Annotated in this window: 43 protein-coding genes; 23 read left to right on the top strand and 20 right to left on the bottom strand. The window is 72.5% G+C overall.

Features of this window, described 5'->3' with window-relative positions:
- Positions 1-21: 21 nt before the first annotated feature.
- Together ACGFW5_RS26920 and ACGFW5_RS26915 are read right to left on the bottom strand one after the other, a co-directional pair.
- Positions 22-504: a DUF456 domain-containing protein gene (locus ACGFW5_RS26920; protein ID WP_393836861.1), complete on the bottom strand. Its 483-nt coding sequence runs from the start codon at positions 502-504 to the stop codon at positions 22-24.
- A gap of 86 nt (positions 505-590) precedes the next feature.
- Entirely contained in the window at positions 591-1,571 is a 981-nt protein-coding gene (locus ACGFW5_RS26915; RefSeq protein ID WP_393836911.1) for a helix-turn-helix domain-containing protein, read from the bottom strand.
- A gap of 420 nt (positions 1,572-1,991) precedes the next feature.
- On the opposite strand from ACGFW5_RS26915, the gene ACGFW5_RS26910 reads away from it, so the two are divergent.
- The 4 genes from ACGFW5_RS26910 to ACGFW5_RS26895 all read left to right on the top strand — a co-directional run bounded on the left by ACGFW5_RS26910 (position 1,992) and on the right by ACGFW5_RS26895 (position 9,471).
- Positions 1,992-4,094, top strand: coding sequence for a protein phosphatase 2C domain-containing protein (locus ACGFW5_RS26910; RefSeq protein WP_393836860.1), 2,103 nt, complete (start codon positions 1,992-1,994; stop codon positions 4,092-4,094).
- Between the two features lie 27 nt (positions 4,095-4,121).
- Positions 4,122-5,864 carry a pyruvate dehydrogenase gene (locus ACGFW5_RS26905; protein WP_393836859.1) on the top strand — a complete coding sequence of 581 codons (1,743 nt, stop codon included), beginning with the start codon at positions 4,122-4,124 and terminating at the stop codon, positions 5,862-5,864.
- 254 nt (positions 5,865-6,118) lie between these two features.
- A complete protein-coding gene (locus ACGFW5_RS26900; protein WP_393836858.1) occupies positions 6,119-8,020 on the top strand; it encodes a serine/threonine-protein kinase in 1,902 nt (633 codons plus the stop codon).
- Between the two features lie 1,103 nt (positions 8,021-9,123).
- Positions 9,124-9,471 (top strand): ATP-binding protein, encoded by a 348-nt coding sequence (locus ACGFW5_RS26895; RefSeq protein WP_393836857.1) that lies wholly within the window; start codon positions 9,124-9,126, stop codon positions 9,469-9,471.
- A gap of 70 nt (positions 9,472-9,541) precedes the next feature.
- Here the strand turns inward: ACGFW5_RS26895 and ACGFW5_RS26890 are convergent, their stop codons facing one another.
- Positions 9,542-10,603, bottom strand: a complete 1,062-nt coding sequence (locus ACGFW5_RS26890) for a DUF2637 domain-containing protein (protein WP_393836856.1) — start codon at positions 10,601-10,603, stop codon at positions 9,542-9,544.
- 193 nt (positions 10,604-10,796) lie between these two features.
- Positions 10,797-11,645 (bottom strand): (2Fe-2S)-binding protein, encoded by an 849-nt coding sequence (locus ACGFW5_RS26885; protein WP_393836855.1) that lies wholly within the window; start codon positions 11,643-11,645, stop codon positions 10,797-10,799.
- Between the two features lie 124 nt (positions 11,646-11,769).
- Between ACGFW5_RS26885 and ACGFW5_RS26880 the strand changes: the two genes are divergently transcribed.
- Complete coding sequence (locus tag ACGFW5_RS26880) at positions 11,770-12,513, top strand: GntR family transcriptional regulator (protein ID WP_393836854.1); 744 nt, start codon at positions 11,770-11,772, stop codon at positions 12,511-12,513.
- 136 nt (positions 12,514-12,649) lie between these two features.
- Here the strand turns inward: ACGFW5_RS26880 and ACGFW5_RS26875 are convergent, their stop codons facing one another.
- Positions 12,650-13,423: a hypothetical protein gene (locus tag ACGFW5_RS26875; RefSeq protein ID WP_393836910.1), complete on the bottom strand. Its 774-nt coding sequence runs from the start codon at positions 13,421-13,423 to the stop codon at positions 12,650-12,652.
- Between the two features lie 142 nt (positions 13,424-13,565).
- Positions 13,566-15,236, bottom strand: coding sequence for a PucR family transcriptional regulator (locus ACGFW5_RS26870; protein ID WP_393836853.1), 1,671 nt, complete (start codon positions 15,234-15,236; stop codon positions 13,566-13,568).
- Positions 15,237-15,496: 260 nt separating this feature from the next.
- On the opposite strand from ACGFW5_RS26870, the gene ACGFW5_RS26865 reads away from it, so the two are divergent.
- The 5 genes from ACGFW5_RS26865 to ACGFW5_RS26845 all read left to right on the top strand — a co-directional run bounded on the left by ACGFW5_RS26865 (position 15,497) and on the right by ACGFW5_RS26845 (position 22,477).
- Positions 15,497-16,390: an FAD binding domain-containing protein gene (locus ACGFW5_RS26865; RefSeq protein WP_393836852.1), complete on the top strand. Its 894-nt coding sequence runs from the start codon at positions 15,497-15,499 to the stop codon at positions 16,388-16,390.
- A 2-nt stretch (positions 16,391-16,392) separates the two neighbouring features.
- A complete protein-coding gene (locus tag ACGFW5_RS26860) occupies positions 16,393-17,013 on the top strand; it encodes a (2Fe-2S)-binding protein (protein ID WP_393836851.1) in 621 nt (206 codons plus the stop codon).
- Between the two features lie 2 nt (positions 17,014-17,015).
- Complete coding sequence (locus ACGFW5_RS26855) at positions 17,016-19,415, top strand: xanthine dehydrogenase family protein molybdopterin-binding subunit (protein WP_393836850.1); 2,400 nt, start codon at positions 17,016-17,018, stop codon at positions 19,413-19,415.
- Between the two features lie 400 nt (positions 19,416-19,815).
- On the top strand, positions 19,816-21,279 hold the full coding sequence (locus tag ACGFW5_RS26850) for an NCS2 family permease (protein WP_393836849.1): 1,464 nt from the start codon (positions 19,816-19,818) through the stop codon (positions 21,277-21,279).
- Between the two features lie 46 nt (positions 21,280-21,325).
- Positions 21,326-22,477, top strand: a complete 1,152-nt coding sequence (locus tag ACGFW5_RS26845) for an XdhC family protein (protein ID WP_393836848.1) — start codon at positions 21,326-21,328, stop codon at positions 22,475-22,477.
- 31 nt (positions 22,478-22,508) lie between these two features.
- Here the strand turns inward: ACGFW5_RS26845 and ACGFW5_RS26840 are convergent, their stop codons facing one another.
- Complete coding sequence (locus ACGFW5_RS26840) at positions 22,509-23,492, bottom strand: DUF5937 family protein (protein ID WP_393836847.1); 984 nt, start codon at positions 23,490-23,492, stop codon at positions 22,509-22,511.
- A gap of 56 nt (positions 23,493-23,548) precedes the next feature.
- Between ACGFW5_RS26840 and ACGFW5_RS26835 the strand changes: the two genes are divergently transcribed.
- From ACGFW5_RS26835 to ACGFW5_RS26825, 3 genes are all read left to right on the top strand, one after another.
- Positions 23,549-24,802 carry an MFS transporter gene (locus ACGFW5_RS26835; RefSeq protein ID WP_393836846.1) on the top strand — a complete coding sequence of 418 codons (1,254 nt, stop codon included), beginning with the start codon at positions 23,549-23,551 and terminating at the stop codon, positions 24,800-24,802.
- 485 nt (positions 24,803-25,287) lie between these two features.
- The gene (locus ACGFW5_RS26830; RefSeq protein ID WP_393836845.1) at positions 25,288-26,520 is read left to right on the top strand and encodes a GNAT family N-acetyltransferase; all 1,233 of its coding nucleotides are present in this window, start codon (positions 25,288-25,290) and stop codon (positions 26,518-26,520) included.
- A 496-nt stretch (positions 26,521-27,016) separates the two neighbouring features.
- Positions 27,017-27,895: a polysaccharide deacetylase family protein gene (locus ACGFW5_RS26825; protein ID WP_393836844.1), complete on the top strand. Its 879-nt coding sequence runs from the start codon at positions 27,017-27,019 to the stop codon at positions 27,893-27,895.
- An 8-nt stretch (positions 27,896-27,903) separates the two neighbouring features.
- Here the strand turns inward: ACGFW5_RS26825 and ACGFW5_RS26820 are convergent, their stop codons facing one another.
- The 4 genes from ACGFW5_RS26820 to ACGFW5_RS26805 form a co-directional block, all read right to left on the bottom strand.
- Positions 27,904-29,442 carry a carboxylesterase/lipase family protein gene (locus tag ACGFW5_RS26820; protein WP_393836909.1) on the bottom strand — a complete coding sequence of 513 codons (1,539 nt, stop codon included), beginning with the start codon at positions 29,440-29,442 and terminating at the stop codon, positions 27,904-27,906.
- 1 nt (position 29,443) lies between these two features.
- The gene (locus tag ACGFW5_RS26815; RefSeq protein WP_393836843.1) at positions 29,444-30,085 is read right to left on the bottom strand and encodes a GPP34 family phosphoprotein; all 642 of its coding nucleotides are present in this window, start codon (positions 30,083-30,085) and stop codon (positions 29,444-29,446) included.
- Positions 30,086-30,326: 241 nt separating this feature from the next.
- Positions 30,327-30,983, bottom strand: a complete 657-nt coding sequence (locus tag ACGFW5_RS26810; protein WP_393836842.1) for a response regulator — start codon at positions 30,981-30,983, stop codon at positions 30,327-30,329.
- On the bottom strand, positions 30,980-32,173 hold the full coding sequence (locus tag ACGFW5_RS26805; RefSeq protein ID WP_393836841.1) for a sensor histidine kinase: 1,194 nt from the start codon (positions 32,171-32,173) through the stop codon (positions 30,980-30,982). The genes ACGFW5_RS26810 and ACGFW5_RS26805 overlap by 4 nt, the downstream gene beginning before the upstream one ends.
- A 369-nt stretch (positions 32,174-32,542) precedes the next feature.
- Here ACGFW5_RS26805 and ACGFW5_RS26800 point away from each other — a divergent pair, with 369 nt between their 5' ends.
- The 8 genes from ACGFW5_RS26800 to lgt all read left to right on the top strand — a co-directional run bounded on the left by ACGFW5_RS26800 (position 32,543) and on the right by lgt (position 40,858).
- A complete protein-coding gene (locus ACGFW5_RS26800; RefSeq protein WP_100580096.1) occupies positions 32,543-32,746 on the top strand; it encodes a cold-shock protein in 204 nt (67 codons plus the stop codon).
- A 382-nt stretch (positions 32,747-33,128) separates the two neighbouring features.
- Positions 33,129-34,649 (top strand): DEAD/DEAH box helicase, encoded by a 1,521-nt coding sequence (locus tag ACGFW5_RS26795; protein WP_393836840.1) that lies wholly within the window; start codon positions 33,129-33,131, stop codon positions 34,647-34,649.
- A gap of 422 nt (positions 34,650-35,071) precedes the next feature.
- A complete protein-coding gene (locus ACGFW5_RS26790) occupies positions 35,072-35,209 on the top strand; it encodes a hypothetical protein (RefSeq protein ID WP_393836839.1) in 138 nt (45 codons plus the stop codon).
- A complete protein-coding gene (gene kdpF, locus ACGFW5_RS26785) occupies positions 35,206-35,295 on the top strand; it encodes a K(+)-transporting ATPase subunit F (protein WP_393836838.1) in 90 nt (29 codons plus the stop codon). Before ACGFW5_RS26790 ends, kdpF begins: the two co-directional genes overlap by 4 nt.
- Before the next feature lie 8 nt (positions 35,296-35,303).
- Positions 35,304-37,007: a potassium-transporting ATPase subunit KdpA gene (gene kdpA, locus ACGFW5_RS26780; RefSeq protein ID WP_393836837.1), complete on the top strand. Its 1,704-nt coding sequence runs from the start codon at positions 35,304-35,306 to the stop codon at positions 37,005-37,007.
- Positions 37,004-39,133, top strand: coding sequence for a potassium-transporting ATPase subunit KdpB (gene kdpB / locus ACGFW5_RS26775; protein WP_393836836.1), 2,130 nt, complete (start codon positions 37,004-37,006; stop codon positions 39,131-39,133). The genes kdpA and kdpB overlap by 4 nt, the downstream gene beginning before the upstream one ends.
- 23 nt (positions 39,134-39,156) lie before the next feature.
- Positions 39,157-39,834 carry a potassium-transporting ATPase subunit C gene (locus tag ACGFW5_RS26770; protein WP_393836835.1) on the top strand — a complete coding sequence of 226 codons (678 nt, stop codon included), beginning with the start codon at positions 39,157-39,159 and terminating at the stop codon, positions 39,832-39,834.
- A gap of 178 nt (positions 39,835-40,012) precedes the next feature.
- Complete coding sequence (lgt, locus tag ACGFW5_RS26765; protein ID WP_393836834.1) at positions 40,013-40,858, top strand: prolipoprotein diacylglyceryl transferase; 846 nt, start codon at positions 40,013-40,015, stop codon at positions 40,856-40,858.
- Positions 40,859-40,985: 127 nt separating this feature from the next.
- On the opposite strand, the gene ACGFW5_RS26760 is transcribed toward lgt, so the two are convergent.
- From ACGFW5_RS26760 to ACGFW5_RS26730, 7 genes are all read right to left on the bottom strand, one after another.
- Positions 40,986-41,648: a LuxR C-terminal-related transcriptional regulator gene (locus ACGFW5_RS26760; RefSeq protein ID WP_393836833.1), complete on the bottom strand. Its 663-nt coding sequence runs from the start codon at positions 41,646-41,648 to the stop codon at positions 40,986-40,988.
- A complete protein-coding gene (locus tag ACGFW5_RS26755) occupies positions 41,633-42,958 on the bottom strand; it encodes a sensor histidine kinase (protein ID WP_393836832.1) in 1,326 nt (441 codons plus the stop codon). Before ACGFW5_RS26755 ends, ACGFW5_RS26760 begins: the two co-directional genes overlap by 16 nt.
- Positions 42,959-42,981: 23 nt before the next feature.
- Positions 42,982-43,821 (bottom strand): metallophosphoesterase family protein, encoded by an 840-nt coding sequence (locus ACGFW5_RS26750; protein ID WP_393836831.1) that lies wholly within the window; start codon positions 43,819-43,821, stop codon positions 42,982-42,984.
- Positions 43,822-44,092: 271 nt separating this feature from the next.
- Positions 44,093-44,542, bottom strand: a complete 450-nt coding sequence (locus ACGFW5_RS26745; RefSeq protein ID WP_393836830.1) for a hypothetical protein — start codon at positions 44,540-44,542, stop codon at positions 44,093-44,095.
- Between the two features lie 390 nt (positions 44,543-44,932).
- Complete coding sequence (locus ACGFW5_RS26740) at positions 44,933-49,846, bottom strand: DNA repair ATPase (protein ID WP_393836829.1); 4,914 nt, start codon at positions 49,844-49,846, stop codon at positions 44,933-44,935.
- 75 nt (positions 49,847-49,921) lie between these two features.
- The gene (locus ACGFW5_RS26735) at positions 49,922-52,012 is read right to left on the bottom strand and encodes a flotillin family protein (RefSeq protein ID WP_393836828.1); all 2,091 of its coding nucleotides are present in this window, start codon (positions 52,010-52,012) and stop codon (positions 49,922-49,924) included.
- Between the two features lie 105 nt (positions 52,013-52,117).
- Positions 52,118-52,729, bottom strand: coding sequence for a hypothetical protein (locus ACGFW5_RS26730; RefSeq protein WP_393836827.1), 612 nt, complete (start codon positions 52,727-52,729; stop codon positions 52,118-52,120).
- A gap of 362 nt (positions 52,730-53,091) precedes the next feature.
- On the opposite strand from ACGFW5_RS26730, the gene ACGFW5_RS26725 reads away from it, so the two are divergent.
- On the top strand, positions 53,092-54,150 hold the full coding sequence (locus ACGFW5_RS26725; RefSeq protein WP_393836826.1) for a PucR family transcriptional regulator: 1,059 nt from the start codon (positions 53,092-53,094) through the stop codon (positions 54,148-54,150).
- Positions 54,151-54,162: 12 nt separating this feature from the next.
- On the opposite strand, the gene ACGFW5_RS26720 is transcribed toward ACGFW5_RS26725, so the two are convergent.
- Both ACGFW5_RS26720 and ACGFW5_RS26715 read right to left on the bottom strand, forming a co-directional pair.
- Entirely contained in the window at positions 54,163-55,506 is a 1,344-nt protein-coding gene (locus ACGFW5_RS26720; RefSeq protein WP_393836908.1) for a phosphatase PAP2 family protein, read from the bottom strand.
- 345 nt (positions 55,507-55,851) lie between these two features.
- Positions 55,852-56,367 (bottom strand): DUF6194 family protein, encoded by a 516-nt coding sequence (locus ACGFW5_RS26715; RefSeq protein WP_393836825.1) that lies wholly within the window; start codon positions 56,365-56,367, stop codon positions 55,852-55,854.
- Positions 56,368-56,393: 26 nt separating this feature from the next.
- Here ACGFW5_RS26715 and ACGFW5_RS26710 point away from each other — a divergent pair, with 26 nt between their 5' ends.
- Positions 56,394-57,203: a MerR family transcriptional regulator gene (locus ACGFW5_RS26710; protein ID WP_393836907.1), complete on the top strand. Its 810-nt coding sequence runs from the start codon at positions 56,394-56,396 to the stop codon at positions 57,201-57,203.
- The last annotated feature ends 468 nt before the right edge of the window (positions 57,204-57,671 follow it).

Genomic DNA, 57,671 nt, shown 5'->3' with positions numbered 1-57,671 from the left:
CCCCGGCGAGGCGCGCCCCGGTCATCCCCGGACGACCGCGCCCACCCAGGCGCCCGTCACCAGGAGGCAGGCGAAGAGCTCGGCCATCACCGAGTAGCCGCCCGCGCGCAGGATCGTACGGGCCGAGGCCCAGCCGCCCCCGTGGCTGCCGAGCCGCGCCCGCTCCGCGCCGTACAGGCCACCGAGGAACCCGGCGATCCCGCCCACCACGGGCAGGACGAAGAACCCCGCGACAGCGGCCGCGCCCGCCGTCAGCACGGACCGCCTGGACGCCCCGGCCGCCTTGAAACGACGGGCCGGCAGGAGGGGACGCAGAGCCTGATTGGCCAGGAGTACGCCGGTGGCCCCCGCCAGTACGGCCCAGGCGAGCCCGGTGGTGTCCTCCAGTGCCCACCACGTCACGGCGGCCCACACGATCGCCGGCCCCGGGACGCCGGGGACCAGCACGCCGCACAGGCCCATCAGCATCACCGTGCCGACCGCGAGGAGCTGCCACACGCCCATCTGCCCAGGGTGCGGGAATCGGCCGGGTCCCGCAGTTCAGCGGGTCCCGTGCGCACGTGGCGGTGACCATCCGTGCCCGGCCGTGATCAGCGGGCGACCCAGCCGCGCTCGTAGGCGTGCCAGCCCAACTGGAGCCTGGTGGTCACCCCGGTCAGCTCCATCAGGCCCTTGACCCGGCGCTGCACGGTGCGCAGGCCGAGTTCCAGCTGCTTGGCGGCGCTGGCGTCCGTCATCCCGGCGAGCAGCAGCGAAAGGATCTCCAGATCGGTCGCGTCGGGGCCCGGGCCCTCCTCGACGACGCCGCGTCCCCCGCCGCCGAGCCGCAGCGGCACCGCGTCCCGCCACACCGCCTCGAACAGGCCCATCAGGGATTCGAGCAGCCCGCTCGCGTGCACCACGAGCGCGGCCGGCTCGGCGTCCCGGCCGGTCAGCGGCACCATCGCGAGGCTGCGGTCCGCGACGACGAGCTTGGTCGGCACCCGCTCCACCGTGCGCACCTGCTCGTCGCGGCTCAGGGCGGCGGACAGCTCGGCGATCCCGGCGGGCAGCGAAAGCACCTCGCGCTCGATCACCACCCGGTAGGCCACCCCGCGGGCCGAGGCGCGCTCCTCGGACTCGTTGTCCTTGCCGGTGACCGCGACCGGCCTGCCCGTCACCAGCGCGCACACCTCGTCCGTCGCGCCACGTTGCAGCTGGTGGAAGCGGTGGGTGACGGCGCTCGCCCCGGTCACCACCTCGACGAGGTCGTGCACGGCCGGCTCGGCGGCCTCGGCCCGGTACTCCGTGGCGAGCAGCGCCGCGGCGAGCTCCGCCTGGTCCAGCTCGTGCCGCTGCTGGGTGAGCAGCGCGCCCAGCGCGACGCCGGGCGGGGCCGCGACCCAGCGTCCGGTGCGGGCGGAGGACTGGGCGGCCAGGCCCCGGCGCTCCAGACGGCGCAGCGCGCGCTCGGTCTCGCTCTCGGGCAGCGCGAGCCGGTGCGCGAGGTCCGCAACCTCGGCCGCGCCCACCGCGACCAGCGCGCGATACGCCGTCTCCTGCGTCTCGTCGAGACCTATCGCTCCCAGCACCACGGACCGCCTCCCTCAGAGCCTGGGCCTGGGCGCCGTGGCGGGAAACCGCCTCGGCGCAGACCCGCCGCGCAACATCATCCCCGTATCCGACGCCGCTCTGCCACGGTCGATCCACCGCAGCCCCAACAGCCGCCGGACGCAGGGCAGGTACGCGCCGTGACGCGGCGTCCTTCGTCCCGGATTTCCCTGAGGAAAGCGATGCGCCCCGAACTGACCGACGCCAAGGGCAACTCGGTCATCCGGGCCGTGGTGAGCGCGTACTCGGTGCGCTGGCCACGTGAAAGGTCCGCCCGGTGTCCCTCCCGTGGGGGGTGGGGTCGCCCGGCGGACTTTCGTATGCCCTTGCAACGCTTGTCCGTTGAGCACATTTTCCCGATGCCCCGTTTTCGTATGCCTCGGACGGTGGACAATAAGGGCATGAGCCAGCAGGGGGAGAGGCCGACCCGGGACGACGACTGGTGGAACCGGCTGTACGACGAGTCGGCGCCGGACGCGGGCCCCGATGGTTCCGGCGACAGCCTGGACGACCGCTTCGACTCGGCGTCCCACACGGTGCGTTCGAGCGCGCAGCGCGTGGATCCGGGGGCGGAGAGCCCGGACGCGGTCGCTTCGGAGGCGGATGGCCCGGACGCGGTCGCTTCGGAGGCGGATGGCCCGGGTGCGGTGGGCTCTGCGGCGCGCCGGGGCGTCGCCGGGCCGGATCTCGCTGGGCCCCGTGTCGCAGGACCGGATGCGGCGGGTGCCGTGGGGCCGGAACCGCCCACCGCCGGGCCCCGTGTCGCAGGACCGGATGCGGCGGGTGCCGTGGGGCCGGAACCGCCCACTGCCGGGCCCCGCGCCGCGGGAGCGGATGCGGTCGGGGCGGACGCAGTCGGGCCGGGTGCAGAGCGTGAACTTGGCGTCGCCGGGCCGGACGCGGCCGAACCGGACGTCGTCCGAGCGGATGGCGTTCCCGCGAGCTCGGCCTCCCCCCGGCCCCGGGCGCCCTGGGAGCCGCCCGAAAGGCCGCCCGAGCCGCGCCGGCCGGCGGCCTGGTGGGAGTCCGTACCGTCGGCGCCGCCCCCGCCGACGAGCCCGGCGCCGTTGCCGGATCTGCCCCCGGGCTGGGCGGAGGTCGCCCCACCAAACGCGCCGGAGAAAGCGCATCACGGACCTTCGGCCGGTGACGTGCCCCCCACCCCGACCGAGGCACCCGGCGCCCCCGCACCTGTCGAGGCGCCGCCCACCCCCGCCAAGGCACCCGGCGCCCCCGCACCCGTCGAGGCATCGCCCGCCCCCACCCTGACCGAAGCGCCGGCCACCCCGGCCGAGGCGCCGCCCGCCCCCGCCGAGGCGCCCGGCGTCCCCACCCCCGTCGAGGCGCCGCCCGCAACCGTGTCGGCCGGCAGCCTTCGCGCCGACGGCGGTGCGCGCAGGCCCCCGGTGAAGACCCCGCGCAGTGATCGCGACGCCGCTCCCGAACGGGCCACGCAGGGCCCGCCCGCCCCCGGCCGGTTCGGCACGCCGCACACCGCACCCCCGCAGGACCGCACGCCGGTGCCCCGGCCCCGTACCGGCCACGTGGGTGACGGGCCGCCCACCTACGACGCCGAGCCCACCGCGCTGCCCTACGCGCGCCCCGACGCGCTCGACGAACTCGTCGCCGACACCGTGCTCGACGGCGCCCGCTACGGCGCCTACGTCCTGCGGGCCGGCTCCTCGCGTGGCGACTCCGCGCGCTATCGGGGCGAGCCCCGCCGCGACGCCCTGCTCACCGCCCGCTTCGGCAACGGCGAGAACGCCCTGGTCCTCGTCGCCGTGGCCGGTGGCGCGCGGACCAGCGACCGGGCGCACCTCGCCGCCGCCGACGCCTGCCACTGGATCGGCGGAGCCATCGGCCGCAGCCACCTCCGCCTCGCCGAGGACATCAGGGCAGGCCGGCGCGGCGACCTCAAGGCGGGCCTGCACCGGCTCACCGACCGCAGCTACGGAATGCTGCGGGCCCGCGCAGGTGAGCTCGGCCTGCCACCGCAGGAGTACACCGCGAGCCTGCGCTGTCTGCTGCTGTCCGCCGACCCCGCCTGCCGCACCCGGGTGTTCTTCGGCATCGGGCACGGCGGCCTGTTCCGGCTGCGCGGCGGGGTGTGGCAGGACATCGAGCCCACCGTGCCCGAGCCGGGCGCCGCGACCGGGGCGCCGGTGGTGGGCTTCGGTTCCGCGCCGGCCGGGGCGCCGCAGGGCGATCGCCTGACCATGGCACTGGGCACCGTCGAGCCCGCCCGCCCCTTCATCGACCGGCCCGCGCCGCCCGCCGAACCGTTCCGCTTCCGGGCCTCGGTGGCCCGCCCGGGCGACGTCCTCCTGCTGTGCAGTTCCGGGCTCGCCGAACCGCTGCGCGGTGAGAGCGCTCTCGCCAAGGAACTGGCCGAGCGCTGGGCCCGCCCCGAACCGCCCGGGCTCGCCGCGTTCCTCGCCGACATGCAGCTCAGGGTGAAGGGGTACGCCGACGACCGTACGGCGGTCGCGGTCTGGGAGGCGTAACCGCACGGGCCATGGGTTGATGGACCCATGGCCAAGCAGAACGTCGCAGAGCAGTTCGTCGACATCCTCGCGCGCGCGGGCGTCAAGCGGCTGTACGGAGTCGTCGGGGACAGCCTCAACCCCGTCGTCGACGCCATCCGCCGGGCCTCCGCCATCGACTGGATCCAGGTCAGGCACGAGGAGGCCGCCGCGTTCGCGGCCGGCGCCGAGGCCCAGCTCACCGGCACACTCGCGGCGTGCGCGGGCTCGTGCGGGCCCGGCAATCTGCACCTCATCAACGGCCTGTACGACGCGCACCGCTCGATGGCCCCCGTCCTCGCCCTGGCCTCGCACATCCCGTCGTCGGAGATCGGCCTCAGTTACTTCCAGGAGACGCACCCCGACCAGCTGTTCAGGGAGTGCTCCCACTACAGCGAGCTGATCTCCAGCCCCCAGCAGATGCCGCGCGTGCTCCAGACGGCGATCCAGCACGCGATCGGCCGCGGCGGGGTGAGTGTCCTCGCGCTGCCCGGTGACATCGCCTCCGCGCAGGCCCCCGACAAGGCGATCGACCACGCCCTGGTGACATCCCTGCCGTCGGTGCGGCCCGGCGACACCGAGATCGACGCGCTCGCGGCGCTCATCGACAAGGCGAAGCGCGTCACCCTGTTCTGCGGCAGCGGCACCGCGGGGGCGCACGCGGAGGTCATGGAGTTCGCCGAGCGGATCAAGTCGCCCGTCGGACACGCGCTGCGCGGCAAGGAATGGATTCAGTACGACAACCCGTACGACGTCGGCATGAGCGGCCTGCTCGGGTACGGCGCCGCGTACGAGGCGACCCACGAGTGCGACCTGCTGATCCTGCTCGGCACCGACTTCCCCTACAACGCCTTCCTGCCCGACGACGTCAAGATCGTCCAGGTGGACGTGCGCCCCGAACACCTCGGCAGGCGCTCGAAGCTGGACCTCGCGGTGTGGGGCGACGTGAAGGAGACACTGCGCTGTCTGACCCCGCGGGTGAAGGTCAAGACGGACCGCAAGTTCCTCGACAAGATGCTCAGGAAGCACGCCGACGCACTGGAGGGCGTCGTCAAGGCGTACACCCGCAAGGTGGACAAACACGTCCCGATCCACCCCGAGTACGTCGCCTCGATTTTGGACGAACTCGCCGATGACGACGCCGTGTTCACGGTGGACACCGGGATGTGCAACGTGTGGGCGGCCCGCTACATCTCGCCCAACGGCAGGCGCCGCATCATCGGTTCGTTCAGCCACGGCTCGATGGCCAACGCGCTGCCGCAGGCCATCGGCGCCCAGTTCACCGACCGCAACCGCCAGGTGGTCTCGATGTCGGGCGACGGCGGGTTCTCGATGCTGATGGGCGACTTCCTCACGCTCGTCCAGTACGACCTGCCCGTGAAGATCGTGCTGTTCAACAACTCCTCGCTCGGCATGGTCGAGTTGGAGATGCTGGTCGCCGGTCTGCCCTCGTACGGGACGACCAACCACAACCCCGACTTCGCCGCGATCGCCCGCGCCGCCGGGGCGTACGGGGTGCGCGTCGAGAAGCCCAAGCAGCTCGCGGGCGCGCTCAAGGACGCCTTCAAGCACAAGGGCCCGGCGCTCGTCGACATCGTCACCGACCCCAACGCCCTCTCCATCCCGCCGAAGATCAGCGCCGAGATGGTGTCGGGCTTCGCGCTCTCCGCGAGCAAGATCGTCCTGGACGGCGGGGTGGGCCGCATGGTGCAGATGGCCCGGTCCAACCTCCGCAACGTCCCCCGGCCGTAGCGGCCCCGGCTGCCCTGCGCGGCCCCGCATGGGCAGCTCCGGCCCGCTGGGCTGTTCGACGCCGGCCCGCATCGGCATCCGCAGCATCGGCATCCCTGCCGGGCGGCGGTGAAGGAAACACCACTCCCTGCCGGGCGCCCAAACACCCGTGCCCGTCCGTGTGTTCTCGCCTTCGCTCCGGGCCACAACAGCGACTACGCTCAACCGAGTTACGCCGATGACCAGGCGAGAAGGGCCGGGGGAGCCACACCACCATGAGCGGTACGAACGGGGAAAAAAGCAGCGAGAAGGACGATTACGCCGACGGGGGGATCAAGCCGCTCGCGGCCGGTGACCCCGCGCGCATCGGGCCGTATCTGCTGCTGGGCCGGCTGGGCGCCGGCGGCATGGGGAGGGTGTTCCTCGCGCGTTCGGACAGCGGCCGCACCGTCGCTGTGAAGGTCGTGCACGAGGAACACGTGTCCAACGAGCAGTTCAGGGCGCGATTTCGCCGCGAGATCGAGGCGGCACGCAAGGTGGGGGAGCGGTACACGGCGCCGGTGCTCGACGCGGATCCGGACGACGAGCCGCCCTGGGTGGCCACGGGGTACGTACCCGGCCTCTCGCTCGAACAGATCGTGCGGCGGTACGGGCCGCTTCCGGGCGCGTCCCTGCACGCCCTCGCCGAACAGCTGTTGAAGGCGCTCAAGGACATTCACGGCGCGGGCATCGTGCACCGTGACCTGAAGCCGTCCAATGTGATGCTCACCGTGGACGGCACGAAGGTCATCGACTTCGGGATCGCACGGGCCCTCGAAACCTCCGTGGAGTCCCTGCTGACCAGTACGGGGATGGCGATCGGCTCGCCCGGCTTCATGTCGCCCGAGCAGGTGCGCGGCCGCAGCGCCGGGGTCAAGAGCGACGTGTTCACGCTCGGGTGCGTGCTGACCTATGCGGCGACCGGGCAGCTGCCGTTCGGGCAGGGCGCCGACAACCAGCACGCCGTGATGTTCCAGATCGTGGAGGGCGAGCCCGATCTGGAAGGCGTCGAGGACGAGGCGCTGCGCGCCTTCATCACGCGGTGTCTGACCAAGGACATCGACCAACGCCCGGGCGTGGACGAGCTGTTGGCCGACCCGCAGCGGACGCGTCCGAGCGCCGCGCGGGGCGCCTGGCTGCCCGCCCGCGTCGTGGCGCGCCTGGCGCAGCAGTCCGCGCGGCTGCTCGACGCCGAGGCGGCGCCGCTGCGGGAGGAGCCCGTCGACCGGGCGACCCTCGGCCTGCGGCCGCAGGCCGGGCCCCCCGAAGGCGTCGTCGCGGACAGCGCGGTCACGGTCCGCCGGCCGCAGGAGCGGGCCCGCCGTCGCCGCAGGTTCATCGTGCTGCCCGTCATCGCCGTGCTCACCGTGGGCGGCGGCACGGTCTTCGTGCTCCAGCCCTTCGGGAGCGACCCCGGCAGCCAGGCCCAGGCCCAGCCGCCGAGCAGCAGCGTGAGCGCGAGCGCCGGCCCCGGTGGCAGCGCCGGCGCGGGCGCGTCGGCCGGCGCCGCACCGACCCCGTCGGCCGCCAACTCGCCCAGCGCGCCCAGTGGTTCACCGTCCCCCGAGGCGAGCGGCAACGACAAGGGCGCCGCCAAGGGACAGGACGGCAGCACCGGCGGCCAGAGCGCCTCGGGCAGTGGCGGGGGCGCGCCGCCGTCCGGCAACGGAGGGGGGAGCCCGTCCGGCGGTGGCGGTTCCGCCCGGGGTACGGGAAGCGGCGCCGGTGGCGGGTCCGGGGCGTCGGGCTCGTCCGGAGGGTCCGGTTCGTCCGGAGGGGCCGGTTCATCCGGCGGGTCGGGTTCGTCCGGTTCCGCCGGTACACCCGCGGGTTCCCCGCCGCCCGCCATGAAGGGCTACAACGTCAAGTACGCCAACAGCTGTGTCGGCGCCTGCTCCATGCCGCTCGCCGTGAGCTGGTCGACGATCTCCGGGGCGACCCGCTACGACGTCCACTTCACCAACAAGGGCAGCAACTTCACGAAGAAGAGCGTGGACACCGTCTACTCCACCGGCGGCACCGGCTACAACATCAACGGCCCGTTCTCGGGCGATGAGATCTGTGTCGCGGTGCGGGCGGCCAACCAGTACGGCCCCTCCGCCTGGGCCGAGACCTGGTGCGGCACCGTCCCGTACTGAGCGACGCCGGCCGCCCGGCGCCGGGCCGTGCCCGCGACCCGGCCCTCCGCTTCCGTGCGTACTTCCGCCTACGTCTTGTGCCGCCCGGGCGGTCGACGTGCCGGGCGGGATGTCGTGGCACGGGTGCGGCAGGCGCGTACCCCCGCGACCGGGCCGGGCGGTCGTACGCCGGGGCGTACGCGAGGGATGCGGCAACGCGCCCATCACCCCCAACTCGCCGTGGCGCGCAGGGCGTTCACCGAGACCAGCTGCGGCACCGTCGCGTCGTCCGGCACCATGGGCCACGCATGGTCATGCGTACGCCGAGACCGACAGCCGCGTATGGACACATGAGGGATGTGCCCTGATCCGGGCGTCCCGGTGCGGGGTCCGTTCGTCGTCGTGCGGCACGCCTGACGGGCGGCCGCTCGCGGAGACGCGGCGGCCTCGCGTCGTTCCGTGCGTTCGCTGCCGGCGGGATGTCCGGTTGCTTGAGCGGGCGCTGTTCAGCGGGTTCCGGCGAAGGCGTACACCGGAGTCCGTGCCCGGAAGTGGTGGGTCGGCCCCGCTGAAACCGGGGTAAAGCGCCGATCCGCCCCCGCGCCCCACCCGCGCGCGGAGCGCCCTGCCACGGATGCGGAACCCGCTCGTCGACACCGGGCGGTACTGCCCAGTACGGCCCGTGAACGTCGCCGAAGGGCCCCGGTGCCGTCCGCGTCAGCCTGTACGGCGGGCACCCATCTCGTCCGGCACATGCCAAACCGGGAGGTACGAGGGACCCTCTGTGCTTGCGAGTACGGGGCGCGTGCACGGGCGCACGACCCGCTCGCGCCGTACCTGCGCCGGGGGCCGACCGCCCCGTGCCGCGCTTCCGTGAGGGGCACTCCGGAGGCATTCTCGTGCGGTTGCCGCGGAATCACCATGAGTGACCGTGTCGAGGCGGGGCATGCATCCCGTGTGCGTGTTCGAGGGAGGAAGGTCGTCACACCGTGCAGGTGGGGGCTATGACAGGGCATCAGGCAGGTCTCGGTCCCACGGGGACCGGGGCCGCCCAAACACCTGATGCGCACCAGGGGGACCAGCCTCTGCTGTGCAGGAGAGTGGGGCAGGCGGATCTGACAGCGGTGCGGGACATACGCCGCGCACTGAGGGAACTCATCGGGTCCTCGCGGCACGCGGAGGCGGCGGACGTGGCGGAACTGCTCACCAGCGAACTGGTGACCAACGCCCTCGTCCACACCGACCGGGGGGCGGTGGTGACGGCCACGCTCGGGGAGCGCGGACTGCGCGTGGAGGTACGGGATTTCGCGACCGACCCACCCACGCCTCGCCGACCCTCCGACGACGACGGTACGCACGGCAGGGGGCTCGTCCTCGTCGAAGCGCTGGCGGACGCCTGGGGCGTACGCCAGCAGGACAGGGGAAAGGTCGTGTGGTTCGAACTCGACGGCGCTTCGCCGCCGCGGTGCTAGCCGGCGCCCCCGGCCGCCCCGGGTCGCCCCCTTTGTCCGGGTAGGACGCGGCTGTCCGGGTGGGACGCGGCTATCCGAACTGCTGCTCAAGATCCTTCAGTTTGCGTTCCAGGGAGTCGAGCCGTGGCAGCGCCTGGGTGTCGTCCTCGGCGGTGAGGTCCACGGTCCTGGCCGCCGAGGACTCAGTGGTCCCGACGGCCTGGAGGGAGGGCCGGTTGCGCAGCGGCAGTTGTCCCGGCTCTGCTATGGCCGGCTCCGCGACAGCCTTGGGCTGTGCGGAGCCCGGCCCCGGGCCGATTCCCTGGACGTCGACCTGACGGCCGCCGCCCCTGCCGCGCCCCCAGGCACGGTTCTGCCGGCTGAGCGCCTTGAAGTGCGCCCGGTCCAGCTTCTCCTGGTCGCGCCTGCGGAGCTTGTTCTCCTCCTTGGTGCGCTTGTCCTCGCGCACCTCGTCGACCGCCTCGTCCAGGGTGCGTACACCCTCCAGGAGCATCAGCGACCAGGCGCCGAAGGTCTCCCGGGGAGCCCGCAGCCACCGCACGATCCGGATCTGCGGCAACGGCCTCGGCACCAGGCCCTGTTCCCGCAGCGCCGCCCGGCGGGTCTGCTTCAGCGCACGGTCGAAGAGCACCGCGGCCGAGAGCGACATACCGGCGAAGAACTGCGGGGCGCCCGCATGGGCCATGCCGCGCGGCGCGTGCACCCAGTTGAACCAGGCCGCGGCGCCCGCGAACGTCCACACGAGCAGCCGTGAGCCGAGCGCCGCGTCGCCGTGGCTGGCCTCGCGCACCGCGAGCACGGAGCAGAACATGGCCGCGCCGTCGAGCCCGAAGGGGACCAGGTACTCCCAGCCGTCCGTCAGATTGAGGTTCTGCCGGCCGAAGCCGACCAGACCGTGGAAGGAGAGCGCGGCGGCCACCGCGGCGCAGCAGAAGAGGAGCACATAGGAAGCGGTGCCGTACACCGCCTCCTTCCTTCTGCGGCGCTCCTCGCTGCGCTCCCAGGAGTCGTCGCCGGTGGTGTTGTCACCGGCCCGCTTGCCGCGAGCGAGCACTACCAGAGCCACGACGACCCCCACGATCATCACGCCGCCCGGAAGCAGCCAGTCAAGCGATATGTCGGTCAGTCGCATGCGGTGTCCCTTGCATCGCGTAGGGCGTATCGGCCGCCATACTGCTCCAGCCGCGCGGGACGGCAGGGGGTTTCGTGACAAGAGGACGCCAACGGAGTCCGAAGGGGGTCGGATAGGGGGTTTTCGATCGAACTTCCGTTCGCTGTAAGCGAGTTGGGTTCGACAGGCTGTCACCCGGACGGGTGGCATGGAGTCAGGATGCGGCGCTGAGCTTCCGCACGCGGTCGGCGTCGCAGGTGCGCGGACAGGTGACGCAGGTGTCCTCGGGGCGCACGGTGTAGAAGAGACAGCAGCTCGCCCGGTCGCGGGTCGGCAGCCGTCGCCCCTCGGGTCCGGTCAACTCCCGGAACGCGGGCGTGCCCACATACGGCTTCTCGGTGCCGGGGAGCAGCGCGTCGAGCTCGGCCATCGCGCGCGGCTCCTCGTCGAGCAGCGCGCCGACGTACCAGAGCCCTTCGACGATCTCGTCCGTCGCCATGCCCCACAGCGCCCGCCGGCCGCGCCGCATGCGCGGTCCGAATCCGTCGAGCACCGGAGCCAGGTGCTCGGCCACCGCGGTCCGCACCTCGGCCCGCAGCGCCTCCTCGTCCCGTACGACACGGGCGCCGGGCAGCGCGGCGGCCGGGTCGCCGGGCAGACAGGCGAACTCCCGCACCCGTACGGTCATCCGGCCCAGCGTCCGCTGGAACGCCACGTCGGCGACCGGGATCCGCGGCACGCGGCGGTGCAGGAACCACGGCACCGTCACCAGGAGGCAGGCGGGCCAGGCGTAGCGGTGGAAGCCGAAGGAGGCGATGACATCCGCGCGGGCCCGGTGTCCGTAGTCCCGTTCGACCTGGGCGTCGTCCCAGGCCAGGAAGGTGTCCAGGGCCGCGCCACCGGCCGCGAGATCCGCCGCGCCGACCCAGCCCGGGCCTTCGGGTGCCGGCTCCGCCTCGGCCAGCTCCCTGATCCCGAGCGCCGGGAACACCTCGGCGAGACGGGCGTACGAGTCCGCGACGGGGCTCGGCAGCGGGCGCGGCAGCAGGGCGGAGACGGTCATACGGGACCACCGAATCACGATCGTTGACAGGTAAGCCTTACCTTAGCGGATGGGTGCGGTGTTTGAACTCGCGCTTTGTCCGCCTATGGTCTGTGTGGGGCAGGCGGATCCGTGGGAGGCCGGGGTGGAGCAGGGCAGAGTGCGCGCGGCGGCGGTACCTCCGTCCGAGGCACCCCGCGTCCCCGGTCAGGCCACGGGCGAGGCGAGGGGCGAGCACACCCACGGCGGAGCGGGCGTCCCGCGCGGCGTCCACCGCCACTCGGTGCGCGGCCAGATCCTGGCCGCACTGCGCACCGCCCTGGTCGACGGCGAGCTGGTGCCCGGCGAGGTGTACTCGGCGCCCGCGCTCGGCGAACGGTTCGGGGTGTCGGCGACCCCGGTGCGCGAGGCGATGCAGCAGCTCAGCATCGAGGGGGCCGTCGAGGTCGTGCCCAACCGGGGCTTCCGGGTCACCGAACGCAGCGCCCGCGAGCTCGCGGAGCTCGCCGAGGTGCGGGCCATGATCGAGGTGCCGGTGATGCTGCGCCTGGCACGCAGTGTCCCCGCCTGCCGCTGGGCCGAGCTGCGCCCGCTCGCCGACGCCACCACCGAGGCCGCCGCCACCGGCGACCGGGCGGGCTACGCGGAGTGCGACCGCGCCTTCCACCGCGCGGTCCTGGCCCTCGCGGGCAATGCGCAACTGGTCCAGGTGGCCGACGACCTGCACCGGCGCGCACAGTGGCCGCTGGCCGCCGCCCCCGTCGCCCGTCGCGCCGACCTGGTGGCCGACGCGGCCGAACACCTGGCCCTCCTGGACGCCCTGTGCGCGCAGAACCTCCCGGTCGTCCAGTCACTCGTACGGGAGCACTTCACCGGCTCCGCGCTCTGAGAAGCCGCGCGCCACCCGGTCCGCACCTCGGGCCCCACGCCCCGCGAACGCCTCCAACTGCCGCGCCCCAGGCGGCACATGGAGCGGCACCTGGAGCGGCACGCCGCGGACGGTCACCGCCCCGGCTGACACGCCGTCATGTCGCGGGGGACGGCGGAGGCACCGTCCCCAGGGGGGTCTTCAACCAGGTGGGCGCACCCAACAGCCGTACGAGGCGGGCCGCCTCCGTACGCAGCCGGGTCGAGACCGGTTCCTCCTCGGTGTCGGCGAGCGCGACGAGCGCGGGCGCCGTGCCGATGAGGTAACCGAGCTCCTCACGGATCCGCAGGGACTCGGTGAAACCGTGCCGCGCCTGCGTCAACTCCCCTTCGCGCAGGGCGAGTCCGGCCAGATGGCGCCAGGTGAAGGACAGCAGCAGCCTGTCGCCGTGGGCGGTGGCGCCCTCATGGGCGCGGCGGTAGGCGGCGTGGGCGGCCTGGGGCGCGTCGGCCACGTTCTCGGCGAACAGGCCCCGCCGGAAGTCGAGCAGCGCGCGGCCGGGTCCCTCCGGGGCGATCAGGGCGGCCGCCCGGCCGAAGGCCGAACGGGCCTCGTCCGCGCGGTCGCGCACCCCGAACAGCGTGGCGGCGTACGCGAGATGGCCGCGCTCGCAGGCTGCGGCGCCGCGCTCCTCGTCGCTGCGGGCGACGGCCTCGGCGCCGCGCAGCGCCTCGTCCGCCTCCGCCCAGCCCGACTCGGTGTACACACAGCGCTCGGTCAGCAGGGCGGTGCGCTGGAGAGCGCCGGCCGGCGCCCCCGCATGGGGTTCGAGCAGGGCGGCCGCGTCCGTCCAGCAGCCGCGCGAGCGCAGCCGCCACACCGCGGTCTGGAGCGGATCCCCATCATCTGCAGTCGTTCCGGAACCAGACATGGCGGTGTGCGCCACGTTGCCCTCCCCGAGCGCGCCATCGAGCCGATGAGTCGTTTCCGAATCTCAGCATGGATTGGCACGCCGGGCCAAGGGGGGTGCGTGAATGAGTTCACAATCGTCCGGCACCGGCCGGAACCGACCGTCAGCTCATCCGGAGCGCCAGGAAGAAGTCCAGCTTGTCCTCGAGGCGGGACAGGTCACGGGCCGTCAACTGCTCGATCCTGCCCACCCGGTAGCGCAATGTGTTGACGTGCAGGTGCAGCCGTGTGGCGCACCGCGTCCACGAGCCGTCGCAGTCCAGGAAGGCCTCCAGGGTCGGGATGAGCTCGGCCCGGTGGCGCCGGTCGTAGTCGCGCAGCGGGTCCAGGAGGCGCGCCGTGAAGGCACGCCGCACGTCGTCCGGCACGAACGGGAGCAGCAGCACGTGCGAGGCCAGCTCGTGGTGGCCGGCCGCGCACACCCGGCCCGGACGGGCCGCGGCCACCCGGCGGGCGTGCCGGGCCTCCTCCAGGGCGCCGCGCAGGCCCTCGGCGGAGTGCACCGCCGCGCTGACACCCAGGGTCAGCCGGCCGTCGTCGGCGAGGCCCGCCGAGAGCGGCGCGCGCACGGCGTTCAGGAGCGCGTCGGCGTGCAGGCCGCCCTCGGCGCCCTCGGGCGTGACCGGCGGCAGCGGTACGAGCGCGATCGCCTCGTCGCCCGCGTGGGCCACGGCGATCCGGTCGGAGGACTCGGCGCCGACGACCGCGGGGTCGACCAGGATCTCCTCCAGGAGCGACTGCGCGACCGGGCCGCCCGCGATCTCCGCGCCCGCATCGCGCTCCCAGTCCACCCGGGCCACCACGACCTGCCAGTGCGGCGCCGTGCCGAGGCCGGGCAGCAGCACGGGGGCCGCGACCCTGAGGCGGGCCGCGATCTCGGCGGGCGCGGCGCCGGTCTGCACCAGCTCCAGGACCTCCTGGGCGAGCCGGCGGCGCACCGTGCGGGCCGCGTCGCGCCGGTCGCGCTCCACCGCGATCAGCTGGGTGACGCCCTGGAGGAGGTCGAGCCGGGCGGCCGGCCAGTCGCTCGCGTCCGCCTCGACGGCCAGCAGCCAGTCCGAAAGCACGCTCTCGCGCACGTCGCGTGCGGCGGGGGCGGCGCCGCGCCCGTTGTTGCGGATCGGGAAGAGCGAGTACATCACCCCGTCGACGGTGGCCCGGTGCGGGCCCCGGCGGCCGGTGCGGGTGGCGCCCAGGTGCTCGGCGGCGAGGGTGGTGCCGAGGGCCGGGGCCAGCGGGTCGCCCACGCCCGCGATCTGGCGGCCGGTGGGAGAAAGCACCCAGGCCCGCAGATCGAGGTCGGAGCCGAGCAGGTCGAGGACGACCTCGGGGCCGCCGCCCGCCGGGCCCGACGTCATGAGCCTGCGATGGCGGTCCACGACGGCCGCGAGATCGCCCGCGCGCTCGCCCGAGACCTGGCGTACGACGTGCTCGGTGATGGTTGCGAACGCGACCGACTCATTGACCGCGAAGAGCGGCAGCCGATGGCGAGAACAAGCCAAAACAAGATCATCCGGAATCGCGCCGAGCTCGGCCTCCCCGGCCGCCAGGCCCGCCACGCCGGCACCCGCGAGGATGCGTACGAATGGCTCGGAATCTCCGGCGTCCCGGCGCCAGGCGAGACCGGTAAGGACCAGCTCGCCACCGGTGAGGTAGCGGCTGGGATCCCGCAGGTCAGTGGTCATGACGCCCCGCACCGTGCGGTCCAGCTCGTCCTCGCCGCCGAGCAGCCGCAGCCCCAGCGCGTCGGTTTCCATCAGTGCGCGCAGCCGCATCGCGTGTCGCCGCCGATCTGTCTTGATGTTGCCGTTGGAAAGCGGTGAGGTAACTGAGCACCGCCTTTCATACGAATCTACAAGACGTGAGTGGAGACCAGCCAACTCCTTCATGGTTTCGGTGACTGCACCCGAGGGATCGGGGCTTGTGTACTGATTCCACACCGCGTTAACAGCACATGAACGAATGAGATGTCGAGGGCCTGCCGTCACCGGGACCCGCGCGATTGATCCCGAATTTGAGAAGAAGAGAGCCACTCATGGACTTCCTTCGCCCCGCCGGCTGGGAGGAGGCGCTCGCCGCAAAGGCAGAGCACCCCACCGCTGTGCCCATTGCGGGTGGCACCGACGTGATGGTCGAGATCAACTTTGACCACCGCCGGCCCGAGTACCTGCTGGACCTCAACCGCATCGGCGAGTTGGCCCAGTGGGAGATCGGTGAGGAGAGTGTCCGGCTCGGCCCCTCCGTCCCGTACACGAAGATCATGGAGAACCTGCGGGCCGAGCTGCCGGGCCTCGCGCTCGCCTCGCACACCGTCGCCTCCCCGCAGATCCGTAACCGTGGCGGTGTCGGCGGCAACCTCGGCTGTGCCTCCCCGGCCGGTGACGCCCACCCGGCGCTGCTGTCCTCCGGCGCCGACGTCGAGGTCGAGTCGCAGGCGCGCGGCGTCCGGCTGATCCCGATCGACGAGTTCTACAAGGGCGTCAAGCGCAACGCCCTGGAGGCGGACGAGCTGATCAAGGCCGTCCACATCCCCAAGGCGGACGGCCCCCAGCAGTTCTCCAAGGTGGGCACCCGCAACGCGATGGTCATCGCGGTCTGCGCGTTCGGCCTCGCCCTGCACCCCGAGACCCGCACGGTCCGTACCGGCATCGGCTCGGCGGCCCCGACCCCCGTTCGGGCGAAGGCGGCCGAGGAATTCCTGAACGCGGCGCTCGAAGAGGGCGGCTTCTGGGACAACGGAAAGATCATCACCCCGTCGATCGCGAAGCAGTTCGCGCAGCTCGCATCGGGCGCCTGCAACCCGATCGACGACGTCCGCGGCACCGCGAACTACCGTCGCCACGCCGTCGGCGTCATGGCCCGTCGCACGCTGATGTGGACCTGGGAGTCCTACCGCGGCAACGGCCGCACCCTTGAAGGAGCTGCATAACCATGCGCGTGAATTTCACGGTCAATGGCCGTAAGCAGGAGGCCGACGACGTGTGGGAGGGCGAGAGCCTTCTGTACGTCCTGCGCGAGCGCATGGGGCTTCCGGGTTCGAAGAACGCCTGCGAGCAGGGCGAGTGCGGCTCCTGCACGGTCCGCCTCGACGGTGTTCCGGTCTGTTCCTGTCTGGTCGCGGCCGGTCAGGTCGAGGGCCGCGAGGTCGTCACCGTGGAGGGTCTGGCCGACTACGCCGCCCACCGCACCGACGCCCACCCCGGCGGCGGCTGCGCCTCCGGCGCCTGCGGCACGTCCGTCGACGCCGCCAAGCGCTGGACGGCGCATGGATCCGACAGCGGGCTCCGCCCGCGGGCCCAGGACGGGCAGACGGGAGAGGCGGGCGGGCTCTCCCCGATCCAGCAGGCCTTCATCGACGCCGGCGCCGTGCAGTGCGGTTTCTGCACCCCGGGGCTCCTGGTCGCCGCCGACGAGCTCCTGGAGCGCAACTCCGAGCCGTCCGACGCGGACATCCGCGAGGCGCTCTCGGGCAACCTGTGCCGCTGCACCGGTTACGAGAAGATCCTCGACGCGGTCCGCCTGGCGGCCGCCCGTCAGGAAGAGACGGTCTGACCATGGCGCAGAACACCCGCACCACTCCGGCCGGTACGCCCACCAACGTCACCCAGAACCACACCAAGGGCGGCATCGGCGAGTCGACGCTGCGCCCGGACGGCACCCTCAAGGTGACCGGCGAGTTCGCGTACTCCTCGGACATGTGGCACGAGGACATGCTGTGGGGCCAGACGCTGCGCTCCACCGTGGCCCACGCCCTCATCGAGAACATCGACATCTCCGAGGCCGTCGCGATGCCCGGCGTCTACGCCGTGCTCACCTACGACGACCTGCCGGCCAAGATGAAGAACTACGGCCTCGAAATCCAGGACACCCCCGTCCTGGCCAACGGCCGGGTCCGTCACCACGGTGAACCGGTCGCCCTCGTGGCCGCCGACCACCCCGAGACCGCCCGCCGCGCGGCCGCCAAGATCAAGATCGACTACAAGGAGCTGCCGCTCGTCACGGACGAGGCCTCGGCCATCGCCCCGGACGCGCCGCTGATCCACGAGGGCCGCGACGACCACCACGCGGGTCACGTCCCGCACCCCAACATCGTGCACCGCCAGCCGATCATCCGCGGCAACGCGGACGAGGCCGCCAAGCGCGCCGACGTGATCGTCAAGGGCGAGTACACCTTCGGCATGCAGGACCAGGCCTTCCTCGGCCCCGAGTCCGGTCTCGCGGTGCCCGCCGAGGACGGCGGCGTCGACCTGTACGTCGCCACCCAGTGGCTGCACTCCGACCTCCAGCAGATCGCCCCGGTCCTCGGCCTGCCGCCGGAGAAGGTCCGCATGACGCTCTCCGGCGTCGGCGGCGCCTTCGGTGGCCGCGAGGACATCTCGATGCAGATCCACGCCTGCCTCCTGGCGCTGCGCACGGGCAAGCCGGTCAAGATCGTCTACAACCGGTTCGAGTCCTTCTTCGGCCATGTGCACCGCCACCCGGCGAAGCTGTACTACGAGCACGGCGCCACCAAGGACGGCAAGATCACGCACATGAAGTGCAAGATCGTCCTGGACGGCGGCGCCTACGCCTCGGCCTCCCCGGCCGTCGTCGGCAACGCCTCCTCGCTCTCCGTCGGCCCGTACGTCATCGACGACGTCGACATCGAGGCGATCGCGCTCTACTCGAACAACCCGCCCTGCGGCGCGATGCGCGGCTTCGGCGCGGTCCAGGCCTGCTTCGCCTACGAGGCCCAGATGGACAAGCTCGCGGCGAAGCTGGGCATGGACCCGGTCGAGTTCCGCCAGCTCAATGCCATGGAACAGGGCACGATCATGCCGACCGGCCAGGTCGTGGACTCGCCGGCCCCGGTCGCCGAGCTCCTGCGCCGGGTCAAGGCACGCCCGATGCCGCCCGAGCAGCAGTGGCTCGCGGCCGGCGAGGCGGCGGACGTCCGCGCCCTGCCCGGCGGTCTGTCCAACACCACGCACGGCGAGGGCGTCGTACGCGGCGTCGGCTATGCGGTGGGCATCAAGAACGTCGGCTTCTCCGAGGGCTTCGACGACTACTCGACCGCCCGGGTACGCCTTGAGGTCATCAACGGCGAGGCCGTCGCGATGGTCCACACGGCCATGGCGGAGGTCGGCCAGGGCGGCGTCACCGTGCACGCCCAGATCGCCCGTACGGAGCTGGGTGTCGCGCAGGTGACCATCCACCCGGCCGACACGCAGGTCGGCTCCGCCGGTTCCACCTCCGCCTCCCGGCAGACGTACATGACCGGTGGCGCCGTGAAGAACACCTGCGAGGCCGTCCGCGCCAAGGCGCTGGAGATCGGCCGCCGCAAGTTCGGCTCCTACCACCCCGCGTGGGCCACCGCCGAGCTGCTGCTCGAAGGCGGCAAGGTCGTCACCGACGGCGGTGAGGTCCTGGCGGATCTGGCGGACGTCCTGGAGGGCGAGGAGATCGACGTGGAGCTGGAGTTCCGGCACCGCCCGACCCACGCCTTCGACCTCGTCACCGGCCAGGGCAACGGCCACGTCCAGTACACCTTCGCCGCGCACCGCGCGGTGGTCGAGGTGGACACCGAGCTCGGCCTCGTCAAGGTCGTCGAGCTGGCCACCGCCCAGGACGTCGGCAAGGCGCTCAACATGCTCTCCGTCGTCGGCCAGATCCAGGGTGGCACCACCCAGGGCCTCGGCGTCGCGGTGATGGAAGAGATCATCGTGGACCCGAAGACCGCGAAGGTGCGCAACCCCTCCTTCACGGACTACCTGATCCCGACGATCCTGGACACCCCGACCATCCCGGTCGACGTCCTGGAGCTCGCCGACCCGAACGCGCCGTACGGTCTGCGCGGTCTCGGCGAGGCCCCGACCCTCTCCTCCACCCCGGCCGTCCTCGCGGCGATCCGGAACGCGACGGGTCTTGAGCTCAACAAGACCCCGGTCCGCCCCGAGCACCTCACGGGAACGTGATCCCTCCGGGGGCCAGGGGGTAAGGGACGTTCCCTCCGGGGGCTCGCGTCCCCCGGGCCCCCTCCTCAAAGCCCTCCGGGCGGTGCGTGCCTCCCAGGAACGTCACACTTCCGAAGCCCGCGCCGCCCGGAGCACACCAGTACCGCACCGCTCGCGGTCCTCGCAGTACCAGCACCACCCGCAGCACCAGCACCACCAGCGTGACCGAGTCACACCAGCAACACCCGTAGCCATCTGCACTGCGGTACCGCGGTCGGTACCCCCGCAGCAGCAGACACCGTTCGTCTCGGGCCGTCCCCCGGGTCGTGCAGCCCACGCACCATCCCAAATCCCGCAGCTTGTCTGACCTGAGGATTCAAGTCTTATGCGGGTGCCCCTGTGAACCTTGGGAGTAGGCACCATGACCCAGCAGTCCCTGGAGCCGAAGACCACCGCCGAGGACGCGGGCTCCGGCTCCCGTCCCCCCGCCGGCAGGTCTTGGCTCGACCGGTACTTCCACATATCCGAGAGAGGATCCACGCTCGCGCAGGAAGTGCGCGGCGGCATCACCACCTTCATGGCGATGTGTTACATCCTCCTGCTCAACCCCCTGATCCTCTCGACGCCCGACGTCGACAAGCACACGCTGGGCCACGCGGGCCTGGTGACCGCCACCGCTCTCGCGGCCGCGGCCAGCACCCTGCTGATGGGCTTCATCGGAAAGGTCCCGCTCGCACTCGCCGCCGGACTGAACGTCTCCGCGGCCCTGACCACCCAGGTGGTCCCCAACATGACCTGGCCGCAGGCCATGGGCATGTGCGTCATGTACGGCGTCGTCATCATGCTGCTGGTCGTCACCGGCCTCCGCGAGATGATCATGAACGCCATCCCGCTGGCGCTCAAGCACGCCATCACCATGGGCATCGGCATGTTCGTCGCCCTGCTCGGCCTGGTGAAGGCGGGCTTCGTCGGCAAGGGCCCCGAGCACGGCCCGCCGGTCACCCTCGGCGCCACCGGTCAACTGGTCGGCTGGCCCGTCCTGTTCTTCGCGCTCACCCTGCTCCTGATCTTCGCGCTCCAGGCCCGCAAGGTCCCCGGTGCGATCCTGATCGGCATCGTCACCGGCAGTGTCGTGTCCTTCGTGGCCACCAAGGTCGGCGGCCTGACCGACGCGGACTGGGGCGGCACCGCCCCGGGCCTGAGCGGCAGCGCGGTCTCCACACCCGACTTCGGCCTCTTCGGCCACGTCGAGTTCGGCGGCTGGGGCTCCATCGGCGCCATCAGCGTCACCATGATCGTCTTCACTCTGGTGCTGGCCGGCTTCTTCGACGCGATGGCCACCATCATCGGCGTCGGCCAGGAGGCCAAGCTCGCCGACGAACAGGGCCGCATGCCGGGTCTGTCCAAGGCGCTGTTCATCGACGGTGCGGGCGGCGCGATCGGCGGCGTCGCGGGCGCCTCGGGCCAGACCGTGTTCATCGAGTCGGCCTCCGGCGCCGGCGAGGGCGCCCGTAGCGGCCTCTCCTCCGTCGTCACCGGCCTCTTCTTCGCGGCCTGCCTCTTCTTCACCCCGGTCACCCAGCTGGTCCCCGCGCAGGTCGCCTCCGCGGCCCTCGTGGTCATCGGCTCGATGATGATGAGCGCCGCCAAGCACGTGGACTGGAGCGACCGGTCGGTCTCCATCCCGGTGTTCCTCACCGTCGCGCTGATGCCGTTCACGTACAACATCACCGCCGGTGTCGGCGCGGGCGTCATCGCCTACACGGTGATCAAGGCAGCACAGGGCAAGTGGCGCGAGATCGGCGGGTTCATGTGGGCCCTCACGGCCGTCTTCACGATCTACTTCGCCCTCCATCCCATCGAGAACTGGCTCGGCGTCAAGTAGCGGCCGCGCCGCCGACGCCCTCCGCACATCGCTAAGGAGACCGAACATGCTGGACATCGCCGAAGAGCTCAACCGGTGGGTCGAGCAGGGACGCGAGTTCGCCGTGGCCACCGTGGTGGCCGTCGGCGGCAGCGCGCCCCGGCAGCCGGGCGCCGCCCTCGCCGTCGACACCGACGGCACGGCGATCGGCTCGGTCTCCGGCGGATGTGTGGAGGGCGCGGTCTACGAACTGTGCCAACAGTCGCTCGACGACGGCGAGACCGTCCTTGAACGCTTCGGATACAGCGACGAGGACGCCTTCGCGGTAGGTCTGACCTGCGGCGGCGTCATCGACATACTCATCACCCCGGTCCGGGCGACCTCGCCCGCACGTCCCGTGTTCGCCGCCGCCCTCGCCGCCGCGGCGCGGGGCGAGGCCGCCGCGGTCGCACGGATCACCGACGGTCCTGCCGACCTCATGGGCCGCGCCCTGCTCGTCCACCCGGACGGCCGGTACGAGGGTGTGCTCGGCGGGCACCCCGAACTGGACCGCGCCGTGGCCGACGAGGCCGCCGCCCTGCTCGACGCGGGCCGCACCGCCACGCTCTCCCTCGGCGCCGACGGCCGCCTGTGCGGGCAGCCGCTCACCGTCCTGGTCGAATCGAGCGTCCCGGCCCCCCGGATGATCGTGTTCGGCGCCATCGACTTCGCCGCCGCCTTGGTCAGGGTCGGCAAATTCCTCAACTACCACGTCACCGTGTGCGATGCCCGGCCCGTCTTCGCGACGAAGACCCGCTTCCCCGAGGCGGACGAGATCGTCGTGGAGTGGCCCCACACGTACCTGGAGCGCACCCACACCGACGCGCGCACGGTGCTGTGCGTCCTGACCCACGACGCCAAGTTCGACATCCCGCTTCTGGAGGCCGCGCTGAAACTGCCGGTCGCCTACATCGGCGCCATGGGCTCGCGCCGCACCCACCTCGACCGCAACAAGCGGCTGCGCGACGTGGGCGTCACCGAACTCGAACTGAACCGGCTGCGCTCCCCGATCGGCCTCGACCTCGGCGCCCGTACGCCCGAGGAGACCGCCCTGTCCATCGCCGCGGAGATCGTCGCGAGCCGGCGCGGCGGCAGCGGAGCCTCCCTGACCGGCGCCCACACCCCGATCCACCACGACGGCTCGGACGCGCCGGGACGCCGCATCGGCTCGGTCGCCTGAACCCGGGCCCGCACGCACCCGGGGCGACGGGTCAGCCGTCGCGGGTCAGTTCGTCGCCCAGTTCCGTACGGGCATACAGCACCACCCGCCCCGCCCGCGCGCGACTGACGAGGCCCGTGCGGTGCAGGACCGCGAGATGGTGGGAGACCGCGCTCGCCGTGACCCCCAGACGCCGCGCGAGCCCCGTCGTCGACGCGGGGCCCGAGAGCGCGGTCAGCAGCGCGGACTTCGGACCGCCCACCAGCGCGGCCAGCGCGCCCGCCGGCCGGGGCGGCCGGGTCTCCCACAACGTGGCCACCCCTCGCGCCGGGTAGGCGATCGTGGGCCGCTCCTCCGCGCCGACCGGGCTGATCGTGTGCTGCGCGAACAGTGTCGGTACGAGCCAGAATCCGCGCCCGTCGACGCCCGCCGCCATGTGCAGGTCCCGGTGCACGAACAGGGTCAGCCGCCCGTTGTCCCACGTGGCCGACGGGTCGAGCGAGGTGAGCAGCGCCGCCGCGCCGTCCCGGGCGAGCAGTTGCGCCCGGTGCACCATGTCCGCCTCCAGGACCGCTCGCATCCGCGACCAGTGCGGCGCGATCGCCAGCTCCCAGTACGCCTCCACCACATCCGCGACGGCCGCCGTCAACTTTCTTGGATCTGCGGCCAGTTGGGAGAGCCGGGGCGGCAGTGGACGGTTCGCGTACGCGGCCCGTACATCGGCGAGCGCCTTGTCCGGGGCGGTGGTGCGCAGGCGGCGCAGCTCGTCCGCGACGTCCGGCAGCGGCGAGTCGGGGCGCGGCGTGATGAAGTCGGGGATCCAGCCGCTGCCGTCGACGGTGAGTTCGCCGAGCAGTTCCGTGTCCGGGCCGCCTTCGCGCGCCAGCGCCTCACGGGTACGCCGGATCCACGGAAGGTGCAGCGCGTACTTGTCCGGCCGGCGCAGCGCCCACAGGCTTGTCGCGGTCTCCAGCAGCGGTGAGCAGGCGAAACGCATGTCGGCGAGATCGTCGACGCCGAGGATGTAGCTGAGCATTGAGGCAGAGCCTAAATCTCTGTGCCCCGCCCGTACAACGCAGTTGAGTGGAGGCCATGTCCTCCACCCCCACGCGGGCGGCAGCACTGCTGCCGTCTCGCGGTCCGCTGCGCGCCTACGCCGTCACCACCCTCATCGACTGGATCGGCAACGGCCTCTTCCACACCGGCGCCATCATCTACTTCACCCGGGTCGTCGGGCTCGGCGCGGCCCAGGTCGGACTCGGGCTCACGGTGGCCGCGCTGCTCGGCCCCGCCATGTCCGTCCCGGCCGGCCGGCTCGGCGACCGGCTCGGCCACCGCCGGACATACCTGGCGACGATCCTCGTCCGCGCGGTGGCCTTCGCCGGGTATCTCGCGGTCGGTTCCTTCGCCGGCTTCCTTGCGGTGGTGTGCCTGATCTCGCTGGCCGAGAGCGCTTCCAGACCGGTCAAGAACGCCTACCTCGTCCAGCTGGCCGATCCCACAGCGCTGGTCGCGGCAAGCGCGTACAGCAGGGTCATGCTCAACATCGGCTTCTCGCTCGGCAGCCTCGGTGCGGGCGCGGCGCTCGCCCTCGACTCCCGTGCCGGATACGCGGCGCTGGTCATCGGCAACTGCCTCTCCTACGTGCTCGTCGCGGGGATCGTGCTGCGCATGCCCGAGGGGAACAGGACCGGGGCAGCCGCGACCGTACCGGGACCCAAGCGGCGCGGCGCCCTGCGCGACGGGCGCTTCCTGCTCCTGGCCGCGCTCTCCGGGCTCCTCTACGTCAACGCCGAAGTCGTCACCATCGGTCTGCCGCTGTGGATTTCGCAGCGCACCGAGGCGCCCCGCTGGTCGATCGCCGCGCTCATGCTTCTCAACACCGCGCTGGCGATCCTGCTTCAGGTGCGCGCGGCGCGCGGCAGCGACACCGTGCCCGGGGCCGCCGTGGCCGGCCGGCGCGCGGGGGTGGTGCTGCTCGCCGCCTGCGCCGTGACGGCGACGACGGCCGGGCTCCCCGGGGCGTGGGGCGTCGCGGTGCTCGCCGTCGGCGTGGCTCTGCTCACGGCGGGTGAACTGCTGGCGTCGGCCTCCGGCTGGGGCATCTCGTACGGGCTCGCCGCGGCGGAGCGTCAGGGCGAGTACCTGGGTGCCTGGGGCCTCGCCTCCGACCTGGCCCGTGCGGGCGGGCCGCTGCTCGTCGCGGTCCTGGTCACGCACGGCGGCGGCGCGGGTTGGCTGGCGCTCGGCGCCCTGTTCCTGACGGCGGGCACGGTCACGGTGCCGGTGGCGACCCGAAAGCCCCGGGCGCCGCGCCCGGCTGCGACGCGGAAAATGGCCCGCTGAGCTGCGGGGCCGCTGAGCCGCGGGGCCGGGCCCGAGCCGCGCCCCGTGCTCCGGTCCACCCCGGCCGCGGCGACCTCCGAGCGGCGGCGCTGCCCGAGCGGCCCGCCTCCTCCGAGCGGCGGCGCTACCGAGCGACCCGCCTCCTCCGAGCGGCGGCGCTACCGAGCGACCCGCCTCCTCCGAGCGGCGGCACTGCCGAGCGGCCCGCCTCCTCCCAGCGCCCGCCTCCTCCCAGCGCCCGCGTCCTCCCAGCGCCCGCCTCCTCCCAGCGCCTGCACCCCCGAGCGGCCCGCGTCCTCCCGGCGCCTGCACCCCCGAGCGGCCCGCGTCCTCCCGGCGCCTGCACCCCCGAGCGGCCCGCGTCCTCCCGGCGCCCGCACCCCCGAGCGGCCCGCGTCCTCCCGGCGCCCTCACCTCGTCCCGCCCCACCCCACTCCAGCCGGTATAGGAGTGACGCCCCGTTATGGGCGGGTTAGGGTCGCCGCATGAGCGAGCTGCAGTTCCGCGACGTGCCCGAGTCCGACGTCGACCGCGCCCTGGAACTGTGGTGGCTCGTCTATCACGACCGGCCCGACGAGCCGGAGAAGCGTGCCTACCACCGCGCGATGGTGCTGGGCTGCGACCGCATCGGCGCCTACGACGGTGACGCGCTCGTCGGCTTCCTCGTGGCCCACCGCTTCACCCTGTCCGTACCCGGTGGTGAACTCCCGTGTCCCGGGCTCACGTTCGTCTCCGTCGCCCCCACCCACCGCCGCCGCGGCGTGCTGTCCGGCATGATCGCCGAGGTGTTCCGGCGTTGCGCCGAGCACGGCCGTCCCATCGCCGCGCTGTGGGCGACCGAAGCCGCCATCTACGGCCGCTTCGGCTTCGGCGCCGGCACCTACGGCACCTCCGTCGAGATCGACTCGACCCGTCCGCTCGCCCTGCGCGTCGACCCCGACCCGCGCGCACTGCGCCTGATCGACCCGGATGACGCGCCCGCCGAGCTCGGTCCCTGCTACGAGGCGACCCGCGGCCGCCGGGCCGGGCGCATCGCACGCGACGCAGCCCGCTGGCGCGGCGAGTGGCTGCCCGAGACCGACGAGGACGACGAGGAGCTGGGCCCGCCCCGCGTCGTCGGCCTCGGCGCCACCGGCGAACCGCTCGCCGGGTACGCCGTCTACCGCACCCGGCGCGAGGACGACCCCGCCAAGCCCGGCACGGTCCAGGTCGCCGAGCTGGTGGCCGGCTCCCCGGCGGGCGAGGCCGCGCTCTGGAACTACCTGGCGGGCATCGACCTGACCGGCACCGTCCGCGCCTGGGGCCTGGCCCCCGACGACCCGCTGCTGCTCTTCGCCACCGACCGCGACCAGGTCAGGGTCACCGCCCAGTTCCCGGCGCTGTGGATCCGCCTGGTGGACGTGGCAGCCGCGCTCACCGCCCGGTCCTGGGCCGCCGAGGTCTTCCTCGTTCTGGAGGTCCGCGACGACCGCGTCCCGGCCAACGCAGGACGCTTCCGCCTGACCGCGTCCCCGCACGGCTGCACCTACGAGCCGACTCCGGCCGCGCCCGACCTCACCTTCGACGTGCGCGACCTGGCCGCCTGCTACCTCGGCGGCAGCGAGGTGCGCCGCCTGGTCCGCGCCGGTCTGGTGACCGAGCACACTCCGGACGCCGCGGCGGCCCTGGACGCGGCGCTGCGCACCGGGGAACTGCCGCACACCGTCGACGAGTTCTGACCGCCGCAAGCCGCAAGCCGCAAGCCGCAAGCCGCAAGCCGCAAGCCGCAAGCCGCAAGCCGCAAGCCGCAAGCCGCAAGCCGCAAGCCGCACGCCGCACGCCGCACGGCACCGCGCCCGCCCGGCCGTGACGGGCCTTCGGCGAGCAGTACCGGCCCCGGCGTGACAAGGCTCTCGTACGGGGGCGGCGCGGGCCGGGACCAAGGTCCATCGGCGAACTGCCTGCTCGGGGAGGGAACCGCAAACGCCTTTGGCGGGGTCTTTGCCTGCGCGTTAGGGACCAAAGTCCCGGCGCGCGGTCGCTGCGCCGAACACCTCGCACGACTGAGGCCACGTCAACCCTTGTACTGTGCACGGGGGTTGCCGGAATGGGGTATTACCCGTCCATACCCGGCTCGGGAATTCACATTTCGGGAATCGAGCGCGATCGTGCGATCGTGGCCAACTGGTGAAGCTCCGCTGCCGAACCGGCACGTATTGAGGGGATGGGGAAACCATGGCGCGACTGACTGCCCACACACGCCGCATCGTGATGGCCGCGGCCGCGGCCGTCGTCATGACGGGCGGCGTCGCCGCCGCGGTGTTCCTCGGCAGCGACACCTCCGCCGACGGCCCCGGCCCGGCGCTCGCGCACTCCTCGGTCACCCACGCGTCCGACGACAAGCCCGGCGGCAAGCCGTCGCACCCCGTCGGCGACGACAGCGCGCCGGACGGCTCGGACGGCTCACGCGACGCCACGGGACCCGCCGCCCCAGCCGGGGTCACGGGGATATCGGAGACGATCGACCACGCCACCGAGAGCGGCGGGAAGTCCGTCTCGATCACCATCGACGACGGGCCGAGCCCCGTCTGGACGCCCAAGATCCTCGACGTCCTGAAGCGGTACGGCGTCAAGGCGACCTTCTGCATGATCGGCCCGCAGGCCAAGGCCAACCCCGCCATGGTCAAGCGGGTCGTCGCGGCGGGGCACCGGCTGTGCGACCACACGGTCAGCCACGACGAGGCGATGAACAAGAAGCCCGTCCCCTACCAGAGCACCGAGGTCCTGGACGCCCAGAAGATGATCGAGCAAGCGGCCGGCGGCGGCGCCAAGGTCCAGTACTTCCGTGCTCCCGGCGGCGCCTTCACGCCCGACAACCGGCACATCGCGGCCGGCCACGGCATGCGCCCGCTCGGCTGGAACGTCGACACCAAGGACTGGAAGCAGCCCGGCACCGCGACCATCGTGAACACGGTGAAGCAGGAACTCAAGAACGGTCCGATCGTGCTCTTCCACGACGGCGGCGGCGACCGCGCCCAGACGGTCGCCGCCCTCAAGGAACTGCTGCCGTGGCTCGCCCAGCAGGGGTACACCTTCAGCTTCCCGGCGGTCTGACCCGACCTTCACGGCATCGTCGCCCACAGCGCGCAGTGGTGCCCCGGTCCCGGCCGCACCGGACCCGTACGGTCCGGAGCCAGGCTCTGCACCTGTGACCGCGACCAGTGCGGAGCGCCCCCGCCGTTGGGGTCGCCGGAGCGCGCGAACCGCGTCCAGTACCCGATCATGGTGTCGGCGAGCTGGTGCTGACGCTCCGTCATCTCCCGTGGTCTGCCGCCCAGATCGAAGAGGTAGGGCAGCTCCGTGGTGTGGGTCGCGCCCAGCGGGAACGGCGGGGGAGCGGGGAGTGGCCGGGGCGGAAAGGGGTCGGTGAACTCGTAGCGCCACACGGGTCCGCGCGCCGCGAGCAGCGATCCCGTGCGCAGCGTGGGGCAGGCGTAGTTCGCGTCGCCGATGACGGAGCCGAACACCGGTCCGCCGTCCGCACCGGTCACGGGGTACGCCCCCACCACCTCGCCGGCCCGCGCCGGGTCGGGCACGAACTCCCGCGCGACCTCGGGCCAGCTCGCCGGGGTGACGGCGGTGCCCGCGGCGATGATGCCCGCCGCCCAGATGGTGCCCTCGTCGTGGTTGGCTCCGACGAGCACCGGGACGCGCGCCATCCGCCCCGACGAGAGAGCCGACGCAGGATCGCGCGGCAGCAGGCCCGCCCCGTACTCCGGCTGCGCGTCCGTGTCCTGCGCCGCCAGGAGCCTGGACACCGGCGCCCCGCGCAGACAGGCGAGTTCGTCCGCCGCCTTCGCGCAGCCCACCGCCGCCGCGAGCTTCGCCCCGGCCGATCGCGCCACCTCCGGCGCCACCGCGTACGGGGCGAACGGGCGGGCCGGGCCGCCCGCGCAGGGCCCGCTCTCCATGATCGCCCGCTGGAACAGGCCCGCCGCGGCGGGGGAGGCGAGCTGCGCGCAGACGCTGTAGCTCCCCGCGGACTGACCCGCAAGCGTCACGTTCCCCGCGTCGCCGCCGAACGCCCTGATGTTCTGCCGTACGTAGCGCAGCGCCGCCTGCTGGTCGGCGAGACCGAACGTGCCCGAGCCGGGCAGCCCCGCACGGCCGAGAAATCCGAGCGCGCCCAGCCGGTAGTCGACGGTGACCACGACCACGTCACCGCCCGTCGCCATCCGGTGCGCGTCGTAGGAGCTCCCGGCGCCGGTCGTGAACCCGCCGCCGTGCAGCCACACGATCACCGGCCTGGGGTGGCCGGCGCTCGCGTCGGACGGCGCCGTCACGTTCAGATACAGACAGTCCTCGCTGGTGCTGCCGCCCGGCACCTCACCGGCCGGCTGGGCGCACGCGGGCGAGGGCCTGGTCGCGTCACGGATCCCGGACCACGCGGCGGCCGGACGCGGCGCGGCCCAGCGCAGCGCGCCGACCGGCGGGGCGGCGTACGGGACGCCGTCGAAGATCCGGTAGCCGTCGTGGGCGGAGCCGCGCACCGCTCCCGCCCGGGTGTGCACCACCGGCGCCACCGGTGAGGCCGCCGCGGGCATCACCGGCGCGAGCGTCAGGGCCAGGGCGCCCGCGAGCGCCGCCGCGAGCCGCCGCATGTCAGCCACCGCCCATTCCGCCCTGGGCCGCGACCAGCGTGGTCCCCAGGCCCCGGACCGCCCTGCCGAGCGAGGGCGCGATGTCGTCGAGGCGGCCGGTCAACGCGTCGATTCGGCCCGCTTCGGCCCGGGCGTCGGCGCGCGGGACGACGTGCCGTGCGCCGCCCGCCGAAGCGAGCGCCAGGAGCACCGCCTCGTCCGGCCCGGCGGGCCCGTCGCCCCGCAGCAGCGCGGCGAGCCCGCCCTGGAGCGCACGTACGGCGGCCGCGTCGTGCACCGTCACCTCGCGCCGCGCCGAGCGCGCGAAGCCGGCGGCCCGCTCCCGCACCGTGACGAGGCCGAGCTCCGCGAGCCGGTCCTCCACGGCGCCCAGGGTCTCCTTGCGGTCGGCGCGCACCCACGCCTTCCAGGTGCGCCGGTGCGCCCCGGCCCGGCGCAGGACGGGATCGAGGACGGGGTCGCCCGTCGGGCGGGAATCCGCGACGGCCACCTGGCCCGCCGCGTCGACGACACGGCCGAGCCCGGCCAGCTCGGCCAGGACCGCGACGCGCAGCAGGAAGCCGGCCCGGGTGCGGTCGTACAGGGCGCCGGTGTCGGTGTCGTAGGCCACGAGGTACATCCGGCCGTACAGGGATTGCGTCATGTTCTCGACGCTAGGCAATCCGTGCCGGCCGGGGCATCCACCCGGCGGACCGATCCCCACTGGGCCCACGGGATGAGTACGGGGCCGGCTCACCCCTCGGGATGAGGACGCGGCGGCCCACGCTCGGGACGAAGGCGGCGGCTCGGCCTGGGGATGACGGCGGCTCGGCCACGGGACGAAGACGGCGGCTCGGCCCCCGGGGATGACGACGCCGGCTCGGCCCCGGGACGGGCGCGGCGGCTCAGCCTCGGCGGGGCTCGACCAGACCGTGGTCGTAGGCCGCGACCACCGCCTGGACCCGGTCGCGCAGCCGCAGCTTGCGCAGCACCGCCGACACATGGGTCTTGACCGTCGCCTCCGACAGGTGCAGCAAGCGGGCGATCTCGGCGTTGGACAGCGCCTGACCGATGAGCGTCAGCACCTCGCGTTCGCGCGGCGAAAGACCGTCGAGGGCGGCCGGCGCCGCGGGGGTGGCGGTGTGCGCGAAACGGTCCAGCATGCGCCGGGTCACGCTCGGCGCGAGCAGCGCGTCTCCGCGCGCCACCACGCGGACGGCGTCGGCGAGCTCGGCCGGCCGGATGTCCTTGAGCAGAAACCCGCTGGCCCCGGCCCGCAGCGCGGTCAGTACGTGCTCGTCGAGGTCGAAGGTGGTCACGACCAGGACCCGGGTCGCGCTGCCCGACGCGACGACGGCGCGCGTCGCGTCGATGCCGTCCATCACGGGCATCCGCACATCCATCAGGACGACGTCCGGCCTCAACTCCTCGACCAGGCGCACCGCGTGCTGCCCGTCGGCCGCCTCACCGACCACTTCGAGATCGTCACGGGCGTCGATGATCAGCCGGAAACCGCCGCGCACCAGCGCCTGGTCGTCGGCCACCACCACCCGGATCGTCACGAGCGGTACTTTATCGGCAGCACGGCGCGCACCGCGAAACCTCCGGCAGGGTCGGGCCCGGCCTCCAGGGTGCCGCCGAGCAGCGAGGCCCGTTCACGCATCCCCGCGAGCCCCCGCCCAGACCCGCCGGTCCGCCAACCACGCTCCCCGGGGCGGCCGTTGTCGCTCACCTCGATGCGTACGGACTCCTCGTCGCGGCACACCGACACCCGCACCCGGCTCGCTCCCGCGTGCCGCATCGTGTTGGTCAGGGCCTCCTGCACGATGCGGTACGCCGCAAGGGCCACGGCGGACGGCGGATCCGGTGAGCGGCCCTTCTCGCGCAGCTCGACGGTGAGCCCGGCGGAGCGCGCGTTCGCGGCCAGCTCGGCGAGGTCCCCGAGGCCGCGCGGAGGCCGCCGCGCCGCGTCGCTGCCGTCGCCGTCCTCGCCCGTCTCGGCACGCAGCAAAAGGCGCAGCTCCCCGAGCGCCGAGCGGCCGGCGCCGTCGATGGCGCGCAGCGCGTGTCTGGCCTGCTCAGGGTCGGCGTCGAACACGTCGTCGGCGGCGCTCGCCTGGATCACCATGACCGAGACGGTGTGGGCCACGACGTCGTGCACCTCGCGGGCGATCCTGGCCCGCTCCTCGGCCACCGCTCTGCGCGTCTCGGCCGCCAGCCGGTCCTGGTGCGCCCTGCGCCACTGCCCGGCGGTCCACGCGAGCGTCACGGCCAGGGCGTGGGTCACGAGCGCCAGCGTGCTCGCCGACACGTACGCGAGCGGGGCGAGCGCGAGCATCCCGAGCAGCCACCACCGTGACGTCCGCGCCGGCCGCAGGGCGGACAGCACGCACAGGGCGATCTGCGCCCCGATGAACGACCCCGTCAGGCTCAGCGGGGGAAAGAGCAGCCACATCCCGCAGCCGAGCAGCGCGCTCGCGGCGAGCACCGCGCCGGGCCGGCGCACCACCCACCGGAGCACGACGGCCTGTACGACGGCGAGCACCACGGCGGCGGCGGCCCGCCCGCCGGTGCCGGCCGCCAGGAACGCGGGCACCGCCACCGCGAGCACCAGCCCGCCCGAGCCGATCCGCAGCGCCCGGTCGGCCCTGTCCGTCCCGTTCGTCCGGTCCGCCGTGTTCGTCCGGTCCGTCGTGTCCGTCCGGTCCGGGCGGGGGATTCCACTGCCGTGCGGCGTGCGCTTGAGACCCACGCCCGCGACGCTACCAACCCGAGCCGAAGGGGGCCCGCGGCCGGCCGGTGCGGGCATCTCGCAGCGATCGGGGACGCCCCGGGAGACCGGACATATCCGGGCCAGGGCGGGGAAATCCCCCCGAAGCGCGGCGGTGCTTCCTGGCGACGCGCGCAAAATAGTACGATTTGCCGTGCCTACGCGCCGGAACCGTGCTACTGTTTCTCTCAGTTGCAGTTGTGGTTCCCAAAGACTTCAAGTGCCTCGATGGTTTTATGCCGTCGGGCGCTTTTGTATTTCCGGTGCTTTTTCCGGACGGGGCAATCATCTCAGTAACGACGGGGTCAGCACAGTGCGGGCCCCCGGGCATTGCCCCGAAGGAGATATGACATGGCTACTGGCACCGTGAAGTGGTTCAACGCGGAAAAGGGCTTCGGCTTCATTGAGCAGGAGGGTGGCGGCCCGGACGTCTTCGCCCACTACTCGAACATCGCCGCCCAGGGCTTCCGTGAGCTTCAGGAAGGCCAGAAGGTGAACTTCGACGTCACGCAGGGCCAGAAGGGCCCGCAGGCCGAGAACATCACGCCTGCCTGACGCTGAAGCGTTTTCTGCGCGCGGCTGGGGCCCGCACCTTGGGGTGCGGGCCCCAGCCCGTTGCTGTTCCACCGGGCCCGCCGTCACCCATGACGGCACTCTCGCGGCCCGCGGGACACCGGGGACCTCCCCGGGCGTCCCGCCAGCAGCGGACGAACCGCCATGGCCACGGCCCGGCGCGGATCGGCCCGCTGTCCTGATCCGGCCCGACCGTCTCTTCGAGACGGCGGATGCCCGGCATTCCGACACCGGGCGAACGAGTTCCGCGCCCCGGTGCGGCCGGATCAGAATTCGACTTCTGTTTTCGGCTCGTTCTTGCGATGTTCCGGCGGCTTCATTGCCGGGGATCCCTCGATACGTGCCATATCGAGGAAGGTTCTCCTTGAACCGTTCAGCTCGCACGAACGACCGTTACACCGCCGCCCGCAGGGGCGGCAGCAGCACCGACCGGGGGGCCCGTTTCCGCCCCCAGGGCCAGAACCGCTCCGGCGGCGGCCGCAGGCCCGCCGCGCAGCAGGGCGAGTTCGCCCTCCCCGTCACCATCACCCCGGCGCTGCCTCCCGTCGTCAACTTCGGCGACCTCGACATGCCCGCCCCCATCCTGGAACTGCTCTCCAGCCTCGGCATGAACGAGCCGTTCCCGATCCAGGCCGCCACGCTGCCGAACTCGCTGGCCGGCCGGGACGTCCTGGGCCGTGGCCGCACCGGATCCGGCAAGACCCTGGCCTTCGGCCTGGCCCTGCTCGTCCGCACCGCCGGTCGCCGCGCCGAGTCGAAGAAGCCCCTCGCTCTGGTCCTGGTCCCCACGCGTGAGCTGGCGCAGCAGGTCACCGACGCCCTCACCCCGTACGCCCGCGCCCTGAAGCTGCGCATGGCCACCGTCGTCGGCGGCATGTCGATCGGCCGGCAGGCCGGCGCGCTGCGTTCCGGCGCCGAAGTCGTCGTGGCCACCCCCGGCCGCCTCAAGGACCTCATCGAGCGCCGCGACTGCCGCCTCGACCAGGTCGCGATCACCGTGCTCGACGAGGCCGACCAGATGGCCGACATGGGCTTCATGCCGCAGGTCACCGAGCTGTTGGACCAGGTCCGCCCCGAAGGGCAGCGGATGCTGTTCTCGGCGACCCTCGACCGCAACGTCGACCTGCTGGTCCGGCGCTACCTGCACGACCCGGTCGTCCACTCCGTCGACCCGTCGGCCGGAGCCGTCACCACGATGGAGCACCACGTGCTGCACGTGCAGAGCGCCGACAAGTACGCCACGACCACCGAGATCGCGGCCCGCGACGGCCGGGTGATCATGTTCCTGGACACCAAGCACGCCGTCGACCAGCTCACCAAGCACCTTCTCCAGAGCGGGGTGCGGGCCGCCGCCCTGCACGGCGGGAAGTCGCAGCCGCAGCGCACTCGCACGCTGGCGCAGTTCAAGACCGGCGCGGTGTCGGTCCTGGTCGCCACGAACGTCGCGGCGCGCGGCATCCACGTCGACAACCTCGACCTCGTCGTCAACGTCGACCCGCCGACCGACCACAAGGACTACCTGCACCGCGGCGGCCGCACCGCCCGCGCAGGCGAGTCCGGCAGCGTGGTCACCCTGGTCATGCCCAACCAGCGCCGTGAGATGACCCGCCTGATGATGGCCGCCGGGATCACCCCGACGATCACCCAGGTCCGCTCCGGCGAGGCGGAGCTGAGCCGCATCACCGGCGCCCAGGCCCCCTCCGGCATCCCCGTCGTCGCCGCCGCGCCCCCCGCCGACCAGCCCAAGCGCGGCCAGGCCCCGTTCCGCGGCCGCGGCACCGCCCGCGGTCAGTCCGGCCGCAGCAGCGGCGCCTCGCGTCGCGTCGGCGAGACCCGCGAGCTGGCCGAGGCCCGCAAGGCCGCCCGGGTCCGCCGCGTCGCCTGACCCTCAGGTCAACTCCCGCTGCCGCCAGGGTGGTTCCTGACCTCTCAGGCCAACGCCCCCTGCATCCAGGGGAGTTCTTGGCCCCTCAGGTCAACTCCCCCTGCTTCCAGGGCAGTTACTGTGCCACGGGCCTCACATCGCCGCAGCGTCGGCGGGTGGGGCCCGTGGCGCAGCCATGTGCGGGCGGCCCCGGCAGTACATGAGGCTCGGCAGCGCCCCAGCCCCGGCGGCGCCCCAGCCCCAGCGGCGCACCGAGCGCCGGCGCCGGCCCCAACGGCGCACCGAGCCCCGCTCCCGGCGCCCCGCGGGGCCCCTCGGCGTATGAGCTCCGCCCGGCGTATGAGACCCGCCCGGCGTATGAGACCCGTATGGGAGCCGCCGCGGGCCGTATGAGGAGCGTCAACGGAGGCGGAACGCGCCCGTTGAGGAGGTTTCCTCAAGGGGTCCGTTCTTTCCGACTCCCTGAGGAGTTCACGATGGCCGACACGGCCTTCGTCGTCACCACGGTCGCGGTCTTCGCGCTGGTGGCGCTCATCGCCAAGGGGGTGGCGAAGCTGTGACCGCCGAGAACATCGTCGGCCTCGTCGTCGCCGTCTCCCTGCTGGGTCACCTCGTCCTCGCCCTTGTGTACCCGGAGAGGTTCTGAGCACCACCATGTCTCCTGTTGTTGCCGGCGTGCTCCAGTTCCTGGCCCTGGCCGTGGCGCTGGGCCTGGCATACCGTCCGCTGGGCGAATACATGGCCCGGGTCTATTCGAGCGACAAGCACCTGCGCGTCGAGAAGTGGATCTACCGGGCCATCGGCGCCGACCCGTCCACCCGGATGCGCTGGCCCGCTTATCTGCGGGGCGTCCTCGCGTTCTCCGCGGTCAGCGTCCTCTTCCTCTATCTGATGCAGCGCGTGCAGGGCTCGCTGCCCGGCTCGCTCGGCTTCGTCTCCGTCCCGCCGGGCCAGGCCTTCAACACGGCCGCCTCATTCGTGGCCAACACCAACTGGCAGTCGTACGCGGGCGAGCAGACCATGGGCCACGTGGTGCAGACCGCCGGTCTCGCGGTCCAGAACTTCGTCTCCGCGGCGGTCGGCATCGCCGTCGCCGTCGCGCTGATCCGCGGCTTCGCCCGGACCCGCGTCCCCGATGCCGCCTCGCCGGGACGTACCCCCTCGTGCGCCGGTGAACTCGGCAACTTCTGGGCCGACCTGGTGCGCGGAACCGTCCGCATCCTCCTGCCGGTCTCGGTGCTCGGCGCGATCGTGCTGGTCGCGTGCGGCGCGCTCCAGAACTTCGCCGGCATCCACGAGGTCGGCCAGTTCATGGGCGGCTCCCAGCAGTGGAACGGCGGCGCGGTGGCCTCGCAGGAGGCGATCAAGGAGCTGGGCACCAACGGCGGCGGCTACTTCAACGCCAACTCCGCCCACCCCTTCGAGAACCCCAACGGCTTCACCAACCTCTTTGAAGTCTTTCTCATCCTCCTCATCCCGTTCGCGCTGACCCGCACCTTCGGGCGCCTGGTCGGCTCGGTCAGGCAGGGGTACGCGATCCTCGCCACCATGGCGGTGATCTGGGCCGGCTTCACCGCTTTGATGATGTGGACCGAATTCCACCACGGCGGCCCCGCGTTCACCGCCGCCGGTGGTGCGATGGAGGGCAAGGAGAACCGGTTCGGCGTCGGCGGCTCGTCCCTCTTCGCGGTCGCCACCACCCTCACGTCGACCGGCGCGGTGGACGCCTTCCACTCCTCGTTCACCGGATTCGGCGGCGGCCTCACCATGCTCGGCATGCAGCTCGGTGAAATCGCGCCCGGTGGCACCGGTTCCGGCCTCTACGGCATGCTGATCATGGCGATCATCGCGGTGTTCATCGCGGGCCTGATGGTGGGGCGCACGCCGGAGTACCTGGGCAGGAAGATCGGCACCCGCGAGATCAAGTTCGCGGCCTGCTACATCCTGGTCACCCCGGTCCTGGTCCTGAGCTTCACGGCCGTCGCGATGGCGATGCCGTCCACGCTCGCCTCGATGACCAACCCCGGGGCGCACGGCTTCTCCGAGGTCCTTTACGCCTACACCTCGGGCGCCAACAACAACGGCTCCGCGTTCGCGGGCCTCAACGCCAACACCCCATGGTTCAACACCAGCATCGGGCTGGTGATGCTGCTCGGCCGGTTCGTCCCGATGGTGTTCGTCCTTGCGCTGGCCGGCTCGCTCGCCGAACAGCGGCCGGTGCCGGAGACCCAGGGCACGCTGCGCACCAACAAGCCGCTGTTCTCAGGGCTGTTGACCGCGACGGTGGTGATCGTCGCGGGCCTGACCTACTTCCCGGCGCTGGCGCTCGGCCCGCTGGCGGAAGGGCTGGCGTCATGAACACCACAACGAAGCGCGAGGACGAGATGCCCACCGCCCCCCTCATCCGTGCACCCCGCGCCGATGACCCCGGCGGGCCCGGTCCCACGGCCGGCCGTGCGGGGCGCGGCGTGTTCGGCCCGAAACAACTGGCCGCCGCTCTCCCGGACGCGGTCAGGAAACTCGACCCACGGGTGATGGTCAAGTCGCCCGTGATGTTCGTGGTCGAGGCCGGCTCGGTCCTGACCACCGTGCTGGCCATCCAGAACCCGGGGGACTGGTTCGGCTGGGCGATCACCGCATGGCTGTGGCTGACCACCCTCTTCGCGAACCTCGCGGAGGCCGTCGCCGAGGGCCGGGGCAAGGCGCAGGCGGACACCCTGCGCAGGGCCAGGACCGACACCGTCGCCCGCCGCCTGGACGGGACCACCGAGCACGAGGTGCCCGGCGCCGCACTCAGGATCGGTGATCTGGTCGTCTGCGAGGCCGGCGACACCATCCCGGGTGACGGAGACGTCGTCGAGGGCGTGGCCTCCGTCGACGAATCGGCGATCACCGGCGAATCGGCCCCGGTCATCCGCGAGTCGGGCGGTGACCGCAGCGCGGTGACCGGCGGCACGAAGGTGCTCTCGGACCGCGTGATCATCAAGATCACGACGAAGCCGGGCGAGACGTTCATCGACCGGATGATCAGCCTGGTGGAGGGCGCGGCCCGGCAGAAGACCCCGAATGAGATCGCTCTCAACATTCTCCTGGCGTCCCTCACGATCGTCTTCCTGCTCGCGGTCGTCACCCTCCAGCCCTTCGCCCTCTACGCGAACGCCGAGCAATCGATGATCGTGCTGGCGGCGCTCCTGGTCTGTCTGATCCCGACCACCATCGGCGCCCTGCTGTCCGCGATCGGCATCGCGGGCATGGACCGGCTGGTCCAGCGCAACGTCCTCGCCATGTCGGGCAGGGCGGTCGAGGCCGCGGGCGACGTGTCCACGCTGCTGCTCGACAAGACCGGCACCATCACTCTGGGCAATCGCCAGGCGGCCGCGTTCGTGCCGGTCGGCGGCGCCACGCCGGCCGAGGTCGCCGACGCCGCCCAGCTCTCCTCCCTCGCGGACGAGACGCCCGAAGGCCGCTCCGTCGTGGTCCTCGCGACGAAGGCGTACGGGCTCGGCGAGCGTCACCGCGACGAGCTGACCGACGCCCGGTGGGTGGCTTTCACCGCCCAGACCCGTATGTCGGGTGTGGACGTGGACGGGCGCAAGGTCCGCAAGGGCGCGGCCGGTTCGGTGACCGCGTGGGTGAAGGAGCGGGGCGGCACGGTCGCGCGGGACGCCCAGGAACTCACCGACCGGATCGCCGAGGCAGGCGGCACGCCGCTCCTGGTGGCCGTGGACGACGCGGCAGGAGCCCGTGTCCTCGGCGTCATTCACCTCAAGGACGTCGTCAAGGAGGGCATGCGGGAGCGGTTCGGCGAGCTGCGCCGCATGGGCATCAGAACAATCATGATCACGGGCGACAACCCGCTGACCGCCCGGGCGATCGCCGACGAGGCCGGCGTGGACGACTTCCTCGCCGAGGCCACGCCCGAGGACAAGATGGCGCTCATCAAACGGGAGCAGGCGGGCGGCAAACTGGTCGCGATGACCGGCGACGGCACCAACGACGCGCCCGCGCTCGCCCAGGCGGACGTCGGGGTGGCGATGAACACCGGCACGTCGGCCGCGAAGGAGGCCGGCAACATGGTCGACCTCGACTCCGACCCGACCAAGCTGATCGAGATCGTCGAGATAGGCAAGCAACTCCTCATCACCCGGGGCGCGTTGACGACCTTCTCCATCGCCAACGACGTGGCCAAGTACTTCGCGATCATCCCGGCGATGTTCGCGGTGGTGTACCCGGGCCTGGACAAGCTCAACATCATGGGTCTGCACAGCCCCCAGTCCGCGATCCTCTCCGCGGTCGTCTTCAACGCCCTCGTCATCGTCGCGCTCGTACCCCTCGCCCTGAAGGGCGTGCGGTACAGGCCGGCCGGCGCCGACCGGCTGCTGCGCCGCAATCTGGGGATCTACGGGCTCGGCGGCCTGATCGCCCCCTTCGTCGGCATCAAGGTCATCGACCTGCTCATCTCCCTCATTCCCGGGCTGCGTTGACATCGAAAGCGTGCGGATCAGTCATGAACAACAACTCCCTCGGAAACACCGCCCGGTTGCTCGGCGCCGGCCTGCGTGCCCTGCTGGTTCTCACCGTGGTCTGCGGGGTGATCTACCCGCTCGTCGTCACGGGCGTCGCCCGGCTCGCGTTCCGTGACCGGGCCGACGGCTCCGAGCTCACGTCCGGTGGGCACGTGGTCGGTTCCGAGCTCATCGGGCAGCGGTACGACCTGCCGAAGCGGGATCCGGGCGACCCGGACGAGCAGGCGCGGCCGGACCTCAGGTGGTTCCAGCCCCGCCCGTCCAACGGGCTCGCCGCGAACACCCTCAACACCCGGTACCGGCTGCTCGTGTCCGGCGCCACCAACCTCTCCGGCGACAACGAGAAGCTGATCGAGCAGGTCAAGGAGGCGAAGGCGGCGGTCGTCCGGGACAACTCCACGCCCGGCCACCCGGTGGACCCGGCGGACGTGCCCGCCGACGCGGTGACCTCCTCCGGCTCGGGCCTGGACCCGCAGATCTCCCCGGCGTACGCCGAACTCCAGGTGCAGAGGGTCGCCGAGCGGAACCACCTGGACGTGCGGCAGGTGGAGCGGCTGGTCGCAGACGCCACCAGCAGCCGCATCCTGGGCTTCATCGGGGAGCCCGGCGTCCATGTCCTCAAGCTCAACATCGCGCTGAGGGAACTCGCGTCACGCTGAGGCGACACCACGGGGAAGCGAGCCGCCGGGGGAGAGGTGAGAGCGCTCTCGCCCCGGCGGGCCGGGCCCTGGCCCCGGCCCGCCGACCTGGGCCCCGGGGGCTTCCGCACCCGATGTACTGTCGTGCGGGTCCACCCGGCGCCGCCCGGGTCATCGCGCGTGCAGAGAGGTCGAGTTCATGGTTCTGGCGTATCTGCCGAGCCCTTCCCAGGGGGTGTGGCACCTGGGGCCCGTACCGATCAGGGCGTACGCGCTGTGCATCATCGCCGGTGTCTTCGCCGGGGTGTGGCTCACCCGCCGCAGGTGGACGGAGCGCGGCGGGAACCCCGACGACATCTCCGACATCGCGGTGTGGGCGGTGCCGTTCGGGCTGCTCGGCGGCCGGCTGTACCACGTCATCACCGACCCGGAGCTGTACTTCACCGCCGGGCACCAGCCCATCCGCGCGCTGTACATCTGGGACGGCGGGCTCGGCATCCCCGGAGCGGTCGCCCTCGGCGCCTTCGGGGCATGGCTGGGCTGTCGGCGCCGCGGCATCGCGCTCGCGGACTTCGCGGACGCCGCCGCGCCCGGCCTCGTCCTGGCCCAGGCCATGGGGCGGTGGGGCAACTACTTCAACCAGGAGCTCTTCGGCCGCCCCACCTCCCTGCCGTGGAAGCTGCTGATCGACCCGGCCCATCGGCCCGACGCCTCGCCGGCCATCGCCTTCTACCACCCCACCTTCCTCTACGAATGCCTGTGGGACCTGGGTGTCGTGGCACTGCTCCTGTGGCTCGACCGGCGGTACGGCCTGCGGCGCGGCCGCCTCTTCGCCTGTTACGTCCTCGCCTACACCGCCGGGCGGGCCTGGATCGAGGCCCTGCGCATCGACCATGCCAATCAGTTCCTCGGCCTGCGCCTGAACGACTGGGTGTCCGCCGCCCTGTTCCTGGGCGCGGCCGCCTACTTGATCTTCTCCCGCCGGTCCGCGACGCCGCAGGACGAGGCCGTGGCCGACGCGCGGCAGGAGGAGAAGACGCCATAGCGCCGAGGTGCGCGTGTCCGGGCACACGGATCTCCCGCGTGCCCGCGCAAGCCTCCGTCACCAGCGACGAGCGTCATCATGTCTCCCGCGTGCCCGCGCAAGCCTCCGTCACCGGGGACGAGCGTCGTCATGCGTCGTTCGGATCGGCGGCGCCGAGATGGGCGAGGACCGCCCGCACCCGGCGGTTGGTGTCGTCGTCGGTGACGAGGCCGAGCTTCGCGAAGATCGAGGTCGTGTACTTGCTGATGGCGCCCTCGCTCAGGAACAGCCGGGCGGCGATCGCCGTGTTGGACAGGCCTTCGGCCATCAGCGCGAGCACCGAGCGCTCCCGCTCGGTGAGGCCGGCGAGCGGATCGGCCCGCCACGGCCGGCCGATGAGCTTCGCCACCACCGTCGGATCCAGTGCCGTCCCGCCGCCGGCGACACGGCGCAGGGCGTCGATGAACTGGCCGGCGTCCAGGACGCGGTCCTTGAGCTGGTAGCCGATGCCGCCGTGTCCGTCGGCGAGGAGTTCGCGCGCGTACAACTGCTCCACGTGCTGCGACAGGATGAGCACGGGCAGCCCGGGAACCTCGCGGCGGGCGGCGAGGGCGGCCTGAAGTCCCTCGTCCGAGAACGTCGGAGGCAGCCGGACATCGACGACCGACACGTCCGGCCGCAGGGTGAGCAGCGCGTCGAGCGTGGCGGGGCCGGTGTCGACCGCCGCGACGACGGTGTGCCCGTGCGCCTCGACGATGCGGACCAGTCCGTCGCGGAGCAGGAAGAGGTCTTCGGCTACGACAACGCGCACGGCACCGCCACGGTGATCCGAGTGGGTCCCCCAGCGGGGCTTTCGATGTCCAGACGGCCGTGGAAGGCCGCCATTCTGCGCTCGATCCCGCGCAGCCCGGAACCCGCCGACGCGGCGGCTCCGCCGACCCCGTCGTCGCTCACCGTCGCGGTGAGCGTCAGCCGCGCGTAGGCGAAGGCGATGGTCGCCCGAGAGGCCCCGGCGTGCTTCACGACGTTCGCCAGGAGCTCCGCGACGGCGAAATAGACGGCCGACTCGACGGGACGCTCCACCCGGGAGGGGACCGTGCTGTGCACGCCGACCTCGACCGGCGCGTCCAGCGCGAGGGCGCGGACGGCGTCCACCAGGCCGCGCTCCGCGAGCACGGGCGGGTTGATGCCGCGGACCAGGGAGCGCAGTTCGGCGAGCGCGGTCGCCGACGCCGTACGCGCCTCGGCGAGGAGGGCCTTCGCGGCGGCGGGATCGGTGTCGACCAGCTGCTCGGCGACGCCCACCGACATGCCCATGGCGAGCAGCCGGGCCTGGGTGCCGTCGTGCAAGTCCCGCTCGATGCGCTCCAGTTCGGCCGCCTGCGTCTGGGTCAGGTCCGCCTGGATGGCTTCCAGCTCCTTCACCCGCCGGCCGAGCCAGGAGCGCGGGACCGGCCCGAGGAACCGGCGCGCCACGGGCCCAAGGACGCGCCAGGCGAACGGGGCGGCGGCGAGGGAGGCCACGGTCAGGGCGACGCCGTACCCGATGAGCTCCGGCGTCAGCATCAGGTACGCGCCCCCGGCGAGGCCGAGCAGCGGCAGGGCCGCGACCGGCAGCACGCTCACCCCGGCGACCAGGCCCCACAGCCCGTCCCAGTGCAGTTGTGGATCATGGAAGCGGGCATGCACCTTCGCCCTGCGGCGCGCCTCGCGCTCGGAGCGGTGGTACTCCTGACCGTCCCACCAGTAGCCCGTCGACATGCGGCGGACCTGAAAAACCGCGCGGTACGTCACGTCGAGCCGCACTCCCGGCCAGCGCTCGGCACGGGCGCGCGCCGCCTCGGCGAGGGGCCGGCTGGTCAGCGGGTGTACGACCCAGACGGCCATGGCGGTCCACAGGAGCACCATCAGGACCTGCCCGACGGTCACCAGGGCCCGGACGGCCAGGGGCGCGCTCAGGTGCTCGGACCAGGAGCCGACCACACGGGCCCCGCCGAGTGCGGCACCCAGACACACCGTGGGCAGGGGCCACGTCAGGCCGGTCAGTACCGCGGACCGGTACAGCCCGCGCGCGATCTCGGCCCACCAGTGCGGTGGACCGCCACCCTCGGGCAGCCTCATCGGTCGGTCCTTTCGCCGCCGCGTCAGGACGCCGGCAGAATGCGGCGCGGGACTCCGGGCGGGCCCGGGCGGTCGCGCCACTCGCGGGGGTAGCCCACCGACACCTCTTCGAAGCGGACGCCCTCGTGCCAGGTCGTACGGGGGATGTGGAGGTGGCCGTAGACCATGGCGGCCACGCGGAACCTGCGGTGCCAGTCGGCGGTCAGCCGCGTGCCGCACCACATGGCGAACTCGGGGTACCACAGGACGTCCGTGGGGTGGCGGTCCAGCGGGTAGTGGTTGACCAGGACCGTCGGCAGGTCGTCGGGGAGCGCGGCGAGCCGGCGTTCGGTCGCCGCCACCCGGTCCCGGCACCAGGCCTCGCGGCTCGGGTAGGGGTCGGGGTGCAGCAGGTACTCGTCGCTGCAGATGACACCCGTCTCGTGCGCGTAGGCGAGCCCTTCCTCCTTGGTGGTGCGCCCGGCCGGCAGGAAGCTGTAGTCGTACAGCAGGAAGAGCGGCGCGACGGCGACCGGGCCGCCGGGTCCCTCCCAGACCGGGTAGGGGTCCTCGGGGGTGAGCACGCCCATGTCGCGGCAGAGCTCGACCAGATGCTCGTAGCGGGCGACGCCGCGGAGTGTGACGGTGTCCTTCGGGTGGGTCCACAGTTCGTGGTTGCCCGGAGCCCAGACGACCTTGCGGAAGCGGCTCGCCAGCGTCTTGAGGGCCCAGCTCACGTCGGCCACCGTCTCGGCGACGTCCCCGGCCACGAGCAGCCAGTCGTCGTCGGTGCCGGGCACCATGCGCTCGACCAGCGCGCGGTTCTCCGCGTAGCTGATGTGCAGGTCACTGATGGCAAGCAACTGCCCCGAACCGTCGGCCATCCGATGTCCCCTCGCCCCGCCACGCCCGCACACGACCGAGATCACGAAAACACACTCCGCCACGCCCGGACAAGGTGCTTCCTTGCCGCGAGGCCGACGTTGGGCCGGTGCGAGACCGGCGTCAGGCCGGTGTGAGACCGGTGTGAGGCCGACGCGAAGCCGGTGCGGGGCCGATGCGAGTCAGGTGCGAGTCACGTGCGAGGCGGGCGCGTGCGCCGTGCACGCCCGCTGGAAAGCATCGCCCAGGAGTCCGCGCTCAAGGAGCCTGTCCTCACGTGGACTTGGGGAAGACGGTACGCAGCGCGCCGCCTCTGATGGTGACCGCGGCGTGGACCAGGGCCAGCGCGGAGAGGCCCTGCATCACGGCGAACCAGGGCGGGCACAGGCCCGGAACGAGGTCGACGCCGACGATCGCGATGGGCAGGACGACGGTGAGCGTGCTCAGCCGGTCGTACGCGCGACGCGACCCCGTGGCGACGTCGAGGGCCATCCGGTGGATCAGCGCGGTGACCGCGAGCAGGATGAGGGACCGCACCCACATGAAGGACGTCACCGACTGGCCGAGCACCGCCATCACCGCGACCGTCGCGAGGACGATGGCGCTGACGCAGCCGTAGAGCGCGATGCCCTTCCGCAGCGTGCTGGTGGTCTCCCGGACCCGTGCGGTGTCGAGCTGTGCTTCGACGACCCCGGCCTCGGCGGTCTTCGTGTTCTTTCCCATGGCCTTCGCCCTCCGTCTCGATGTGCTGACGACGCTACGGACGGCGTGCGGGGCCCGGTATGGGTCTGGACGTACGGGCGGGTGGGTCCAGACCCACCCCCGCGGGCCACGCCCTTCGCGGGGCCCGGCCGCACGCCGCCGCGCCGCGTGAGCCGGCCGCCCGCCCATGGCCCGTGATGGCGTGCCGTGTTCGTCGGCCACGAAGCCCAAGTGGCCCTGCGCGCTGCCGCCCGGCCGGCACAGAGGCAGGATCGGACGGGTCGGGACGGGACGGGACAGGACGGGTCGGGGCAGCGGGCCCGAAGTCTCCACCGCGCAGGGCCTGCGCGGCGTCAGGGGCGGGACGACGGCTCTGCCTCACGCGCCCCGTGCGGCAGGGCCTGTACGGCGTCAGGGGCGGGGCGGCTCTGCCTCACGCGCCGCGTGCCGGGCACGCGCGCCGTCCACGGCGTGCCGCGGCCCGCCCGCGTGGGTGATGGCGGACTCCACGGCGGCGATCCGGTCCGCGAGGAGCCCGAGCGCGGCGACGGCCCGGGTGAGGGGGTCCCCCTCGGGGCCGCCGAGCGCCCGGTCGCGTACGTGGGCCGACGTGATCTCCGTCCAGCGGGCCTCCTGCGCGGCGGTGAGCCTGCCCCGCAGCGCGGCCAGCTTGAGAAGGGCGGCTTCGGCGCCGGAGGCTAGGGTCTGGGCCTCGCTCGTGTAGTGGTCGTCGATCACGGCGGCGAGTTCGTCGTCGTTCATGACCGGATCGATCCGCGCGGCGATCTTGTTCATGTCGCGGTACGAACCCTGGAGCCGGAAGGGCGGTTCTGTGCGGGTGCTGTCGCTCTGCGCGGCGGATGCGATGTAGGCGGCGTTGACGGCGAGCACGGTGGCCCGCGCGGCGAGCAGATGCCGCAGCACCGCCACGATGCGCTCCAACTCCGCAGGCGCGAACGGGTGGTTGAGCCGGCCCGCGCGAGCGGACGGATCGTGTTCGGCGAGCCGGATGAGCAGATCGAGGTCGGCGCGGTCACCGCCCGCGAGCGGCGCGAGCACCGGGTTGGACGTCAGCGCGTTCTCGACGAAACTCAGCGCGAAGACACGCTCCTTGCCGTTCAGTACGTCGCCGAGGTTCCACACGTCGGCCCGGTTGGCCAGCATGTCGGGGATGCGGAAGCGCTGCCCGGACTCGGTGTACGGATTGCCCGCCATGCAGACGGCGAAGCGTTTGCCGCGCAGGTCGTAGCTGCGGGCCCGGCCGTCGCGGACGCCTTCCATGCGGCGGGTGCCGTCGCACAGCGGGATGAACTTCTGGAGCAGCTCGGGCGAGGTGTGCTGGATGTCGTCGATGTGGAGCAGGGTGTTGGTGCCGGCCTCCAGAGCGAAATTGATCTTCTCGACCTCCCGGCGGGCCGGCGCGTTGGGCGCCTCGGCCGGGTCGAGCGAGGTGACGGCGTGCCCCAGCGAGGGCCCGTCGACCTTGACCAGGACGAGCCCGAGCCGGCTCGCCACGTACTCGATCACGGTCGTCTTGCCGTAACCCGGCGGGGAGATGAGCAGCAGCAGGCCGTTGCTGTCGGTCCGCCTGGTGTCCCCGGTCGTGCCGAGCTGCCGGGCGAGGCTGTCGCCGATGAGCGGCAGACAGACCTCGTCGAGCAGGCGGTTGCGGACGAACGACGACATCACCCGAGGCCGGTACTCGTCCAGGCGCAGCCGGCTCCGCTCCGCGGCGGCCAGCGTCGTGCGCCGGCGCTGGTAGTCACGGAATCCCACGGCGGTCCTGACCGTGAAATCCCTGACCCGGCAAAGGAGTTCGTCGATGCGGACCGTGAGGGTGCGGCCCGGCGTGATGCGGGCGTGCGTGCCGAGCAGGCCCTCGACCGTGACGGACACGGGCGCCTCGCAGTCGTACCGGGCAAGGCCCGGGCAGAGTTCGACGGCGACCGCCTCCGCGAGCTCGCCCGCGTCGACTTCCTCGCCCGCCGACGCGGCGTAGGAGGACAGCCACGCCTCGACGAGCTGGCGCCGGTCGGCCAGGACGTCCAGCGCGGCCAGATCCTCGTCGTAGGCCGACGTCCCGGCCGCACGGCGGAACTTGTCGAGCAGATCGCGCGTGGCGGCGCGGGTGACGAAACCGTCGGGCGCGCAGGCCAGCTCCTCGAAGAGGTACGCGGCGGCCGCGGCGGCCGCGGCCGACCCCTCCATGGCGCGGGCCAGCTCGGCCAGAACGCCGTCGACGGCCGGGGTGTGACCGAACGTGGCGCGGACGCGGGCCAGCGACGTCACGCGCCGGGCCCACGTCGCCCGCTCCGCCTGCGTGGTGCGATGCGCCCAGAACAGCTGCGCTTCGGCGCGGGCCGCCGGCGGGTGGGCGAGCAGCCCGGCACCGTCGTGCAGCCGGAGCAGCGCGGCGAGGACGAGAGCGGCGTCGTGGTCGTGGACGCCGCGTTCGTAGCCCTCGTCGTACGCGGCCTCGGCGGCCCGCCGCACGAGCGCGGGCAGGTCGGCGCCGGCCAGGGCGGCCGGCCCGTGCTCGGTGAACAGCCGCACGGCAAGGTACTCGCCGCGGTAGACGTCGGCGTTCTCGGACGGCAGGGCCTGCTCCCAGTAGGGGCGGGTGGCCTCGAACGCCGGATCGTCGACGGGGGAGCGGTAGTCCGTGCCGGTGAGCGCGAAGGCCGGCCCGTCGCCGTGCGGGACCAGCGTCAGATCCAGGGGTTGGCTGTTGACCGCGAACGCGTGGCGCCCCAGGCGCACGGTCCTGCCGTCGTCGCCGTACAGCTCGCTCCGGTCACGCAGGGCGCGCCCCGCTTCCTGACGGGCCGCCTTGATGCGGCCCTCCAGCTCCTCCGCCCGGACCCGCTCGCCCAGTTCACGCAGCTCGCCGGCGGCCCGGCGGACCTTGGCGACCATCGGGTCCGAGGCGAAGTAGGTGGTGACCGCGTCCGGGTCGGGGAGGCTCGCCAGGCGGCGTCCGATCGTTTCCAGGACCCGGGCGGCCGAACCGGCCAGCCGCTCGGCACGCCGGGCCCGGGCATCCTGAAGGGTCTGCTTGCGGGCCGAGAACGCCTCGTACACCTCGGTGCGCCGGGTGCCGAGCCCGGCAAGCGCGGTGTCGGACTCCGCGAACCGCGACTCCAGGTCCTCCAGCCGCAGCAGGATCGCGGCGAGCTGTTCGTCGCAGCTCTCCGGGGTGTTCGCGGCGGCCAGAGCCCCGGTGACGGACTGTCCCAACAGGGCCATTTCCGCCGCGAGTTCGGCCGTACCCTCGTGGGAGCGCAGCTCACGGCGGCGCGCGTCGAGGACGGCGCGCACGCGGTTGACGCCGCCCAGCACGTCCGCGATGCGTTCCAGGATCGCGGTGCGCACGGTCGTGTCGCCGACGTCGAGCGCCGCCACCACGTCGGTGACCGTCCGCAGCCCCTCGGTCCGTTCGTCGAGCCCGGCGGCGACCGGGGCGGCCTCGGCGACCGTGGCGATCCCCGCCGCCCGCGCGGCCAGACCCTCGATGTCCTCGTGGAAGCCCGCGAACGCGTCCTCGCGCGCCAGGAAGGCCACGGCGCGCCGGGCGAAGGCGTCGATGTCGGCGGCGATGCCCGCGGCCAGCTCCTCCACCCGCCCGGTGTCGGCGTACCGCAGCTCCTTGAGGGTGATCAAGTGCCCCTGTGCCCGGCGCAGTTCGGTGAGCCGCTTCACCCAGTCGGCGGCGCTGCGGGGCGCCTCGGCGCGCGTGCGGCGCACCAGCGACTCGGCCTGTGCGGCGGCCTCGTCCAGTGCGTCGAGGGCCTGCCGGGTGAGAGCCCGCACGGTCTCGAACTCGGCCAGCACCTGCTCGGCGGTGCCGCGGATCTCGTTCAACGGGCCCAGCAGATCGCCCACTTCGAGATCGCCGAGCCAGTGGTGGGTGTCGCAGGCCCGTACGCAGGAGGTGAGCAGCGCCTCGTACCCGCCGGTCGTCGGCGCGGCCGTCCCGGTGACCGCGCGGGCCAGCGAGAGGCAGTCGGAGATCCCGCGCACCAGATCGGCGTTGCCGATGCGCGCCAGGGGACCGGCGCCGGCCGGCCGGGCGGCGGCCCAGGTGTCGCCGACGTACGGGGAGCGCCAGCGCTGGACCGGATGGACCCGGGCCGGCTCGGCGCCGGCGCCCGCGCCGTCCGCCCGCAGCACCACAAGGGTGCCGTCGTCGAAGAGCGCGTAACCGTGGCAGGACAGCGGAGCGGAGACCGTCTCGCGGATGACGTTGTACGGCAGGAGCAGGCTGCGGCCGTCGGCCCGGGAATGGAAGGCGTACAGCACGTCCTCGCCGTTGGGGGCGCGCAGCACCCGCTCGAACTCCATGCCCTCGGTGGCGATGTCGAAGGTCTTGGCGGCCCCGGTGGTCAAGCAGTAGCCGCCGGGGAAGACGATGCCCTGGTCCTCGGGGAGCCGTCGGCACGCCGGCCCGATGCCGTCCAGGCGCAGCACGGTTGTGGTGGCGCGGTTGAAGACGAGGTGGCGCCACGCCTCCTCCTTGTACGGGCGCACCCGGAGCAGGATCAGACCGCCCACGCGCGCCCACTCGATGTCCGCGTCGGCGAGCGACTGAAGTGGCTCCTCGACCGGCTCCGAGTGGATTGCGTCGGCCGTCTCGGTGTCGTCCTCGGCCTTGACGCTCAGCGTGCCGCCGACCGTGCCGACGAACACCTCCCCGCCTATGGAGACGTGCGGATGGCGGCCAAGGACATGGTCCTCGCGGGTGGCGGGGACCCACGTGAAGTCGTGGGAGGGCGCGAAGACGTGGTCGCGCTCCCCGCGCGCGTCCAGGAACGTGGCGGCGCCGTCCGCGTCCAGGGCCCAGCGCAGCACCCGGATGTCCCCGCTCGTCTCGCCGGTCCGGAAGACGGCGAGGAGCTTTCCGTCGACGTGCCGCAGCCGCAGCAGACGCGCCTGGCGGTAGTAGCGGTGGAGCGCGGCGAATTCGTGGACGAACGCGGGGTCGTCGAGGAGGCCGGGCACCGCGTCGTCGGGAAGCCGCTCAAGGCCCCGGTCGTACAGGGCGAAGACGTCACCGACCGCCGTTTCGGCCTTGAGCCCGACGACGGCGTGGTAGCCGAACAGAAGCCGGTCGCCGACCGCCACGACGTCGCGCGCCACGCAGGTGTCCGCGGTGAGCAGCCGCTCCGCGCCGACGAGGGACAGCTCGGCGGAGCCGAACTCCTCGGTACGGCGGCCATTGAGCGCTTCGGCCCTGCGGGCCAGTTCGGCGGCCTGCGCGGCCAGCCGGTCTCGCAGCACCTCGTAGGCGCCCGCGTCCACGGCGGACGAGGGGGACGTGCTGTTCATGGTGGGGCTCCCTGCGGATGCGTACGGACGGGGTCCGGGGCCCGCGCGTGAGGCGCGCGGGCCCCGGACCGGGACTCAGACCGTGGCCGAGCCGTTCACGGAACCGGCCGGCGCCGGGGCGGGCACATCGGCGCGGCCCAACTGGCCTGCCGTGTCGAGCAGTTCGGCCGACTGCCCGGACGGTGCGCCACCGGACTGCATCAGCTTCATCAGGAGCGCCGACACCGTCAGGTTCTGTACGTCGCCGCTCGACACCGAGCCGAGCATGCGGGTCAGGTCCTCGGGGAAGCTGGAGCTCCCGTCCAGCCAGGGGCCCGCGAGCGCCTGCGCCGTCTCGGAGTGCTGCACGAACCCGTCGACGCTTCTGCCCAGGGCGATCGAGGAGACCAGCCGGTCGAAGAAGACGGACTCGCCGCCCACGATGCTGATGTCGGCGTTCTCCAGGCCGGTGGCCAGGACCGTGGCCTGGGCCTCGGCGACCTGGCGCTGGGTGTCGAGCCCCGCGAGCCGGATCTCCTTCTCCGCGGCGAGCCGCAGCCGGTACTCCTCGTGCCCGCGCGAGGCGTCGTCGAGCGCCGCCATGGCGGCGGCCTTCTCGGTCAGGCCCTCCGCCTCGGCCTTCAGCTTCTCGCCGATCATCGCGGCGTCCGCCGTGGCCTGCGCCTGGGTGCCCTCGGCCACCGCGAGCGCCTTCAGGCGGGAACCCTCGGCCTCCGCCTTCAGACGGGCGCCGGTCGCCTCCGCCTCGGCCCGGCCCGCCTTCTCGATGACCTCGGCCTCCTTGTCGCGTACCTGGACCTGCGCCAGCCCCTCGGCGGCCGCCTCCGCCTGAAGGCCCTCCGCGAGCCGCAGCTTGGCCCGGGCGTCGAGGTCGGCGGACTTCAACCGGGCCTCGGCCAGGGTCAGTTGTTCGGCCGCGCGGTGCCTGGCGGCGGCCTCCGCGGCCTCCGCCGCCTTGATGTCCTTGACCAGCTTCTCCTGCGCCTCGGCCTCGGCGCCGATGATCACCGCCTGCCGGGTGCGCTCGGCCTCCTCGACCATGCGGAGCTTCTTGATGGACTCCTCCTGCTCGGCGACCGTGCGGTCCACCGCGATCCGCTCACGGACCACGTCGGCCACCTCGCGCCGCTCGGCCTCGACCTCCTTGTCCTTGGCGATCGAGGACAGCGCGGTCTCCCGCTCCCTGCCGATGGCTTCGAGCATCCGGTCCTTCTCGATGCGCTCGTTCTCGACGGCGATCACACGCTCCCGGTTCTTCTGCGCGACCGCGATCTCACGCGCCTGGTTCTCGCGCTGCACCCCCAGCTGCTCCTCGGTGCGCAAGAACGCGCTCTGCGCGCCCAGCCGCTCCTCCTCCTGCACCTTGGACGTCGCGGCCTCCTCACGCGCACGCAGCGTCTCGACCTCCCGGCGCTGTTTGATCTCCGCCTCGGACTGACGCCGCTCAAGCTCCAGGATGGTCTCCCTGGCGTCCACGTTCTGCCGGGTGATCTCCTTCTCCTCGGTGCGCTGGAACTCGTTGGTGCGTACGTGCTCGACGGTCGTCAGCTCGGTGATCTTGCGGATGCCCTGGGCGTCGAGGATGTTCGCCGCGTCCAGCTGCGCCATCGGGGTCTGCTCAAGGTGGTCGATGGCGGCGTCGTCGAGGTGATAGCCGTTCAGGTCGGTGCCGATGACCCGGATGATGCGGTCCCGGAACTCCTCGCGCTTGGTGTAGAGGTCCACGAAGTCGAGCTGCTTGCCCACGGTCTTGAGCGCCTCGGAGAATTTCGCGGCGAAGAAGTCCTGGATGGCGATCCGGTCACTGGCCCGCTGGGTGCCGATCGACTGGGCGACCTTGATGACGTCCTCGACGGTCTTGTTGACCCGTACGAAGAACGAGATGTGGATGTCGGCGCGAATGTTGTCCTGGCAGATCAGCCCCTCGCGCCCGGTGCGGCGGATCTCGATGGTCTTCACCGAGATGTCCATGTACTCGGCCTTGTGCAGCACCGGAAGCACCACGGCGCCGGTGAAGGTGACATCGACCTTCTTGGTCTTGGAGATGATCAGCGCCCGGCCCTGCTCCACCTTCCGGAACAGCTTGCCGACCACCAGGAGCAGGGTGACCGCGATGAGCAGGACAACGGCGACCAATACGCCGATGCCCAGGGAAATGGCATCCATGAGACGTCCTTGGGACAGGTGGAGTGAGGCAGCGGCGGGAGGAATGAGCTGGGAGGCGGGGCGCGAGCGGGCCCGGGTCCGGCGTCCTTGGCCGGGGCCGACGCGTCAGGCCGTGGTGCGCGGGTCGAGCGCCGGATCGTAGGGCGCGACCCAGAAGAACTCGCCGACGTCGTCGAACGCGTACAGCAGGCCCGTACTGCCGAGGCGCAGGGGAGCCGTGCCGCTCTGGCGGACCTGCACGAGCGCGGTCGACCCGTCCGCCGCCGCGACCTCCGCCTGGCCGAACTCGCCCGACACAGAACCGGTACGGATCGTGCAGGTCAGGCCGATGAAATCGAGCCGGGACGGCGGCGCATGGCCGGGAAGGACGCGCCGCAGGCAGCGCACGATGAACCGGGTGACGATCCAGCCCGACAGCACGGCCACGGCCAGCACCCCGGCATGGAGAACGGCGAGCGTCGCGCCCGACGCCCCGGAGCGGCGTACGAGGACGGACCCGGAGAGGCTGGTGAACCAGGCGATCGCCGTCAACAGCGACACCGGAACGGTCACCGGAACCCCGCCCGCACCGAACGCCCCACCGTGCACATCCCCGTCGAAGGCCGTGTGCTCGACGGCGCCGAGCAGCACGAGCAGCCAGAAGGCCACGACGACGACCAGCGCGGCGCTGAACAGAGCGGCCGGGAATCCGAGCGCGGCGGCGAGGAACTCCGTCATCGTGACGCCCCCCGTTCGCTCAACACCCGCAGTGACCACGGGACCCGGGGCCCTCCGGCACCAGGCGCGTTTCCGCTTCCCGGCGCCGGAGCCGTTCCCCCGTGTTCCCCCTCGGTCATCTTGGCCAGGGGCAAGCCTGTTCGCATTGCCGGATCCCGGCAGTCTTTACGGCTCCTTGATGCCGGATACTGTCCCTGCGGGCCGACCACCCGCCCCGGCCCCCGGCGTCGATGCGGCTCCGGCTCACTGAACAGCCGGTACCGACCCATCAGGAAGCCGGCCGGTGCCGGCCGCGCCAAGAAGTCGATACCGGCCCCTCACGCGGCCGGCCGACAACGGCGCGTAGACATTCAGGAGAACCAGTGGCGGGGCGGGGCACACCCGAGGACTATCTCGACGGCTACGAACGGATCCTGGCCGAGGCGTGCGCCACCGGGCGCCGGCTCACCCGCGACGAACTGGAGTCGCGCCGCGCCCTGGGCGAGCGGGCCGCCGAAGCCGGTCACAGCCTGCGCACACTGGTCCAGCAGCACCTGGCGACGGCCCGGACCGTCTACCCCGACCTGCCGCGTTCCTCGTTCGACCACGTCCTCGCCGCGGTCGGCCAGGTCATCGACGCCCTGGCCGAAGGACACGAACACGCCCAGCTCCTGGCCGTACGCCAGGAGGAAGCGGCCCGCCGCGAGTTCATCGACGACCTGCTCTACAGACGCAGCGACCCCGGAAACCTCGCGGAGCGCTCCGAACGCTTCGGGCTGCTGCTCTCGCACGCCCACGCCGTGGCCGTCGCCGAAGGGCCCGACGCCTATGACGACGCACACCCCGCCACCCAGAGCGTGCAGCGGGCCCTGTTCGGCCGCTTCGGCAACCGCCGCATCCTGTCCACCACCAAGGACGGCCGGCTCATCTGTGTCGCCCCCGCCGACCAGGACGAGGTGCTGCGCCACTTCGCCAAGCAGGCCCATGCCGTCACCGCGGGCCGGGTCGCCATCGGCCGGCCCCAGCCCGGCGCGGGCGGCGTCGCCCACTCCTACGAGGAAGCACTCAACGCGCTCGACCTCGCCGAGCGCATGAACCTGGACGGCCCGGTGCTGCGCGCCGCCGACCTGCTGGTCTTCCCCGTGCTCACGCGCGACCGTCAGGCCATGGCGGACCTGGTGCACGGCGCGCTCGGCCCGCTGCAACAGGCGCGCGGAGGCCCCCAGTTGCTCCTGGACACCCTGACCGTCTACTTCGACTCCGGTTGTGTCGCCGCCGAGGCGGCCCGCCGGCTCAGCCTGAGCGTGCGGGCCTTCACCTACCGGCTCCAGCGCATCCACCAGCTCACCGGCGCCGACCCCGCCGACCCCGTCCACCGCTACACCCTGCAGACCGCCGTCATCGGGGCCCGGCTCCTGGACTGGCCGGCGAACCCACTGTGACGCGGCGCTCGCTCACACCGGTTCGGGCTGCGGCTCGGCTCGGAGTGGTGGCGTGGACCGCGGTTCCCACGCTCTGGTCGTGCGCAGATAGCCGTAGATCATCGAGAGCAGGGCCAGCAGGACGAGCGGCCCGGACACCCACGGATACGTCGCCATCCGCACCGGCAGGAAGCGGTACGACAGCAGGAGCACGGCGAAGACGGTGGTGCCGTACGCGACCAGCCGGACACCCGACCTGTCCCACCCACGGTCGAGCGCGCGCAGCGCCGTCTCGACGGTGAGCGCGAACACGACGCCCGCCACCAGGTCGACGCCGTAGTGGTAGCCGAAGCCCAGCGTCGCGCTGAGCGTGGCGACCAGCCAGAACGCCCCCGCGAAGCGCAGCGCGCGAGGGCCCCTGCGGGAGTGGATGAAGATCGACGTGGCCCACGCCGTGTGCAGGCTCGGCATGCAGTTGCGCGGGGTGATCCCGTCGTACGGCACCGGATGGGGCACGCCGACCGGCGGCGGGGTGTGCGGCCACAGATTGGCCACCGCCCACTCCACACCGCCGGTGCCGGACGTGCCGGGACCGTAGGCGAAGATCGGCCCGACCACCGGGAAGATCATGTAGATGGCCGGCCCGAGGAGGCCGATCACCAGGAACGTACGCACCAGATGGTGGCGCGGGAAGCGCCGCTCGGCCGCCACGTTGCGCAACTGGTAGGCCGCGACGACCACCGCGGCCACCGCGAGCTGTGCGTACACCAGGTGCAGAACGTGGCTGCCGATCGGGCCGGTGGCCTGCAGGATCCGGCCGGCGACCCACGACGGATTGCCCAGTGCGTGATCGGCGGTCGCGACGTACGGGTCGAGCACGGTCGGGCGGGTCTTGGAGGTGATGAGCAGCCAGGTGTCACCGGTCTTGCGGCCGGCCACGAGGAGCAGGCCGAGGCCGACACCCTTGAGCAGCAGGATCCGTTCGTTGCCGGTACGGCGGGTGATCGCGAACACCGCGCATCCCAGCATCGCCCACAGCGCGCCGTTGCCGAAGAACTGTCCCTCGGGCACCTTGACGTCGCACGCCCACCGCACCAGCACGAAGACGACGTCGATGCCGACCGCGACACCGGCCGCGATGAGACGTTGGCGCCAGGTGAGCACCACCATCATCAGCGCGAGGCCACCGTAGAGCGGACCCGGCTTCGGCGGGAACACCAGCTCCCGCGCCTGGTTGGTGACCGGCCCGGGCACGCCCGCGCAGACACGCGCGGCGATCTCCACGGCGACGAGGAACCCGAGGGCCACCACGCCCGCCGTAACCCACAGGACCAGCCGGGACCGAGACCGGGGAGTGGCCGGAGTTTTGCGGCTTATTCGCGGAAGGATCCGCGAAAAGATAGGTATCAATTGTTTGGCCGATTTGGTAGACGCGACGTGAGGCGGGCGGGTCACCCTGCTCTCACCCCTTCTTACGGCACGGGGGTGTGCCGCGGTGAGGCAGGGGCGATGCGGGCGTTTGTCAAGGTTCGATCATGCCATCGGAGCGATCCGGGGAACCTCGCGGGCACCGCGGTGGGCGTCGCGGGGGCGGACGGGTGCGTTGTACGGAGCGAGCCGTGGCGTCTTGGGAGGTCCCGCTTGGGGCCTCGGGTGGGCCTTGGGGTAGATCCTGATGCGGGTCGTCCGGCAGATGGTTCGGCAGGCCGTAGGGCCGACGGCTCAGGCGGGCCCCGGTTCGCGTCGCCGTGCGGCCCGTGCGCGAGCGGCCTCATGAGCGCCGCGCAGGAGCCGCACCACCGTGTCCGTCGTCCGCTCGGCGGGGTTGACGACGCAGACCCAGCCGAGCGCGCCGTACACCGGATGCGGCATCACACGGTCGACGGCCGCGTAGTCGTGTGCACCGCAGGCGCCGCCCCGTTCCTCTCCGGAGCCGCCCCGTTCCTCTCCGGCGAGGCTCCGTTCCCCTCCGGTGAGCTCCCGGAACGTCGCGCGGTCGACGTGCACGTTCACGCGCCGGCGGCCCGGGAGGCCGAGGCGGGAAGCGGTGTCGCCGGGGTGGTCCTTGGTGACGATCGTCCCGTAGGGCTGACCGTTCCTCGGCATCCGGCCGTCGGGCGCGTAGTAGAAGAACGCGTCCCCCCACGCGAGCTCGGGGGAGCCGTCTCCCGGCTCCGGGACAACGACGAGTGCGCCGTCGAGGTCTCGTACGATCGCGATGATCTGTTCGATACTCATGGTTCAAGCATCACCTTCAAGTGCCTATGTGGGGTTGGCCGGTGCAGGAGAGGGCGAGCGGTTCGCGACGGGGACCGCTGAGGACGGCCGATGTCGCGAAGGAGTCGGGGTACTCGGTGCAACAGGTGCGCGACCTGGAGCGGTTGGGCGTCATCCCCGCGGCCCCCCGCTCGGGCAACGGCTACCGCTCCTACATGCCGGCCCACATCCATGCCCTTCGCGCCTACCGGGGACTCGCCGCAGCCATGGGGCCCGTCGCGGCCAGGCAGCTGCTCGGGGAGCTGTGGACGGGGACGATCACGGAGGCGGCCTCGGCGATCAGCGCGGTGCACGTCCGGCTCGCGCGGGAACGCGAGGAGGTTCTGCGCGCACAACAGGCGCTCCGCGCGATCCAGGGCGAGGCGGACCACCCGGCGCCCGGACCGGAAAGCGACGCGATGACGATCGGGCAGCTGGCCGTGGCGCTCGATGTCCGTCCCTCGACCCTGCGGTTCTGGGAGCTGGAAGGACTCGTCAGCCCCGAGCGCGTGACGTCACTGCGCGCGCGGAGGTACGGGCTTCCCGCGATCGGCGCGGCCAGGATCGTCGCGGCACTGCGCGGCGCCGGATACGGCATTCCCGCGGTGCGCGACGTCATGGCGTCGCTGCACCGGCTGGACAGCCTGGAAGAAACGGAGCGCGTCCTTCGGCAACGCCTGGACGACATCGCCGTGCGGGCGGTCGCGCTGCTTCGAGCGGGCGCGGACTTGGCGGCCGTGGTCACGTCCGCCGAGAGGCCGCCGCCCACCCCACGCCCGGGACCGCCTCCCACGCCGGCCGAAGACGCGGACGCCTGACGGCCCCAGCCGGCCGGGGCAGAGCGAGCCGGCTCCCCCAGCCGCGGCGGGAGCCCCCGAGACCGCCCGCGGTCGACGTTGCAGCGCATCGCCGCTGTTCTCCACGAACGTGCCGACGACGGCCCAACTGGGCCGTCCCGGTGGGCTCCACCCTTTGTGCGTGCCCCACCAGCACGCGGCCAGGGCCCGCAAAAGGAGGGCCTCGGCCGGTGGGCGCACGACCATGCCATCGGCCGGTTCCGCGGCGGACCGCCCTCTGGAATTCGCTTCGCTGCTGGTGCCCGCCGTTCGGGTTCGTTCTCACCGCAGGCCAAGCCGGCGACCTCCGGCCGTCACCGATGTGATGGTCCGCCGATGATCGCGAACGAAACCGCCTAGGGCTTGTCCGGCCGATCATGTGACTACTCCGCGTCGAGGTCGTTGATGTGGGCATGGGGCGGGATGGTCTGAGCGATGCCGAGTGGGAAC

It is taken from the genome of Streptomyces sp. NPDC048416 (assembly GCF_043200435.1).
GTDB lineage: Bacteria > Actinomycetota > Actinomycetes > Streptomycetales > Streptomycetaceae > Streptomyces.
This window is presented reverse-complemented; position numbering and strand designations above follow the sequence as displayed.

Excerpts from the sequence above, each read along its gene's own strand:
- ACGFW5_RS26920 (WP_393836861.1), bottom strand. The coding sequence starts at position 504 with ATGGGCGTGTGGCAGCTCCTCGCGGTCGGCACGGTGATGCTGATGGGC.
- ACGFW5_RS26910 (WP_393836860.1), top strand. The coding sequence starts at position 1,992 with ATGAGCCAGCAGGGGGAGAGGCCGACCCGGGACGACGACTGGTGGAAC.
- ACGFW5_RS26905 (WP_393836859.1), top strand. The coding sequence starts at position 4,122 with ATGGCCAAGCAGAACGTCGCAGAGCAGTTCGTCGACATCCTCGCGCGC.
- ACGFW5_RS26900 (WP_393836858.1), top strand. The coding sequence starts at position 6,119 with ATGAGCGGTACGAACGGGGAAAAAAGCAGCGAGAAGGACGATTACGCC.
- ACGFW5_RS26890 (WP_393836856.1), bottom strand. The coding sequence starts at position 10,603 with ATGCGACTGACCGACATATCGCTTGACTGGCTGCTTCCGGGCGGCGTG.
- ACGFW5_RS26885 (WP_393836855.1), bottom strand. The coding sequence starts at position 11,645 with ATGACCGTCTCCGCCCTGCTGCCGCGCCCGCTGCCGAGCCCCGTCGCG.
- ACGFW5_RS26875 (WP_393836910.1), bottom strand. The coding sequence starts at position 13,423 with ATGTCTGGTTCCGGAACGACTGCAGATGATGGGGATCCGCTCCAGACC.
- ACGFW5_RS26870 (WP_393836853.1), bottom strand. The coding sequence starts at position 15,236 with ATGCGGCTGCGCGCACTGATGGAAACCGACGCGCTGGGGCTGCGGCTG.
- ACGFW5_RS26865 (WP_393836852.1), top strand. The coding sequence starts at position 15,497 with ATGGACTTCCTTCGCCCCGCCGGCTGGGAGGAGGCGCTCGCCGCAAAG.
- ACGFW5_RS26860 (WP_393836851.1), top strand. The coding sequence starts at position 16,393 with ATGCGCGTGAATTTCACGGTCAATGGCCGTAAGCAGGAGGCCGACGAC.
- ACGFW5_RS26855 (WP_393836850.1), top strand. The coding sequence starts at position 17,016 with ATGGCGCAGAACACCCGCACCACTCCGGCCGGTACGCCCACCAACGTC.
- ACGFW5_RS26850 (WP_393836849.1), top strand. The coding sequence starts at position 19,816 with ATGACCCAGCAGTCCCTGGAGCCGAAGACCACCGCCGAGGACGCGGGC.
- ACGFW5_RS26845 (WP_393836848.1), top strand. The coding sequence starts at position 21,326 with ATGCTGGACATCGCCGAAGAGCTCAACCGGTGGGTCGAGCAGGGACGC.
- ACGFW5_RS26840 (WP_393836847.1), bottom strand. The coding sequence starts at position 23,492 with ATGCTCAGCTACATCCTCGGCGTCGACGATCTCGCCGACATGCGTTTC.
- ACGFW5_RS26835 (WP_393836846.1), top strand. The coding sequence starts at position 23,549 with ATGTCCTCCACCCCCACGCGGGCGGCAGCACTGCTGCCGTCTCGCGGT.
- ACGFW5_RS26830 (WP_393836845.1), top strand. The coding sequence starts at position 25,288 with ATGAGCGAGCTGCAGTTCCGCGACGTGCCCGAGTCCGACGTCGACCGC.
- ACGFW5_RS26825 (WP_393836844.1), top strand. The coding sequence starts at position 27,017 with ATGGCGCGACTGACTGCCCACACACGCCGCATCGTGATGGCCGCGGCC.
- ACGFW5_RS26820 (WP_393836909.1), bottom strand. The coding sequence starts at position 29,442 with ATGCGGCGGCTCGCGGCGGCGCTCGCGGGCGCCCTGGCCCTGACGCTC.
- ACGFW5_RS26815 (WP_393836843.1), bottom strand. The coding sequence starts at position 30,085 with ATGACGCAATCCCTGTACGGCCGGATGTACCTCGTGGCCTACGACACC.
- ACGFW5_RS26800 (WP_100580096.1), top strand. The coding sequence starts at position 32,543 with ATGGCTACTGGCACCGTGAAGTGGTTCAACGCGGAAAAGGGCTTCGGC.
- kdpA (WP_393836837.1), top strand. The coding sequence starts at position 35,304 with ATGTCTCCTGTTGTTGCCGGCGTGCTCCAGTTCCTGGCCCTGGCCGTG.
- kdpB (WP_393836836.1), top strand. The coding sequence starts at position 37,004 with ATGAACACCACAACGAAGCGCGAGGACGAGATGCCCACCGCCCCCCTC.
- ACGFW5_RS26770 (WP_393836835.1), top strand. The coding sequence starts at position 39,157 with ATGAACAACAACTCCCTCGGAAACACCGCCCGGTTGCTCGGCGCCGGC.
- lgt (WP_393836834.1), top strand. The coding sequence starts at position 40,013 with ATGGTTCTGGCGTATCTGCCGAGCCCTTCCCAGGGGGTGTGGCACCTG.
- ACGFW5_RS26755 (WP_393836832.1), bottom strand. The coding sequence starts at position 42,958 with ATGAGGCTGCCCGAGGGTGGCGGTCCACCGCACTGGTGGGCCGAGATC.
- ACGFW5_RS26750 (WP_393836831.1), bottom strand. The coding sequence starts at position 43,821 with ATGGCCGACGGTTCGGGGCAGTTGCTTGCCATCAGTGACCTGCACATC.
- ACGFW5_RS26745 (WP_393836830.1), bottom strand. The coding sequence starts at position 44,542 with ATGGGAAAGAACACGAAGACCGCCGAGGCCGGGGTCGTCGAAGCACAG.
- ACGFW5_RS26740 (WP_393836829.1), bottom strand. The coding sequence starts at position 49,846 with ATGAACAGCACGTCCCCCTCGTCCGCCGTGGACGCGGGCGCCTACGAG.
- ACGFW5_RS26735 (WP_393836828.1), bottom strand. The coding sequence starts at position 52,012 with ATGGATGCCATTTCCCTGGGCATCGGCGTATTGGTCGCCGTTGTCCTG.
- ACGFW5_RS26730 (WP_393836827.1), bottom strand. The coding sequence starts at position 52,729 with ATGACGGAGTTCCTCGCCGCCGCGCTCGGATTCCCGGCCGCTCTGTTC.
- ACGFW5_RS26715 (WP_393836825.1), bottom strand. The coding sequence starts at position 56,367 with ATGAGTATCGAACAGATCATCGCGATCGTACGAGACCTCGACGGCGCA.
- ACGFW5_RS26710 (WP_393836907.1), top strand. The coding sequence starts at position 56,394 with ATGTGGGGTTGGCCGGTGCAGGAGAGGGCGAGCGGTTCGCGACGGGGA.